General features: G+C 50.0%; 45 protein-coding genes, 1 pseudogene, 1 riboswitch and 1 other annotated feature (1 of these 48 running past the window's edge). Of the genes and pseudogenes, 7 read left to right on the forward strand and 39 right to left on the reverse strand.

Features of this window, described 5'->3' with window-relative positions; translation table 11 throughout:
- The 12 genes and pseudogenes from V8Q34_RS23705 to V8Q34_RS23760 form a co-directional block, all read right to left on the reverse strand.
- Positions 1-225, reverse strand: a pseudogene (locus V8Q34_RS23705) (Rpn family recombination-promoting nuclease/putative transposase); the annotation flags it as partial.
- Between the two features lie 105 nt (positions 226-330).
- Positions 331-2049: a DUF4091 domain-containing protein gene (locus tag V8Q34_RS23710; RefSeq protein WP_335836450.1), complete on the reverse strand. Its 1719-nt coding sequence runs from the start codon at positions 2047-2049 to the stop codon at positions 331-333.
- A gap of 218 nt (positions 2050-2267) precedes the next feature.
- Positions 2268-3848 (reverse strand): hypothetical protein, encoded by a 1581-nt coding sequence (locus V8Q34_RS23715; protein WP_335836451.1) that lies wholly within the window; start codon positions 3846-3848, stop codon positions 2268-2270.
- Complete coding sequence (locus V8Q34_RS23720) at positions 3829-5220, reverse strand: M17 family metallopeptidase (RefSeq protein ID WP_335836452.1); 1392 nt, start codon at positions 5218-5220, stop codon at positions 3829-3831. Before V8Q34_RS23720 ends, V8Q34_RS23715 begins: the two co-directional genes overlap by 20 nt.
- Positions 5217-8498: an alpha-mannosidase gene (locus V8Q34_RS23725; protein WP_335836453.1), complete on the reverse strand. Its 3282-nt coding sequence runs from the start codon at positions 8496-8498 to the stop codon at positions 5217-5219. Before V8Q34_RS23725 ends, V8Q34_RS23720 begins: the two co-directional genes overlap by 4 nt.
- A 3-nt stretch (positions 8499-8501) precedes the next feature.
- Complete coding sequence (locus V8Q34_RS23730; RefSeq protein ID WP_148392877.1) at positions 8502-9866, reverse strand: family 4 glycosyl hydrolase; 1365 nt, start codon at positions 9864-9866, stop codon at positions 8502-8504.
- A 16-nt stretch (positions 9867-9882) separates the two neighbouring features.
- Complete coding sequence (locus V8Q34_RS23735) at positions 9883-10824, reverse strand: carbohydrate kinase family protein (RefSeq protein ID WP_054352066.1); 942 nt, start codon at positions 10822-10824, stop codon at positions 9883-9885.
- Between the two features lie 91 nt (positions 10825-10915).
- On the reverse strand, positions 10916-11827 hold the full coding sequence (locus V8Q34_RS23740) for a carbohydrate ABC transporter permease (RefSeq protein WP_033139246.1): 912 nt from the start codon (positions 11825-11827) through the stop codon (positions 10916-10918).
- Between the two features lie 22 nt (positions 11828-11849).
- Positions 11850-13586, reverse strand: coding sequence for an extracellular solute-binding protein (locus tag V8Q34_RS23745; protein WP_103731822.1), 1737 nt, complete (start codon positions 13584-13586; stop codon positions 11850-11852).
- Positions 13587-13617: 31 nt separating this feature from the next.
- Positions 13618-14583: an ABC transporter permease gene (locus V8Q34_RS23750; protein ID WP_033139244.1), complete on the reverse strand. Its 966-nt coding sequence runs from the start codon at positions 14581-14583 to the stop codon at positions 13618-13620.
- An 88-nt stretch (positions 14584-14671) separates the two neighbouring features.
- On the reverse strand, positions 14672-15451 hold the full coding sequence (locus V8Q34_RS23755) for an endonuclease/exonuclease/phosphatase family protein (protein WP_244806451.1): 780 nt from the start codon (positions 15449-15451) through the stop codon (positions 14672-14674).
- A gap of 16 nt (positions 15452-15467) precedes the next feature.
- A complete protein-coding gene (locus tag V8Q34_RS23760; RefSeq protein ID WP_054352061.1) occupies positions 15468-16382 on the reverse strand; it encodes a CehA/McbA family metallohydrolase in 915 nt (304 codons plus the stop codon).
- Between the two features lie 204 nt (positions 16383-16586).
- On the opposite strand from V8Q34_RS23760, the gene V8Q34_RS23765 reads away from it, so the two are divergent.
- From V8Q34_RS23765 to V8Q34_RS23785, 5 genes are all read left to right on the forward strand, one after another.
- Positions 16587-17048 (forward strand): DUF6669 family protein, encoded by a 462-nt coding sequence (locus V8Q34_RS23765; protein ID WP_244806452.1) that lies wholly within the window; start codon positions 16587-16589, stop codon positions 17046-17048.
- Between the two features lie 10 nt (positions 17049-17058).
- A complete protein-coding gene (locus tag V8Q34_RS23770) occupies positions 17059-18000 on the forward strand; it encodes a CehA/McbA family metallohydrolase (protein WP_158587221.1) in 942 nt (313 codons plus the stop codon).
- A 4-nt stretch (positions 18001-18004) separates the two neighbouring features.
- Positions 18005-19783 (forward strand): sensor histidine kinase, encoded by a 1779-nt coding sequence (locus tag V8Q34_RS23775; protein ID WP_335836454.1) that lies wholly within the window; start codon positions 18005-18007, stop codon positions 19781-19783.
- Positions 19755-21377 (forward strand): helix-turn-helix domain-containing protein, encoded by a 1623-nt coding sequence (locus V8Q34_RS23780; protein ID WP_256157879.1) that lies wholly within the window; start codon positions 19755-19757, stop codon positions 21375-21377. Before V8Q34_RS23775 ends, V8Q34_RS23780 begins: the two co-directional genes overlap by 29 nt.
- 94 nt (positions 21378-21471) lie before the next feature.
- A complete protein-coding gene (locus tag V8Q34_RS23785; protein WP_335836455.1) occupies positions 21472-22734 on the forward strand; it encodes an MFS transporter in 1263 nt (420 codons plus the stop codon).
- Here V8Q34_RS23785 and V8Q34_RS23790 read toward each other — a convergent pair.
- The 19 genes from V8Q34_RS23790 to V8Q34_RS23880 all read right to left on the reverse strand — a co-directional run bounded on the left by V8Q34_RS23790 (position 22731) and on the right by V8Q34_RS23880 (position 46093).
- A complete protein-coding gene (locus V8Q34_RS23790; RefSeq protein WP_227211625.1) occupies positions 22731-24281 on the reverse strand; it encodes a response regulator transcription factor in 1551 nt (516 codons plus the stop codon). The genes V8Q34_RS23785 and V8Q34_RS23790 overlap by 4 nt on opposite strands.
- Complete coding sequence (locus V8Q34_RS23795) at positions 24253-25986, reverse strand: sensor histidine kinase (RefSeq protein WP_148392868.1); 1734 nt, start codon at positions 25984-25986, stop codon at positions 24253-24255. Before V8Q34_RS23795 ends, V8Q34_RS23790 begins: the two co-directional genes overlap by 29 nt.
- Positions 25987-26226: 240 nt before the next feature.
- The gene (locus V8Q34_RS23800; protein WP_033139237.1) at positions 26227-26895 is read right to left on the reverse strand and encodes a YesL family protein; all 669 of its coding nucleotides are present in this window, start codon (positions 26893-26895) and stop codon (positions 26227-26229) included.
- Between the two features lie 96 nt (positions 26896-26991).
- On the reverse strand, positions 26992-30114 hold the full coding sequence (locus V8Q34_RS23805) for an alpha-mannosidase (RefSeq protein WP_148392867.1): 3123 nt from the start codon (positions 30112-30114) through the stop codon (positions 26992-26994).
- 159 nt (positions 30115-30273) lie between these two features.
- Positions 30274-31557 carry a glycoside hydrolase family 125 protein gene (locus V8Q34_RS23810; protein ID WP_103731953.1) on the reverse strand — a complete coding sequence of 428 codons (1284 nt, stop codon included), beginning with the start codon at positions 31555-31557 and terminating at the stop codon, positions 30274-30276.
- Positions 31558-31714: 157 nt separating this feature from the next.
- Positions 31715-32539: a DNA-formamidopyrimidine glycosylase family protein gene (locus V8Q34_RS23815; RefSeq protein WP_103731952.1), complete on the reverse strand. Its 825-nt coding sequence runs from the start codon at positions 32537-32539 to the stop codon at positions 31715-31717.
- Between the two features lie 86 nt (positions 32540-32625).
- The gene (locus tag V8Q34_RS23820; RefSeq protein ID WP_335836456.1) at positions 32626-32895 is read right to left on the reverse strand and encodes a zinc ribbon domain-containing protein; all 270 of its coding nucleotides are present in this window, start codon (positions 32893-32895) and stop codon (positions 32626-32628) included.
- Positions 32896-32951: 56 nt separating this feature from the next.
- Positions 32952-33857, reverse strand: a complete 906-nt coding sequence (locus V8Q34_RS23825; RefSeq protein WP_335836457.1) for a helix-turn-helix transcriptional regulator — start codon at positions 33855-33857, stop codon at positions 32952-32954.
- 167 nt (positions 33858-34024) lie between these two features.
- Positions 34025-34441 (reverse strand): stage V sporulation protein AB, encoded by a 417-nt coding sequence (locus V8Q34_RS23830; RefSeq protein ID WP_033139231.1) that lies wholly within the window; start codon positions 34439-34441, stop codon positions 34025-34027.
- Position 34442: 1 nt separating this feature from the next.
- Positions 34443-35057 (reverse strand): stage V sporulation protein AA, encoded by a 615-nt coding sequence (locus V8Q34_RS23835; protein ID WP_033139261.1) that lies wholly within the window; start codon positions 35055-35057, stop codon positions 34443-34445.
- Positions 35058-35183: 126 nt separating this feature from the next.
- On the reverse strand, positions 35184-35897 hold the full coding sequence (locus tag V8Q34_RS23840; RefSeq protein WP_033139230.1) for a SigF/SigG family RNA polymerase sporulation sigma factor: 714 nt from the start codon (positions 35895-35897) through the stop codon (positions 35184-35186).
- A gap of 11 nt (positions 35898-35908) precedes the next feature.
- A complete protein-coding gene (gene spoIIAB / locus V8Q34_RS23845) occupies positions 35909-36352 on the reverse strand; it encodes an anti-sigma F factor (protein WP_335836458.1) in 444 nt (147 codons plus the stop codon).
- A gap of 14 nt (positions 36353-36366) precedes the next feature.
- On the reverse strand, positions 36367-36702 hold the full coding sequence (locus V8Q34_RS23850) for an STAS domain-containing protein (protein ID WP_033139228.1): 336 nt from the start codon (positions 36700-36702) through the stop codon (positions 36367-36369).
- A gap of 133 nt (positions 36703-36835) precedes the next feature.
- Positions 36836-38479, reverse strand: coding sequence for a tetratricopeptide repeat protein (locus tag V8Q34_RS23855; protein WP_335836459.1), 1644 nt, complete (start codon positions 38477-38479; stop codon positions 36836-36838).
- Between the two features lie 11 nt (positions 38480-38490).
- Complete coding sequence (locus tag V8Q34_RS23860; protein WP_018597822.1) at positions 38491-38640, reverse strand: hypothetical protein; 150 nt, start codon at positions 38638-38640, stop codon at positions 38491-38493.
- The gene (locus V8Q34_RS23865; protein ID WP_148392864.1) at positions 38633-39934 is read right to left on the reverse strand and encodes a bifunctional folylpolyglutamate synthase/dihydrofolate synthase; all 1302 of its coding nucleotides are present in this window, start codon (positions 39932-39934) and stop codon (positions 38633-38635) included. The genes V8Q34_RS23860 and V8Q34_RS23865 overlap by 8 nt, the downstream gene beginning before the upstream one ends.
- 186 nt (positions 39935-40120) lie before the next feature.
- A complete protein-coding gene (locus V8Q34_RS23870) occupies positions 40121-42292 on the reverse strand; it encodes an LTA synthase family protein (RefSeq protein ID WP_033139225.1) in 2172 nt (723 codons plus the stop codon).
- Positions 42293-42320: 28 nt separating this feature from the next.
- Positions 42321-44969 carry a valine--tRNA ligase gene (locus V8Q34_RS23875; RefSeq protein ID WP_335836460.1) on the reverse strand — a complete coding sequence of 883 codons (2649 nt, stop codon included), beginning with the start codon at positions 44967-44969 and terminating at the stop codon, positions 42321-42323.
- Between the two features lie 121 nt (positions 44970-45090).
- Positions 45091-45315, reverse strand: a binding site (T-box leader).
- 315 nt (positions 45316-45630) lie between these two features.
- Positions 45631-45822: riboswitch (cobalamin riboswitch) on the reverse strand.
- Between the two features lie 64 nt (positions 45823-45886).
- Positions 45887-46093, reverse strand: a complete 207-nt coding sequence (locus V8Q34_RS23880) for a small, acid-soluble spore protein, alpha/beta type (RefSeq protein WP_148392861.1) — start codon at positions 46091-46093, stop codon at positions 45887-45889.
- A 227-nt stretch (positions 46094-46320) separates the two neighbouring features.
- On the opposite strand from V8Q34_RS23880, the gene V8Q34_RS23885 reads away from it, so the two are divergent.
- Positions 46321-47148 (forward strand): CAP domain-containing protein, encoded by an 828-nt coding sequence (locus tag V8Q34_RS23885; protein WP_335836461.1) that lies wholly within the window; start codon positions 46321-46323, stop codon positions 47146-47148.
- Between the two features lie 104 nt (positions 47149-47252).
- On the opposite strand, the gene V8Q34_RS23890 is transcribed toward V8Q34_RS23885, so the two are convergent.
- The 4 genes from V8Q34_RS23890 to V8Q34_RS23905 form a co-directional block, all read right to left on the reverse strand.
- On the reverse strand, positions 47253-47441 hold the full coding sequence (locus V8Q34_RS23890) for a PspC domain-containing protein (protein ID WP_033139214.1): 189 nt from the start codon (positions 47439-47441) through the stop codon (positions 47253-47255).
- Between the two features lie 64 nt (positions 47442-47505).
- Complete coding sequence (locus tag V8Q34_RS23895; RefSeq protein ID WP_298076390.1) at positions 47506-48375, reverse strand: DUF4097 family beta strand repeat-containing protein; 870 nt, start codon at positions 48373-48375, stop codon at positions 47506-47508.
- The gene (locus tag V8Q34_RS23900) at positions 48372-49148 is read right to left on the reverse strand and encodes a DUF1700 domain-containing protein (protein ID WP_033139212.1); all 777 of its coding nucleotides are present in this window, start codon (positions 49146-49148) and stop codon (positions 48372-48374) included. Before V8Q34_RS23900 ends, V8Q34_RS23895 begins: the two co-directional genes overlap by 4 nt.
- On the reverse strand, positions 49145-49468 hold the full coding sequence (locus V8Q34_RS23905) for a PadR family transcriptional regulator (RefSeq protein WP_033139211.1): 324 nt from the start codon (positions 49466-49468) through the stop codon (positions 49145-49147). Before V8Q34_RS23905 ends, V8Q34_RS23900 begins: the two co-directional genes overlap by 4 nt.
- 997 nt (positions 49469-50465) lie before the next feature.
- On the opposite strand from V8Q34_RS23905, the gene V8Q34_RS23910 reads away from it, so the two are divergent.
- Positions 50466-51065, forward strand: a complete 600-nt coding sequence (locus V8Q34_RS23910) for a DUF4230 domain-containing protein (protein WP_335836462.1) — start codon at positions 50466-50468, stop codon at positions 51063-51065.
- 177 nt (positions 51066-51242) lie between these two features.
- Here V8Q34_RS23910 and V8Q34_RS23915 read toward each other — a convergent pair whose 3' ends face one another.
- The 4 genes from V8Q34_RS23915 to addA form a co-directional block, all read right to left on the reverse strand.
- Entirely contained in the window at positions 51243-53045 is a 1803-nt protein-coding gene (locus tag V8Q34_RS23915) for an ABC transporter ATP-binding protein (RefSeq protein WP_335836463.1), read from the reverse strand.
- Position 53046: 1 nt separating this feature from the next.
- Positions 53047-54783, reverse strand: coding sequence for an ABC transporter ATP-binding protein (locus V8Q34_RS23920; protein WP_227245474.1), 1737 nt, complete (start codon positions 54781-54783; stop codon positions 53047-53049).
- Positions 54784-54944: 161 nt separating this feature from the next.
- Positions 54945-56336, reverse strand: coding sequence for an alanine/glycine:cation symporter family protein (locus tag V8Q34_RS23925; protein WP_103732313.1), 1392 nt, complete (start codon positions 56334-56336; stop codon positions 54945-54947).
- Between the two features lie 140 nt (positions 56337-56476).
- A protein-coding gene (addA, locus tag V8Q34_RS23930; protein WP_335836464.1) for a helicase-exonuclease AddAB subunit AddA crosses the window boundary here: on the reverse strand, positions 56477-57671 show its final stretch. The gene runs 2588 nt beyond the window's last position; only the last 1195 of its 3783 coding nucleotides appear in the window; its start codon lies beyond the right edge, outside the window — the gene reads right to left on this strand; its stop codon occupies positions 56477-56479.

Below are 57671 nucleotides of genomic sequence, written 5' to 3' on the forward strand. Positions count from 1 at the left end.
AATATCATATTCTACCTGCACTTCATCGCTTGCGTAAATATCCAGCCGTACGCTTCTGAAATCAGAACTGTACAAAATCGTATGCTCTGCATGGACTCTTATTTTCGCGATCGGTCGTCCGAGTATCATCTCCAGTATCAGACGGCATATCACTTCATCTTCCAGCGCCGCCGCAAATAAAAACGGGTCACATAAATCCAGTTCCTCAAATTTCTTCCTTGCCATATGTTTCCTCCTGCGGAATATGACATGGAAGTTACCTGTCTGTAATATGATTATAGCTGAAAGCCTCCGGATAAGCAACCTGTTTCTTTGCAAAACACGGTTCCATTACCGGGGGCTGCCTTGCGGGACAGTGACGTGTGAGCAGTAACCGGCTGCCGTCCTCTCTGCGTTTAAGGAAATCTCCCGGTTCACTCTCTCCCTCAGCCGGAGCAAAAAATCATGTTCCTTTGGATACCTCTTAAAGGTAATATCCATTCCCGCTGTTTCACGAATAAGCGCTTCCACAGAATCCCGTGACGTATACTGTTCCAGCGCCTCAAGTGCCCGAAGGTCCTCCATGGCATCTCTTAAAACTTCCAGCCGGATTGAGGAAAAGGGATGCCCGTCCGGTCCGGGGTAGACAAGGAATGCGTCTCCTGACGGAAAACTTTCACCACTGTCTGTCACAGCAAAGGGATCAATGTGCTGCAGCGAAAATCTGGTATTGTAAAAATTGTACCCCCACTGAAGGAATCCCTGCATCCGGTACAGATAGAGCTGGATACCCAAAATCCTATTTCTCCCTGAAGGCATGGCAAAAAAGCGGTTGCTCACATCCACTCCCTGGACACAGCAGTAATATGTCCACAAATCAGGAATTTCCGCTTCCAGAAATGGCTCCAAATGGTCAGAGGCAACCACAGGGTGCTCCACCAGTCCCAGACGATAAAATTCAAAATCACTCAAAGCATCCAAAAACCTGCAGTCTCCCAGTCCACTGTGCATACACTGTACTGCGCTGCGGTAGCTGTCCAGATCTTTCATGCCCGGCTCGTCGGACACATGAAACCAAGTATGCTCCAGCACATCTTTTTTCTGCAGATACGCCTTTAACCGGGGCAGAAATTCCATCAGAAAAAACCGGTATTCCTCCCCTGCTGCATCCGTATCCCAGCCAAAGACCTGCTGCTGCCTGCCCTCCTTCAAAGCCATGATCTTCGGAGCCGCGGCGGCACCCCACTGGGTAAATAAAGGTGCCATTTCCAACCAGACAATGCCGCATTCCCGGCACATAGAAATCCATCTTCCCAGCCTGGAAAAGCCGAATTTCCACCCCTCTTCTGTCAGCTCTGCATCTACGAGCTGAACGGTAGTCCGCTCTCCGCCCACAGCAGTATCCATGGGTGGTGTAAACAATGGGGTCAAAATCATATTGATTCCGCTCTCTGCTGCAAGAGTGACGAATTTCTTCAGAATCTGCCAATATTGTTCGGAAAAGACAGGGACTCCATAGTAATCTGCCAGACAGTCCGCATGGAGCCACTCCGTATGGATCAGCCGCTGTGCCGGCAGTTTTCCACTATGTACCATGATTTCAGCTTCTCTTTTCCACAGGATTTCCCCATCTTTTACCGATACGGAGACAGTCACCGCATAGTTTCCGGGTCTCATATCCCGGTCAATACATATCTGCACCCAAAGTGCTCTCCACTGTCCCGGCACTGCCCGCACGGTACTGGCAGGCAGCGGTACCAGCACATCGGGAAACATGCCCGGTTCCTTTGTCAGATAGTCATCATCGGATAGACCGCTGCATGGGTAGGCACTGGGCACCAGGGCTGCCCGGAATACTTTAACCTCCATTCCCGGAGGCGTTTTTATTTCAAACTGTATGTCCTCCTCCAGCATATGGGAATCATGGTAATCTATTGTATAAGCAATCTGAAATGCAGTCCGCTCTCCCGCAAAGCATCCCGCACGAAAGGGATTTTCCCGGTCTTTTGGCGGCCTGCCCGGAAAAATCTTATCCAGGCTGTCCCCCAGGCAAAAATGATACTGATGCATCTGTCTTCCTCCTCATGAAATGATATACTGTCAAATCCGGCTTCTCGCAGCTGTACATAATCTGTCTATACCGTAATATTCAAAAAATCTTCATCCGCACCGCGCAATTAAAAAAAATTCAATCTTTCGCTGCGTCATTCAAAATTCTCCATCTCCGCTGTGTCATTCAAAAATCTCCACCTCCACTGCGTCATTTAAAAATCTCCAACTCCACTGCGTCATTCAAAAATCTCCACCTCCACTGCGCAGTCGGTAAAATCAAAGCGGAAACGCACTGCGGCGTTGTCTTTCTCCACCGTGAACGTCCCCTTATTGGAACTTCCGCTTCTGGGATATCCGTCCCCGCAGTAGGTTGCCGACAGTGTCCCGTAGGTAGATACGGCAAAATCGTATGTCCCCGCATAAGGGATCACCACACTCAGCGTGTATGTATTATTTCCTATATAATACATCCTGGTCACTTCGCTGTTGGAATCATTTTTTACAGCTCCCACATAAGGCTGAAAACTTCCGTAAACTACCACCTTTTCAGGAAGCTTGATCCCCGTTTCCGGATCATAAACCGCCTCCGCCCCATATGCGATCTGCAGCTCCGGATTGGCAGCCAGTTCTCTCAGACGGTGTCCCTCCTGCCACAGCCGCTTTACTGTATCCTCCTGACCGAATCCCATAGGGCAGGAAGAACTCTTTTTGTTGATCTGATAAAATGTCTGGATATCTTTTGCTCCGCTGTCCCCGCGCTCCATAGTTACCGGTGCGTCACCCAGCATACGCCGGAAGGGAATCTCAAAAAAACCGCACACGTTATTCACTTCCAGCCAGCGGTAAGTATATTCCAGAAAATGATTCCGCTTTTCAAAGCTCTGATGTGCAAACCATGCAATCTGGTCATACCCCCACCAATCCTTTAAGGCCAGTTCTTCTCTGGAATACCGGGCCGGGTCATCTACCGCCAGACCACCCCAGTTGTCGTATTCCATCAGATAGGGCATCGCCTGTGCTGACCAGCCGTTGGGGTTCAGGCCTCCCTCACTGTAGCCCTCCCGGACCAGCACCAGATCGGTACCTTCCCGTTCCAAAAGGGGCACCCTGGTAAATGGCATGGCATGATAGTCAAACAACAGCTTTCCCCTCCGGTTCACCCCATGGGTGTGGGCATCCAGCAATACCTTATGCCGCCTGCCATGGACAGCGGCATACCTGCGTATCATCTCAAAAAGCTCCTGTGTCTTCACCATCCCCCGGTCATTTGCCGTGTACAGATGTACCTGTCCCATGTGGAGTGCCTCATAACCACAGTCAATATAGCGCGCTGCCCGGTAATAAAACCACATTCTGGCCTCCTGCCGGTTCAGATCCGGGATTCCCCCATTCTTCTCCGGCTCCTCTCTGCGGCTTACAAATCCCGCCGGTTCTCCGGGAAACAGGGTATCTGCCAGACAAAAGTACCTGTCTTTTGGCTCCATCCCAAAGTCACGGAACACAAATTCCGGTATCTTCACTGACTCCATCCTCTGGGTCACACACTCAAAAATACAAGCCTGCAGAATGATCTCCGGGTCTGCTTCATGCACCTTTTCTGCCAACTCCCTGGATTTTGCAAAATGCACATCATCGTCTTCCGTCATATACCAGATCCCCGAAGCACGACCCAGGAATTTTACTCCCAGTTCCCGTATCACCCGCAGGTCATCCGAAAGTGTCTCACTTTCATAAAGCCCTGCCGCGGTCACTGCCCGCGACAGATAATTTTCCAGGACTTCCTTTGAAATCCTGCCGTCAAATTGATAATCCATCATCCCGGTTTCCCTTCTCTAAAAATGTAACGATTGAGGCAATATTTGCCCCTGTTGCTCCCTCTGCTAGCCTTTCGTCCTTCCCGCGCATCACGCTTGGGCCTACAGCATCCAAGTGCACCCATTTTACCCCTTCCCGGATAAAAGATTCCAGAAAACAGGCAGCCACACTGGCTCCCGCTCCTTTGCCGGGCGCATAGTTAGCCAGATCTGCTGTGCTGCTCCGGGCAAGCAGTTCCCGGTAATGGCTGTCCAGGGGCAGTCTCCAGACCAGTTCTCCGGCTTCGCGCGCTGCGCATATAAAACTGCTGCTCATAAAATCATCATTGGAGAACATCCCTGTCATCCGGTCTCCAAGCGCATTATGGCAGGAGTATGTCAGTGTAGCCAGATCCACGATCCGCCGCGCACCCTGCCGCTGGGCATATACCAGAGCATCCGCCAAAATGAGGCGTCCCTCAGCATCCGTGTTGCAGACTTCCACTGTAGTCCCGTCCAGCATGGTGATCACATCCCCCATCCGGCAGGCCTTTGGGCCGATGGCATTCTCCGCCAGAGGCAGCACTGCCATGATATTTTCTTTTGTCTCCTCCCGTACAAGAATCTCAAAAGCTTCCAGCACATTGGCTGCACCGCACATATCAAACTTCATTCCCTCCATGGCCTCTGCAGATTTTAAGTGATATCCGCCGCTGTCAAAGAGAACCCCCTTTCCGACCAGCGCTGTAAAAGGCTGTTCGGGAACACATTCCCGGGTGAGAACTGCCAGTTTCGCTTCACGGGCACTGCCCTGGTTCACTGCCAGGATTCCGCCGAATCCCTGTCTTTTTAATTCCATGCCATCTAATATCCTGCACGTTGCTCCCAGTTTTGCGGCAAGCTTTTCCGTATAAGCAGAAAATTCCTCCGCTCCCAGGTAATTGGCCGGAAGATTGCCAAGGCTTCTGGCATAAGCAATACATCTCCCCTCCAATTCTCCGTACCGGACTGCACGTATAAATCCGCTGTCCTCCGCCGCACTGCTTTCCAGATAAAATACCGCGCTGCCGAAATCCGCCAGACTTTCACGCATTCCAAATACGTCCCCTTTTTGCAGTTCTTTCAGCCCTTCTTTTCGGAAACGATACGCCCCCTGATACATAGACCGCACAAGGAGACGCACCATTTGTCTCTGCTCTTCCGCCTTTAGGCGGTAAAAAGCAGCGCTGTCTATATCCAGCCGTATCAGAAAACAGCCTTTCCGCTGTCTTCCCAGACGGCAGAACTGTTCTGCCAGCCGCCGGGCATCCATACTCTCAGGAATCACCTCCGTAAAGACAGAGGAATCGTGATTTCCAGGCACTGTTTCGGATGGATGTTTTAATATTATCTTCATAAAGCAATCCCCCCGCCTTTCATCCTCTGCCCATTCTCCACACGCAGAAGCAGTGTCTTGATCTCATAAGGCTTCAGGAATACCCGAATCCCGGATGAGCGCCAGGGACTCTCCGGTTCTTCCATAAGATTACATTCGCACCATTCCTTCACTTCAAAACCGGGGCATACTTTAACTTCTCCCCTTCTTCCCTGGAATTCATGGAATCTGAGCACAATTTCCTCCCCGTTTTCCGCCTGTTTCAGCGCATCTGCCACCAGGTTCTCCCTGTCGAACGACAAAAGGCTTCCATGCAAAGCCGCAGCTCCTGCTTCTGCACGGAGGGGTGCGTTCAGATCAAAAGCCTCCTGCTCTATTCCTGCGTCATACCACTCCTCACAATGAGGCAGCAGCGAGTAGGTAAAGGTATGGCTGCCCAGATCCGCGCTGTAGTCCGGGTCTGTTGCAGACTTTAAAAGTGTCAGACGGATTGTATTTTCTTTCAGGTCATAGCCGTATTTGCAGTCATTAAGCAGTGCCGCCCCGTATCCTGTCTCCCAGATATCCGCCCATTTGTGGGCCGCCACCTCGAATTTCGCAGCCTCCCAGCTTGTATTTCTCGTAATGGGACGCCGGATATTGCCGTCCTGGATATCAAATCTGGCATCCACTGCCCGGATATCCACCGGAAATGCCGCTTTCAACAGCTTCTGCCGCTCCTGCCAGTCCACAGAGGTCTTAAAATCAATTCGTTTCCTGCTGTTGTAGAGGCACATGGTCTGGCAGATTGTGCTCTTATGGTATTGCCATGTAAATGACACCTCAATGCCCAGCGCATGTCTCCAAACACGGATGTCCGTACATTGGGTGATCTCCTCCATCTTTCTGTCAATCGTGGGTTCCAGTTCCCAGGCATCAAAACAGCGCGGTTTGTCTTCAAAAATCTGCAGTACATTGGCGCATGCACCGTGGGGCAGCATCTCTCTTTCAGCCTCCCTGTCATAGATTTTTGTGAGCTGTCCTTGTTCATTCCAGCAGATTTTGTAAAACAGAGTAGATACCTCATGAATTCCCCCGTTTGACTCCTGCTGCCGGCTGCAGGCAGTATTCTCTGTAATCCGCTGGTCAGCCGCCTTTTCGGTCTGCAAAGACCTCTCCTCCCCAGACCCCCAGGCAGGTTCCTCATGGGGCCCGGAGACACTCTTCTTCGCAGGCCCCCATACGATTTCCGTATAAGAGAAGGGTTCCATATCCCGAACAAGCACATAAGCCCCATCCTCTTTCCATACACAGGGAAGAGATATCTTCTCCTCACTGCCATCTTCCCGTTTCTGATAGAACCCGCCTTTCCCGTATTCCCCGGCGCACACGGATTCTGCCTCCCTGCGGGGAATCCGGACAACGGAGGTTCGCTGCCAGTTGCCGCTGTTGAATACGGAAAACACCCGTTCCTCCCTGCATTCCCGAATAAGGCCGGCGCGGGAGGTCTCGTTCACTTCTCTTAAAAGAGCCGCGGCTTTTTCATATTCCGTATGGCTGTCAAGGTAGACCTCCCTTATGGAAGACCCCGGCAGTATATCGTGGAACTGCTGGCAGAGCACGATTTTCCACGCACGCAGGATACGCTGGGAGTCATAGGGCTCACTTCCAAACACTCGGGATAAGACAGACCGGATCTCCGTATCTCTCAGCGCATATTCCATCCTGCGGTTCATCCGTTTATTATACGCCTGGGAGGTGTAAGTCCCTCTGTGGAATTCCAGATAGAGTTCCCCGTCCCACACCGGAAGATATCCTTCCATGGGATTCTCTTTCAGCGTCTCATTGAGACTGCGGAAATACTCCGTCACGGACTGTTTCCTCACATGGGGGATTCCAGGCATTTTCTCCACCATCTCTATCTGGCGGATCATATCCCGGTTCGGGCCTCCGCCGCCGTCCCCATATCCGTAAGAAATCAGCAGTTCCCTGTTGGAATCCTTGTTCTTATAATTGTCCCAGACGCTTTTCACTGCCCTGGGGCCGGAATTTCCATTGTATGTATAATAATCCTCGCCCGGATCGGAGGTAGTCACAAAATGGGCTGTCACCCCGGTTCCGTCAATGCCCTTCCATGTAAAGGTATCATAGGGCAGCCGGTTGGTATCGTTCCAGCTTATCTTGGTGGTCATGAACATGTCCACACCGGATTTCTTTAAGATCTGAGGAAGCGCCCAGGAATACCCGAACACATCCGGCAGCCAGAGAAATTCACTCTCATAGCCGAATTCTTTCCGAAAGAAATTTTTGCCCACCAGGATCTGCCGGATGATGGATTCCCCTGAGGCGATGTTGCAGTCACACTCCACCCACATGGCCCCGGAAGGCTCCCATTTTCCCTCAGCCACCCTCTTTTTGATATTCTCATAAATATCCGGGTGGTCCTCTTTGATAAATTCATAGAGCTGAGGCTGGGACTGCAGAAAATGATACTCCGGATACTTTTCCATCAAACGGTTCACCGTGGAAAATGAGCGGGCAGCCTTCTCCCTGGTATGGCACAGCCGCCACAGCCAGGCCACATCTATATGGGTATGGCCCGCCATGGTCACATGGACATCCGGTTTTCCGCGGCCGTCCAGACACTCGTCCAGGTATCCGGCTGCATCCGACACACTCTCATAAAATTCCCTGCTGCCCGGTTCCGTAAAATCCACCAGACAGAACGCCTTTACAAGCACATTTAAGATCCATTCCCGATATTCATTCTCTGCGCTCAGGGCCTCATAGGTTTCAAGGGCCGCTGTGGTCAGATAGTAAAGGTCATCCGCACTCCGGTCCAGCACACCGATCTGCGCCCTGCATATCTCCATCACATTGTCTTTGGGGATTCCTCCGCCGCTGAGTCCTGTCCACAGCCTGAATTTAAGCTGCAGTTTCTTTCCGCATACCCCGGGGCCGAAGAACACTTCCCTGTGGTTTCCGTCCACAGCCTGATACGGTACATCATTTATATAGAGCAGGCTTTCAAAGTTCCCGTTATTTCCGGTTCCCGAAGGGGCGCCGAAGTCAAAAAGGCCCAGCACTTCCTCCCCGCAGAATGCCTCCGGGATTTCCGCTTCCGCTGTCAGCCAGTAGTATTTGTCCCAGCCCCGGAAAGAAAATCCCGGTCCCACCTCCCTGGCGCACACTCTGCTCTCTCTGTCACTGTCCTCCCAGAACCGGAAGGAGGGAATGTTCCGAAGATTCCGGTACCGAAGCTCCCGCAGTTCCTCTGCCAGATTCTTTATCCTGTCAAAATCATGAAAATCAAACGGCATTTTTTACTCCTTTCCAAACAGACCTCCATATGCCTTGTCATAAGCTTCCAGCAGTTCCCCGGCAAGAGACCAGGAATTGACCAGCGGATGAAGCATCAGCGCCTGGGCTGCACATGCATAAGAACCTTTCTTTACAGCCTCCACTGTGAGACGCTCATAATTTTTGAGCAGCCGCATCAGGATATCACACTGCGGAGGGACGACAGCCACAGGAACGGGACGAATGCCCTCTGCGGATACATGGCAGGTCACTTCCACCACATCGTTATCCGCCAGTCCCGGAATACAGCCTTGGTTCTCCACAGAGAGCACCAGGTATTTTCCCTCTCTGCTCTGCATCCCCTCAATACAGTCCAGCATCACACCCGCATAGCCCATACCGTCGGGGACCTCCAGGCTGCCCTTCTCTGCCATCGGACGTTTGGCTGCCCCAGATTCAATGCTCATGTAAGAGTTCTCTCTCAACTGCATGTAATACAGAAATACCTGCAGCGCTCCCTCCGGGTCGGCATCCATGTCCATGGTTTTCAGTTCTTCCATCATGTGTCTGTTAATCGTTTCTATGGTTTCCCCTCTGGCCGCACCTGCTTTCTGTATATTGGCAAGCGCTTTCTCTCTGTGATAGTAATAATACAGATATTCATTTGGCAGAAGTCCCATGAGCCGCAGAAGCTTCGGATCGAACATGGCAAATTCCTGGATTCCGGCAAGGAAGCTGTCATCTGCCAGAAGCTTCGGAAGAATCTCCTCCCCCTTTCTTTTCACACTCCGTATCCAGGAGAGATGATTCAGTCCGAAAAACTCCACATACAGGTCATCCTCCTTCACTCCCAGCCAGTCGGCCATACGGTACTTTGTACTGCTCGGCGCATCACAGATTCCGATGACCCGGTCATAGCCTGCCGACCGGAGTGCCTGAGTCACAAGCCCGGACGGGTTGGTAAAATTAAAGATCCACGCATCCGGCGCATACTTTTCTATCATCCTGCAGTATTCCAGAAGAACGGGAATCGTCCGCACTGCCATGGAAAATCCCCCCACGCCTGTGGTCTCCTGACCGATGACACCGTGTTCCAGCGCAATCTTCTCATCCGTCACACGGGAATGGTCTCCGCCCACTCGAAGGGTAGTCACCACATAGTCCGCGCCTTCCAGGGCTTCCCGGGGCGTTCCCGCTGCCCGGACCTTCAGGCTTTCCTGCTTCCTTTCCACTACATGACGGCACAGCCGCTCGATGATCCTCTGCTTTTCTTCCTGGATATCGTAAAGCACCACCTCATCAATATGCAGCTTTTTATATCTCTTTAAAAGTCCGTTGATAAATATGACGGTCCTTACACCAGCACCGCCGATGACTGCTATCTTCATACTAATCTCCTCCCGCTTATTTATTTTCGTATCTCTCTGTAAAACGCAGCAGTTCCTTTTCTTCCGGAAAACCGGTATTACCCCCATGGGCAGACACTGAGAAGGCACCACAGGCGTTTCCGTACTGCAGACATTTTTCAACCGGTTCCCCCTTCAAAAATCCATAGATATACCCGGCATTGAAGGAATCCCCGGCCCCGGTGGTATCCACAGCTTCTGCCCGGTAGGAGGACCTGCGGTACACCATACCATCTTTCACTGCAAGAGAGCCTTTCCCTCCCAGCTTAATCACCGCCTGCCCGCACTCCCGGGCAAACTGAAGGGCTGCCTCCTCTGCTGTATCTGTCTTTCCGTAGTGCTCCGCCTCTGTCTCGTTCATAAAAAGGACATCGATCCATGGAAACAGCTCACAGATCCTGCTGCTCCAGTTCCCGGTGGGATCCCATCCCACATCAAAAGAGACTGTGGCATCTGTCTCCTCCTTTACCCGGCGCAGCAGCCGCGCATAGGCAGCGTGGGAAATCTCCCCCTCATACCCTGTCACGTGAACATGGCGTGCCCGGCCCGCCTTTTCGATCTCCACCCTGTCCATGCTGATATCCCGGTTCGTTCCCCGGTAAGTAAGAAAGGACCGGTCCCGGGCATTGGTAAAGCTCAGGGAGATCCCGGTCCGCGCACCCTTTGCGGTCACAAGCAGCTCCGTATCCACACCAAAACGCTCAAAGGTCTCCCGTATCATATGACCGTAACAATCATCCCCCACTGTCCCCTGGAAGACAGGGCGCAGTCCCAGTTTACCAATCCCTAAAGTTAACAGGGCCGCCCCGCCTCCCACATAAGTCTCCATGGAGGAAACCAGCTCCTCCTGTCCCGGTGCCGGAAACGTCTCCACTCCGGGAATGATAATATCCACGTTTACATCTCCGTAGACATAGACATCCCATTTCTTTTCACTCATTTTTCTACTCCTTTTGTCTTCATCTGCAAATAAATACTGCCCGGCAGGTAAAAAACCGGCTTTCAGCGCGAACTAAAAGCCGGTTTTTTTGTCAACCCTTTACTGCCCCGATCATGGCACCCTGGGCAAAATATTTCTGCACAAAGGGATACACACACAGAATCGGAACTGTGGTGATCACCACTGCCGCCATCTTCAGAGAATCCGATGTGACAGCCGTTGCATTCTGCGCCAGTGCCTGGGCCACAGAAGTGATCTCCTGCTGGGAACTCATGGCCTTGCTCAGCATCTGCTGAAGTACGGTCTGTACCGGCCACTTTGAGGTATCACTCATGTAGAATGCCCCGGCAAACCAGTCATTCCAGTGATTGACTGCCGTGTAAAGTCCCACTACCGCGATCACAGGTTTGCTCAGCGGAAGCATAATACGCGTATAGATCTGAAAATAGCTGCAGCCATCCAGCTTTGCCGACTCCTCCAGACTGTCCGGAATCCCTTCAAAGAAGGTTCTTGCCATCAGAAGATATGTCACACTCACCAGCGACGGAACCACATACACCCAAAAACTGTTGAGCAGATGCAGGTTCTTATACTGGATATAAGTGGGGATCATACCTCCGCTGAATAACATGGTGAAGGTAATCAGCATGGTAATCAACTTATTTCCCGGCAAATCTTTCTGTTTCAGGGAAAATGCCGCAAGCGTAGTCACAGTCAGGCTTAATACGGTACCGATGACAGTTCTGGCAATGGTATACCCGTAAGCCCGGACAATACTGCCGTCCTTGAACACTTCCTTAATATTGTCAAACGTGGGCACTCTAGGCCAGAACCAGATACCGCCCCGAGCGGCATCCTTTCCGTCATTGAACGCCAGAACCAGTACATTCAGACAGGGCAGTATAATAATCAGGCAGACAGCAATGACGATCATATATACAATAACCTGCACCGCAATATCTGTCCGGCTGGCCCTGATCCTGCTTTTTTGGCCTTTCCTCATCCTTAACACCCTCTCTCACCTGTCACTGATAAAAGTTGACAGCATCTTTATCTTTGTTATAGACATCAGCCACATAATCTTCAAATTTCTCTACACCTGCTGCTTTTAACTGGCCACGGAAGGACTCTATGATACTCTTCACCTCGTCGTCAGACTTTGCAAAACATGCCTGCACAAACACTTCGTCCCAGTTGAGCAGGTCCATCTGTGTCTTCACGTCCTCCATTCCCTCTGCGGACAGATACGCCGGCGCGTCCAGTCCCGGGATCAGTTTCTTCACATAGGGATAATCCGCTGCAACTTCAACACTTCTGGCAAAGGTATCGTTGGAGGATGCCCCCGGTCTTGCCTCTCCGAAATTATTGATGTTGTCTTTATTGGTAAGTACGAATTCAAAGAAATAGTTTCCGCTTCCGCCGAAGCCTGCACCCACCTCATTGAGCAGATAGTCCATATTGCCATCACTCAGGGCCTGCTGTACCTCTTCTTTGAGGACCGGTTTTCCGTCAACCATATCGTAGCTTACACCTTCAACCCCGTACTGGGCGATCATCTGTCCCTCTTTTGTGGAGAGCCAGTCAAAGAACCGGAAGATTTCCTCCGGATTTTCCGCATCCGAGGAGATTGCCATACATCCTCTGGCACCCTTGCCGTGTGTCACCTTTTTGTTGTCGCCCTGAATGTCATTGAGAGGTCCCAGCGGAATCCAGTCATCTGTCTGGTAAATGATATCCGTATAATTGTTCACATCAGCGATGATGGCGGAGTTATAACTCTTGCAGGCCTCCTGGGCACGGGTGGAATCCATGGTGAAGAATTCAGGATTCATAAGCCCTTCGTCTATGAGCCTACGGATATAATTGATCTCATCATAGATGGAATCCCGCTCTGCCTCATGCTTTACTTTTCCATCTGTATCGATATTATAGTTTTTGCTCACGCCCCAGCGGTATCCCGGACAGATATACTCCAGGGTGTCCACAGAACCGCCCCAGTATTTCGGTCCCAGCGGATAGACTGCGTTTCCGTTCTTATCTTTAAAGCCGCCCTCTTTGATCTTCACGAGCAGATCATAAAAATCGTCCTGGGTCCTGATATCATTCACGTTGATGCCAAGCTGGTCCACAATGGATTTCTGTATGTACATGCCTCCGCGGTAATCCTCCTCCGGATTATATTCCAAAGACTTGTCCGTGGCATCCACATTCATCTGCCACAAATACACGCCGTCCAGGTCTTCACGGAAGGTAACGTTCTTATAGGAATCCCAGGGAAGATAACCGTCCTCATAATATCTGGAATACACCTCTGCATTTTTCATATACTCGGATACATCGGCAAACATTCCCTCTTTTGCCGCCTTTGACAGCAGCGGGAACTCCGGTCTTGTAGAGTTGTCCAGATAAGAAACGATCACATCCGGAATGGTGCCGGACGCAAGCTGGGAGGCCAGCACTTTCGCGTCGCTGTCTCCGGGTGTGTATTTTACATCCAGCTTGATCCCTGTCAGCTCCGTGATTTTCTTCATTGTGGGGGTATTGTTCAAATCCTTGGGAAGGGAATTGCCGATGTCATCCACATACGCCTGGACTGTGATCGTGCGGTCCGCGATCCAGGTATCCGGTTTTCCTTCTTTGCTCTCTGTACTTACATTTTTTGCTGTCTCCTTACTGTCACCTCCGCACCCTGCAAGAGCACCTGCTGTCATGGCACCGCACAGAGCCAGCGCCAGAATTGTTTTTGCTGCTTTTTGTCTCATACCTCTTTCCTCCTTTATCTTCACGGTCACGCTACCAAAGCCCGACTTCTGTGACTTTCTTGCATATCTTATTGCTGATCACAACCAGGATCAGTCCCACGACGCCCTGTATGAGCCCAATGGCGGTTGCATATCCAAACTGTCCGCCCTGCAGTCCCACCCGGACTACATATACATCCAGCGTATCCGCCAGGGTCATATTGCCCGGTGTACGCAGAAGCCAAATCTGGTCCACGCCCGAGGAGAGCAGACCTCCGATGCCCATAATGAACAGCAGGCCGATGGTTCCCCGGATTCCCGGCAGTGTAATATGCCACATTTTTTTCAATTTTCCGCATCCGTCCATCTCCGCTGCCTCGTACAGAGCTGTATCCACACTGCTGATGGCAGCCAGATAGATAATGGAATCCCATCCGATATTCCTCCACAGATCCATGGAAAACAGGATTTTTAAGAAATACTTGGCATCCATCATAAAAAATGTACCCCCGTCTCCTCCCATGCCAGCTATAAGCTGGTTCAGAATACCGGTATCCGGTGCGAGGATTCTCTGAAGCATTGTGACAATGATGACCGATGACAGGAAATGCGGCAGATATGTGATGGTCTGCGTCACCTTCTTAAATTTCATGTTCCTGATCTCATTGAGCATCAGTGCCAGAATAATGGCGAACGGAAACTCCAGCACACATTTGATAAACCCGATCCTGAATGTGTTCAAGATCAGCCTGGGGGCATCATAGCTTTCAAAAAAGGTCTTGAAATATTTAAGCCCCACCCAGGGACTTCCCCAGATACCCTTGTTAAAAGAGTAATCCTTAAAAGCCAGCACAGAACCGGCCATGGGCACATAGCAGATCAGCGCGTAATAGATAATTGCCGGCAGCAGCATCACGTACAGGGGCCAGTAACGGATAAGCCGTTTTCCAATGGGCTGCTTTGGCTGTTTTGGCTGCTTTTCTTTCTTTTTCTTTCCCAAACTTTTTGCCGTTTGCATTTGGTTTCCTCCTTCCTTCTGGTCTCTATTATATTTTTTCCGGGCGATTTTCCACAATGGATAAAAATTAATTATTTCATGGACATTTCTATTCCCCGCAGTCCCCGGGTTCCAGTACCGCGCAGATGGGGTAATGGTCAGACAGCCAGACATTCCCTTCCCTGTCTTCCCATTTTTCAACGCTTTGGCAGACAAACGGCGCACCGGCATAGATGTAGTCAATCCGCTCCGGCATATCCTCCGGCTCGAATCCGTGATAGGTGACACCGATTCCCTCCGTGACGTTTGTAAATTCCCTGCGGCTTTTCAGGACTGCAAGCTCCGGGCTGTCCGGTTCCGCGTTGAAATCCCCTGCCAGGATCACGGGAATGTTTTGAAAGGCCGGTTCCCGGTCCGCTCTTTTTAAGATAAGCTCCAGCCCCAGCCTTCTGGCCTCCCCGCCCATATGGTCCAGATGGATATTATACAGCCGGAACAGATATGCCTTTCCCGGCCCCCCGCTATACGAAAACACAGCCCCGGTACAGACTCTCGGGCAGATGCTCTGGCACGCGTAGCGGCTTCCCGGCACATAAGGCTCATCCGACAGCCAGAACGTATCCATGGAGATCAGATTCACCCTGTCCCTGCGGTATGCCACGGACACCTGCTCATCCTCCAGGTTCTCGTCCCTGCCGCATCCGATCACATAATACCCCTTAAGGTTCTCCTTCAGCCACACTGCCACATGGGGCAGCACCTCCTGAAAACAGATGATATCCGGCTGTTCCCTCCGAATCTTCGCAGTGATCAGATCCCTGCGGCGGCAGAAGCAATTTTCTCCATCCTGTCCGAAATCACAGCGGATATTAAAAGTAACCAGTTTCATACCTCTTCCTCCCAGATCATAATAGCCACAGCCAGATTGGCTGGGACCATGCTTTTTCCCCGGCTGCGTTCTTCACCACAAGCCGTACATATTCCTCATCCCCATTCAGCACAAAGGTTCCTCCCTTTAACTTGCCTTCCTCATTGTGAAGATGTCCGCTTCTGTGCGGTGTCTTGAAATAAATATCCGTGCAACCACTGCAGGAGGCACAGGCCGTATTGTCCTCCACATAAAAATCATGGATCAGAGGGCCTGAAGAGGCATAAAAGCTTCCGTCTCTCAGCGCCTCGAAGATACCTCTGTGGGTAAGCTCCCGGGCCTTTGCCATAATGAACCCGCCCATGCTGTACGGTCCCAGTTCATGGGTATCATCCGCCGCAAAGCAATACGTCCTGTTCCTCACATACAGAAAATGATCGTAATATGTCTCGGAGTTTCCGTTGCTGTCCTCAAACTCTGCCACATGGTTGTAGATTTCCATTCCCAGCAGCCCGTGAAGATTCTTGATATCCGTGGAATCCACCTTGGACCAGTAAGGATGGGCATAGATAGTGACATTGCCCCGCTGGGCCATATATTCAATGATCCTCTGTGGCGTACACAGGGTATTGCCTGTTCTCTCCCTTTCAAAACGGTAATGATCGGGAATCCGGTTCGTCTCTGGCAGACCTATGCTCACAAGATGATGGTCCTTGCGCTCCGGAAGCTCCAAATCCAGCTCTGTACCGGGAAATATGAGAAAATCCTCCCGGTTCAGCTCCTCATGCACTCCGTAGACCCAGTGGTCCGTGATAGCCAGAAAGGAATACCCCTCCTGTCTGTACCGCTTTGCAGTCTCCTCCGGTTCGCTGCTGCCGTCTGAGCGGGTGGTATGTGTGTGGAGATTTCCCTTGTAAAATTTTCCGGACTGATACAATGTTCTCTTCTGCATCTTCTATCCTCTTTTCTCAAAATTCTGCCTCCGAAAATCGGCATGGGCATATTATAAAGCACTTTCTTTCGGAAAAAGAATGAAGATTTCTCAGAAAAATAATGGACAATTCTACGATAATCTCAAATCTATTGAATCCCCATTTTATATGTAGTATCATTTACCCAAATTCTATTAACACTTTTTTCAGGAGGAGAGACATCTATGAAAGTACTTTATAAAGTTGGAGGGACCCTGTCCAAAGATTTTATCGGGCAGATATCCTATACCGTATGCCTGGACCGGAAATACGAAGAACTGGATATCGAGTTTTCTTTTGATAAGCAAAAGTACACAGCCGAGGATGTGACAGAGGACGTGATCCGTGAGCTGACAGACTACTGCCGCAGCAATTACGGCCTGGAACTGCCTCCCGGCGCAGACCCGGTAAAGGAGATCATGGACAGTGCCAAGACCGAGATACACACACTGGCAATGCTCAATGACCGCTTCATAGGCTGCATCCACCGCCAGCTCACCAACAGACATATGCACTTTTGCTCCTCCTCGGCCACTGAGGGCTGTATCCCTCAGACGGATCTTGAAGGAGTTCTGAAAGTAACCGTACTCGTCTTCAATGTCCTCATGGATGACACACACTACACACTGCAGGTCTCTGCCCGATAAGGAGGTTTTCATGTACAAACGACTGGAATTACACAATCACACCACAGAATCCGACGCTTCCCTCACGTGTGAGGACCTGCTTCGATGGATGGAGGCAGATCAGGTAGATGCCTTCGGCCTTACAGACCATAATACCATCTCCGGCCATCCCAAGATGCAGAAGCTGCTCTTGGAGAACAGTTCCGGCATACAGTGTATTTACGGCATGGAATACACCACCTACTACGGACATATCCTCTGTCTGAACTTAAAGGAGTATGTTCCCTGGGAAACCATTGACCGCCGCCGCCCTGAACTTTTGTTTCAGGCCATCCGGGATAAAAACGCTCTGGCAGGCATTGCCCATCCGTATTCCTATGGCTACCCCTTTGCCCGGGGATGCCGTTTTGAGATGGAGCTTACTGACTATAGCTGCGTGGATTTTATTGAAATCTTCAATAATCCCGAACCACTCCGCCAGGTCAATGAAAAGGGGCTGCTGCTCTGGGAAGATCTGGTGCTGAAGGGCTGGCCCATTGCCATGACCTGCGGTATGGATCTGCACGGACGCTGGGAGATGGGAAACCAGTTCGCCACCTTTGTGAAAGGGGAACCCGGGGGAGATACCGCAGCAGAACTGGAACAGGCCATCCGCAGCCAGAAGACCTGCATTTCCAAAGGGCCCATCCTGGAAGTCTCCGTGGCCCCTGACAGCCGCTCCCTTACGTTTCATCTGGCTGACACGAAGAAACCCGGCTTTTCCCGGCAGGATTCCTCACAGTTTCTGATCACACTCAAAACATCCTCAGATACATACACGGCTGCCCCGGACCAGGCTTTCCCCATAGAAAGACTGAAGGGCGCGGAATCTGTCATTCCGAAATTATATGATAAAACTGCGGAGATAGAAAACCTGGTCTGTGTGGCGCCTGTTCTGCATCTTACAGGACAGAGCCGTCAGCCATGGATGTGATGTTATGAAATGGAAGGGTATCTATTCGCACCGCATTTTTACGCAGCTTGTCGTCTTTACACTTTTGATCAGCCTGATCCCCACCCTGTCCATCACCTTTTTTCTGTTCTATAAGCTGGAGAATATGGTCAAGACAGAGCTTTCCGAATCCTACCGGCAGATGACCTCACAATATATAAAAAACATTGACGAAAAGCTGACCCAGTACCAATACAGCCTGGATGTCATTGCCGACAACACCGTGATTCTGGAAACCCTGGTGGACAAGACAGAAAGTCCTTACATCAAAGGGGAACAGATCAGCAGTGAGGTGACAAAATCCCTGCTGCTGGACCGTCAAAGAGAGATCCGCAACTGTATGCTCTACTCTGATATTGATGAGTATCCCGTATACGGAAAACGGGCTTCCATGGTCAAGGAGGCCGGACACGAGGAATGGTTTCTGCAGGAGCGCGCGATCAGGGAAAACAGCTTCAGCTATATCTCCAGCGCCGGCAATGTTCCTGTTCTCTCCTTTGTCAAAAACATTGAAAATGTCAATATCCACAATTATGAAAAAGAACAGCTCGGCTTTCTGAAACTGGACCTGTACATGGATCTGGTCTTCAAGCCCGCAGACACAGCCAATGAGGGGGATTCCTCCTATGAGGTCATTGTCTACGGCGATGACAGCAAAATCCTCTATTCCTCAGCGCCCCAAAAGAATTTCCTGCTGGACGCATGGCTTGCGGCCGGGGAATCCTCAGAACCGGTTGACGGCTTTACCATCAAGCACGAGAATCTGGAAAAATGCGCCCTGCATGTCCTGCTTCTGTTCGACAATCATCAGCTCACGGTCAAACAGCAGGCAGTCAGACAGATGATCCTGCCCATCATGCTCTGCGTTATCCTGCTCATCCTGTTCTGGTCCTGGCTCTACAGCCGTAACTTTTCAGTCAGGATCGGGTGTCTGGTACAAAAATTCCACAAAGCGGAGACCGGTGATCTGAACATCTACGGACCTATATCCGGCAACGATGAGGTGGCAGAGCTGGACCGCCAGTTTTCCCATATGCTGGGCAAACTGGATGCCCTGATCCAGAAAAACTATATCCGCGAACTGGAAAACAAGGAGGCACAGCTGAAAAATCTGCAGCTCCAGATCAACCCCCACTTTCTCTACAACACTCTGGAGACCATCAGCTCCATGGCTGCTGTAAAACAGGTATTTGACATCTGCGATATCTGCCAGAGGCTGGGGGAGATCTTCCGCTACAACCTTGGGAAGAATTACGGGGAATTTGTAACAGTGGCACAGGAGCTGGGCCACGTGCAGAATTATATCTTTATCATAAAAAAACGGTACGGAAACCGTTTTGAAGTGTTCTACAACATCTCCGTGGATACAGACAATGCCATGACGCTCCGCTTCATCCTGCAGCCCATCGTTGAAAATGCCATTCTTCACGGCCTGGTAAAACAGACCACCACGGGCACCCTGGAACTCTCCGCCTGGGAGGAGAAGGACAGTCTGATGATACGTGTGGAGGATGACGGCATCGGCATGGATATCCAGAAAGTGGAGGAGCTGAACCGCTCCATAAATGTGGCTGACGATCTTACCCATACCGGACTCAGCATTGGTATCCGCAATGTCAACCAGAGGATCAAGCTCGCCTGCGGAGACCAGTACGGAATCACCATAAAGAGTACCCTTCACTACGGCAGTCAGTTTGATCTGCGCCTGCCGCTCATTCGGAAAGGAGAAAAAACAGATGAAAAGGAACCTGCTGATAGCAGATGACGAGGAGCTTATAAGAAAAGGCCTGATCGCACGTCTTAATTATCTGGGGTTTGCATTTGGTGAGATTCTGGAAGCGGAGACGGGAACAGAGGCACTGGAGGCAGTGAGAGAAAATTCCATATCCATTGTCATCACAGACATCCGGATGCCTGATATGGACGGTCTGGTCTTCATCCGGGAGGCCAAGAAACTCTCCCCTCATCTGCGCTTCATGGTGTTAAGCGGTTACGCCGAATTTGAATATGCCAAAACCGCCTTAACTCTGGGCGCCAGTGCTTATCTGCTGAAACCTCTGTCAAACCAGGACCTGAAAGAGGGTATGGACAAACTGCTCACACAGGTAGAACTGGACACGAGAATACGCCGGGACATCACCTCCAGGAAGAAGCTGGAGGAGGAGAACACTGCGTACACCCTGGAAAAGGAGGTCAATGCTCTCCTCCATGAGCCTGAAGACGAGAAATTCGGAAAAGGCAAATATCCCGCATTCTACCATAAGATCTCCTCCGCTCCCGGAAACCGCCTTCTCCTGGGCATTGTCAACATTGAGGAGAAAAGCTGTGAGAACAACTTCTGTAAAGACGACACGGAGCTGATCCGCTTTGCCGTCAAGAATGTATTTGACGAAATCAGCTCACCCAGCAAGGTCCTTCTGGTGAACAGTATCATCCACCGACGTCAGATGTATGCCGTCTTTGAGAGCAGCGGCAGTGAGGAATCCATGCTCCGCCGGGAGGTGGAACAGTTCTTCCTGGAGATGCGGGCTGTTCTGGAGAAGAAGATGGGCATATACCTGACTATGGGCACCAGCAGCCAGACCGGCAGACTCTTTGCGGGAATCCTGGGGGAGGCGGAATCCGCCCTTCGCCAGCGGACCATCTACGGTGACGGCAATCTCTATTTTTATGAGGACAACACCGTCTTCTCCGGGAAGTCCTTTCCCGCCTCAGAACTGTACTTTCTGGAACAGTACCTGATCCAGGGCAATGTCAACGGTATCCTCAAGCTTCTGTCCCAGTTATTCTCAGAGGAAATGCTCCAGAGCTGCGGCGTCTCCTACATCCGCATCCTCTGGGTGCGCATCCTGAATCTCCTCCTGAAATACTATGAGCCGGAGATACGCAAGTACATCGGTGTGGAGGACCTTCTCCACAATTTCCGGATCCTGGATGAACTCTGCCTCCCGGAAAGGATCCACCGCTATATCTCGGATATTATCACGGACTGCATCAGCAAACGGGGAATGCAGGATGCCAGTTCCAAGGACAAGATACAGCTTGCCACTCAGTATATAAAAAAGCATTACAACGAAAATCTGTCCATAAACGGCCTGGCGGAACTCTACAACATGAGTCCAAACTACTTCTCCTCTGTCTTCAAAAAGGAGCTGAACCGTTCCGCGGTAAACTATATCACAGAGGTTCGCATGGAAAAGGCCAGGGAGTATCTGAAAGATACCGGCCTGAGCGTGATTGAGATCGCGGAAAGCGTGGGCTATGAGGACAGCCAGTATTTTTTCCGGGTCTTTAAAAAGACAACCGGGGTCACACCCCTTCAGTACCGGCAGCAATGCCGATCCGGTAAACCCATGTAGAAATATCTACTTTAAAATGGTGATATATCCATTTCTCCTTTTTCCGTTCTGGTGTATATTGAAGAACGAAAAAAGAAAAAAAGGGGTATCTCTCATGAAAAGATTTCACAAGCTTGAAAGCAGTAAAATGGCATTCTATCTGTTCCTCCTGTGCTGGCTGGCCTACTTTACCTCCTATATCGGACGGCTGAATTTCTCTTCCGCCATGACAGCCATGATCGAGGAGCAGGTGCTTGCCGGGTCCCAGGCAGGGTTTATCAGTATGGTATATTTCTTTGCCTACGGCATTGGGCAGATGTGCAACGGCCTGTTGGGAGACCGGTTCCATCCCGGACATATGATATTTACCGGTCTCGCCGCCGCCGCTGCCGCTAATCTCATCATGGGATTTGTGGATTCCTTCTTCCTCATGTCCCTGGTCTGGGGCATCAACGGATACGCCCAGTCCATGATCTGGCCTCCCATCATCCGTATTTTTGCGGAAATGCTGCAGGAAATGCAGAAGGTACGATATTGTATCCACATTGTGTCCTCACAGGTGGCCGGGACTCTGGGCGCCTATCTCCTGGCAGCGGCCGTCATGTGGCTGGCAGGCTGGAAAGCCGTGTTCGGTGCGGCAGCCCTCTGCCTGGGCGTCATGGCTGCTGTCTGGTCCCTGGGTTTCGGCCGTATTGAGCGTTACAGCCAGAGCTGCAGGAAGGAAGATACCGCGGCCCCGGATGTCTCGGGCCTTAAACCGCAAGACACATCAAAGGCTGTTCCTATCTCCTCTCTTCTCTTCAGCTCCGGCCTGCTGGCCGTAGTATTTCCGGTACTGATCCACGGAATGCTGAAAGACGGAGTAGCCACCTGGGTGCCGACCTTTATCAGCAAAACCTTTCTGACCTCTCCGTCTCTCTCTGTGCTGGTGACCACCGTTCTGCCCATTGTAAATCTCACCGGTGCCTATGCCGCACAGTATGTATACCGCCGCACAGGCAGACGGGCCATGAAGGCTGCCGTTCCCTTTTTCCTGCTGGCCTCTGCCGCGCTGGCCGGAATCCGTCTGGCAGGCAGCCTGTCCATCGTCCTGACCGTGATCCTGTTCGCGCTCATCACCGCCTCCATGATGGCAGTCAACACCTTATTTGTCAATCTGCTGCCCCTGAACTACGAAAAGCAGGGCCGGGTCTCCACAGTATCCGGCTTTCTGAACTCTGTGGCCTATCTCGGCACCGCGGTTTCCACCTTTTCCATTGGGGTCATGGTGGACCATCTGGGGTGGGGCGCCACTGTTACAAGCTGGATACTGGTCACAGCCGCTGCCCTTATAGTCTGCATTGTAAAATCTCTGCGCGAAAACGTTACAGGTCCCTAATATTTTTTCATCTCTCGTAAGGAAGCCGGGGACACCCCGTAGCACTGCTTGAACTTCCGGTAAAAGTAGCTGGTATCCGTATATCCTACCTCCTGGGCGATATCGTTGATCCTGCGGTTCGTATTCAGTATCAGGTCTTTGGCGATCCCGTTCTTGATATTGCTCAGATACTGGGTGAAGGAGCACCCCACTTCCTTCTGGAAGATCTGGCCCAGATACGAGGCGTTCATGTGGTATTTATACGCCAGTGTCTTCAGACTCAGCTCCTCCCTGTAATTCTTCTGCACCTCTGCCATGATCTGCTTTACCACAGGCGTGTATGCGGAATTCTCTGTGTGCAGATATGTGATGATCTCCGAAATCTCCGAGATGAACATAGCCTTCAGTCCGAAAATATCCTCAGCGCCGTAAATCCCCTCCACCATATCGGACAGATCCTGCATATTCTTCTCTTCCAGCTTATATTCCCCCTTGATATCCCACAGCAGCATGGCGATCTTCAGGGCAGTCTGGTACAGGTTATTCACATCCGTGTCCTTGCGGATATTGTTGATGAACAGATCCTCGATGTAATTGATCGCCCCGTCCCTGTCCTTCTGCAGTATCATTTTGCGGAGCTGCGTCTCATCAATGGCCACATCCTTTGATTCCCGGTTCCTGATATGGTTGTCATCCACACAGCTTCCGTATCCGTCCAGCATCCTGTACTTCTGCATCCGCATGGCCTCCCGGTATGCATCCGGAAGCTTTTCATAATCCGTAAAGGAAGGGCCGATACTGATAAATGTAAAAATGCCCAGCTCACTTTCCAGGCGGTTCTGCAGACAGGAGAAACGGCTGTGGATCTCACCACGTATCTTCCCGGCAGTCTCCCCTTCCCCTCCGTTCCAGGTATAATCTGTCTGAAAACTGTCTATCAAAAGCAGGGTATCTGTACCCAGATGGATCACTCTGCACGCTTCCTCCTGCAGAATGGAAAGCAGTTCCGACATATCCCCTTTCCGCATGCTTCTGCTGTCAATCTTCATAACTGCCGCTGACAGCAGCTCCGCCTTCTTTACCCTTGGAAACAGGGAGAGAAATGTTTTCTGCTCCTCCTCACTGCTTCCTCCCTCCAGAAACTTCTGCCATCCGATACGGTCCTCCATGTCCTTTGCATTGTCCCGGTCCATCTCCCGGAGTTTCAGAAGCGCCTTTTTTGCCACTGCCTCAAGCTGTTCCTCGTCAATGGGCTTTAATATGTAATCCTCCACGTCAAGGGGAATGGCTTTTCTGGCATATTCAAATTCATCGTATCCGGTGAGAATGACAAACCGCACCCTCTCATCCCTGCCCCTGATCTCCCTTAACAGGTTCAGGCCGTTCATCACGGGCATCTCCACATCTGTCACCACCAGATCCACAGGCTCCTTCTCCCAGAGGGACAGTGCCTCCTTACCATTGTGGGCCATATGCACCACCTCAAGTCCCAGCGCCTCCCAGTCTATGATGTTCCTTATCCCCTGGAGAATCAGCTCCTCATCCTCCACCAGCATTACTTTCTTCATCTGTTTCCCTCTCCCTGACCTTCAATTTCAATATCACATGCATGCCCCGGGGCCTGCCGGCCTCTAAAAACACACCGCATGTATCCCCATAAGCAGCCCGCAGCCTGCGGTTCACATTCGTCACGCCAATGGATTTTCTTGTATCCATCTCATTGTTTCTGAGTTCACGGTTCTTACTCTCCATGTCTTTTCCGGGCATTCCCCTTCCATTGTCTTCTACATGGATATAGAGGTCCTCCTCCACGCACCTGGCATAGATCCGAATCTCATTGTCGCTCTCCTCCATCCGGATTCCATGGATAAAATAATTCTCAATAATGGGCTGCAGGATAAACTTGATAACCGGAATGTTGGACAGTTCCGGTCCGCACTCCACACTGGAACGGAATTTTCCCTGGTACCGGTATTCAAACAATTCCAGATATTTCTTACAGTAGTGCAGCTCCTGCATAAGAGTTATCACATCCGCCTCCTTTAGCTGACTGCGGAAAGTGACGGCCAGGCTGTAGAGCATTTTCCCCACTTCCCGGTCCCCGTTGCAGATGGCCTTCATGCGGATGGCTTCCAGTGTATTGTACAGAAAATGAGGGTTGATCTGACTCTGCAGTGCCTGCATCTCCGCATTCTGCTGTTCAATCTCTGCCAGATAGCTTTTCTGGATGTAGGATTCCAGTTCCCGGCACATGCGGTTAAAATGGTGGGCGATCATGTCCAGCTCATCCCCGTGCTCATGTTCCGGAAGCTGTACCTTTAAGTTTCCCGTCTGCACCTGGTCCATGCCCTGCAGAATACCGTCAAGCCGTTTTGTAAGGCGTTTCAGATAACTGCTGATCAAGATCTCACCTGTAATGACAAGGACAGCCCCGATTCCCAGTATGGCAAAAATATGGACTGCCGGAACGGAGGCTGCAGTGTGCTTGTCAAGCCTGGCTGCCACAATATAATCTTCCACACTTTGAAGCTGTATGTAGGACCCGAGTTTTTTATCTGCGTCCTTTTGCTGGAAATCCTCCAGAAGCAGAGAGTCCGCCCCCGGAAATACCTGGTTTCCGTTCTTGTGATAGAGATACACCTCTGCCATGGGATACTTTTCCTGAATCTTTTTCATGGACCCTGTATCAAATGTAAAGACAATACACCCCTCCATCCTCATGCTGAGAGGGTCCCTGATTTCTTTCTGAAAGGAGTAGGAACCGGGCATGGCAAGCCCGCCGTCCAGAATCTCCTTTCTCCGTTCCCTGCCTTCATGATTTACACGGATATCATTTTCGGAGTAAAAAACCGTTGTCTTGTTATTGGTATAGCTGATGAATTCTATCTCTTTGATATCCGGATACGCGGAATACGCATTTTCCACATAACTGTAAATATCCTTGTTGTCCAGTGTGTTGGAGGACGCGTACGTGTCCAGATGACGTTTGAGATATTCCTCCGTGTCATACCGGAAGTAATTGAGCAGGTCCTCCAGCTCAGAACTGTTCTGGTAAATCGCTCTGTGCAGATAATCCGCGTCCGAGCTTACACGGCTCACCTCCAGAACCGCCTCCCCGCACAGCTTGCCTGCATAATCCTGATTTGTCTCCAGCATGCGGGTTCTGCTGGAGGAAACCGAATATAAGATCAGCACTCCTACGATCAGTATCAGAACTGCGGAATAACTGAAAAATAATTTCTGAAATAAATGTCCCGGGCTTTTGTTTTCCATATATTCCCTCCTGCCTGTAAGTATACCATATCTCCGCCTGTCTGTGCATGCTGAGGATATGCTGACAGCACAAAAAGAGAGTCCTGTGGTTACTGTTCACACTCCACTGTCCCGCGAGGTGTTTTCAGGCCAAAGGCATGAAAATCCCGAGGCAGCCAGCGCGATATGGAGCGGAATGCTCCATATCTGTGCATCGTGAAGCGTGTTATTGGGCACGGAGTGAACAGTAACGTCCTGTGGTTAACTCTCTTCCAGTGAATGCAGAACCTTCCGGTTCATAAATGCTATGAGGAATCCGTACAGGCTTCCCATAAATAATACTGCTGTCCCTGCTTTCAGCTCAAACAGCATCAGGATGACTCCCAGGGAGACAATGCTCCCCAGAGTGCTGACAGGCCTGGTGACAAGAAGGATCAGGGAGGTCTTAACAATATCCCGGTTCTTCATCCGGTACCGGGAGGCCAGCAGGTACAGATTCGGTGTCACCGCCAGGGCGGCTGCGAATAATATCACAAAAAGGATCATAAGAGGAAAGACCGGAATCTGTACCGCAAAAAACTCTATATTTATCTCAAATACCAGGATCAGGAACATATGGCCTGCCGCCAGCAGATATTTCTGTCCCCAGTCATCCCTGTATGCCTTCCTGTAGTCTCTCCATACCCCGGTCTCCGTTTTGGAGAGCAGGCGGTTCATGGTGTAAAACAGGGCGGAGAGCGCCGGCCCCGCAGGAACCATGCACAGCAGGAAGAATGGCAGGCAGGTGCGCACCTGGGAGGCTCCCACAAAGAGGAAAAACAGGAGCGCCGGAAGGTTGGAGAGCAGAAACAAAAGGTTCGCTCCAATCACATACCACAGCTTTTCACAAAATCCCAATATCTTATCCATCTGGAACACTTCACTAAACATTTTCTCCTCCTCTTCCCAAGCTGCCGGTCTGCAGCCGCTCTCAGGTACGGTCTGCGCCATAAATGCACAGGCCTGACCGGATCATTACCATTATTCTTACAGCTCGATCAGGATCGTCTTGATCTCATAGGGATGCAGATGAAGCTTCATCTCCCCTGCCGGCCTTGCCTTTGTGAGCGGGCGTTCCCTCAAATCCCCCTCCATCCAGCAGGAATAACCAAATCCCGGTGTCACCGTCACGTTCTGGGAACTTCCCGCAAACTCATGGAAGCGCAGAACAATATACTTTCCGTCCTCGGACTTTTTCACTGCGTCCACTTCCACCTGTTCATTGTCAAAGGTGACAAAACTCTCAAAGTCTGCCTTCGTCCTTCCGGCAGCCGCTTTCATGGGGTCATTGAGCGTACATGCCTCCTGCACGGTACGTCCCTCCACAAAATCCCCGCCGTGTGGCAGAAGGGCATAGGTAAAGGTGTGCATACCCTGGTCCTGCAGATGGTCCGGCTGCAGACCGGAGCGCAGAAGGGAAATGCGGATCACATTATCCTTGATGTCATGTCCGTATTTGCAGTCATTCAAAAGGCTGACGCCGTAATTTCTCTCGGAGAGGTCAGCAAAACGATGGGCAACGCTCTCAAATCTGGCCTGATCCCAGCTTGTGTTCCAGTGGTTTGGGCGCCTCACATTGCCGTACTGTACATCATAGGTTGCATAGGTGGAGCGGATATCCACCGGGAAAGCAGCCTTTAATAACTGCTGTCTTTCATGGAAATCCACATCTGTCCGAAAGTCGATCCTTCGGGAATCCCGGTACAGGCTCATATCCTGGGAAATGAAGGATCTCATATATTTCCATTCCATGTGGATGGTCAGTTTCAGCGGACCGCACTCCGTCACTTCAAAGGCCGTCAGCTCTGTGATCTCCCTCATTTTCTGCTGGTAGTAAATATCAATGTCCCACGCGTCGTTGTCAAGAGGCTTATCCTCGAACATCTGCAGCACATTTCCCCGCTCCCCTTCTGCCAGGACCTCACGGCCGAAGGTCTTGTCATAGAGCCGGGTCATCTGACCGTAATCATTCAGGGAAATCAGATAATAAGGTGTCTCGATCTCCCTTCCCCGGATCACGAAGCTGTTCTGCTCCTCTTTTCCCTGTGCCTGGGGATGGAAGAAGATGACCTTATGCCCCATGGCCGGCACCTGCTCTGCCTTTACATACACGGCATTTTCCCCTTTCTGTACAGGAAGCACACACCCCTTATCATCTGTAAAGTATCCGTTCTCTGTGCAGGGGATGGATATCAGCTCATCCTTCGTCCAGGCAGAAGCATTCCATACGGTCCAGGTGTTTTCCTCCGGCAGGGCTGTGTTCTCCGTGAAATCCTCCTCCACCTGAACTGCGATTTCTTCAATGGCAGCGTAATCTTTATGGCAGTCCTCATATACCTCATGGATGGAGGAGCCGGGTATGATGTCATGGAACTGGTTGGTCAGGATCAGCTTCCAGCCCTTTGTGAGGCTTTCCTGTTCTGCTTTTTCCAGGCTTCCTGCCATGAGACCCTGCATAACGGTCATCCACTCAGCTCTGCGGTACAAAAGCTCCATTTTCCTGTTCATGCGTTTGTTGTAGCCCTGGCTGGTGTAAGTTCCCCTGTGGTATTCCAGATACAGTTCCCCGTCCCAGGTATTTACATACTGGTCTGTGTCCTTTACTGTCTCCTTCAGTTTTCTGAAATACTCCCCTGCTGTGGATGTTTTCACATGAGGCAGTCCCGGAATCCTGTCCAGTCTCCGTCTCTGTTCCAGCATGTCACGGTTCACACCCCCGCCGCCGTCTCCGAATCCATAGGCGATGAGCAGATCTTTGTTCATCTCCTTCTCACTGTAGGCATCCCACACGCCTTTTACAGTCTTTGGCATAAGCTTGCCGTTGTAGGTGTAGAACCAGGAGCCCGGTTCATTCCAGGGTTCCGGTGTGGTGATGAAATGGGTCAGCACTTCGCTGCCGTCAATGCCCTTCCATTTGAAGGTGTCGTGAGGCATACGGTTAAACTGGTTCCAGCTTATCTTTGTGGTCATGAACATATCAATGCCGGATTTTTTCAGGATCTGGGGAAGTGCCCAGGAGTAGCCGAACACATCCGGCAGCCAAAGGTATTCCACATCTTTTCCGAACTCATCCTTGATGAATTTGCTCCCGATCAATATCTGGCGTGTCAGGGATTCTCCGCTTGTCAGGTTGCAGTCTGCCTCCACCCACATGGCGCCGTCCGCTTCCCAGCGTCCCTCTCTGACGCGCTCCTTGATCTTCTCATAGATTTCAGGGAAATCCTCTTTGATATACTCATAAATCTGGGGCTGCGTCTGCAGGAAAATGTATTCCGGAAACATTTCCATCATGCGGAGCACTGTGGAGAAGGAACGGGATGCTTTCTCATGAGTGTGCTTCAGCCGCCACAGCCATGCCATGTCAATGTGGGTATGGCCTACACAGTAGACATTTACCAGGGAATGCTTATCCATCTTGTCAATCTTCTCATTCAGCACCTGATCCGCCTGATGAAGGGATTCATAGAATTCATCACTTCCCGGATATGCCCAGTCAATGCAGTGACACGCTTCATCCAGTGCGTTTCTCAGATCATAGCGGATGGGATTGTTTTCCTCCAGGTTCTCAATGGTCTCAAGCACCATGGTTCCCAGATAGTAAAAGTCGTCTGCCTCTTCATCCAGCCAGGCCAGATCTGCCCTTTTGATCTGATGCTCCTGCACCGCGGGCACACCGCCGCCCTCCAGCCCTGACCAGAGGCGGAAAGTCAGGCTTGTGTCCTTTCCATAACATTCCTCCGGGAAAAATACCTCCTGATGGTTCACGTCAACACCCTGGAAGGGTTCCTCATCCAGATAGCACATGGACTCAAAACCACTGTTGTTTCCCGCACCTGTATTTCCGAAATCAAAGATACCCACTGCCCGTCTGCCGGCCCACTCTGCTGGGATCCGGATATCCCTGTGCATCCACAGATAGCGGTCCCTGCCGGCCCAGCACTCACCCCCGGCAATCCTTCCCCAGCCGTCAAAGTTTACGGGAACCCTGGGATTTACCAGCTTCTGTTCATCCTCGCACATTAGGAATTCTCCTATAGGAGTCACACCGCGGTATCTGTATTTCTTCACTTCATCCATTCGTCTCTGTAATTTCCTGTCTGTCAAAAACATAATACCCTCCTGTTTGATGCCGCCTTTCCCACCGCCTTAAGCAGCTCTGCAGCCAGCAGCACGCTTCGTTATTTTTATTTTACATGTTTTACAGGAAATAACAATTTCCCTTTTTCTAGGTTAACTGTACAAATTCTAGTGCGGTATTCCGGTGCGCGCTTACCGCTTTACCCGGTATCCCAGAAAGTCCAGCATCAGTTCACTGTACATGGCATTGGCCCAGGAAAACCATTCTCTTGTGAAAATCTCAGGGTTATCCACAAAGACACCCTCGTGCATCATACCTTTTCCACCGTCTGTCCCCGCAAGGCGTCTGAGTACCTGAAGTTTCTCCTCCTCTTTTTCCGCAGTCAGCCCCTCCATGGCTGCAGCAATGTGCCATACATATCTGGATGGTGTATGGGGACTTCCGATGCCGGACAGCCTGTCCCCTTTATAATAGTAAGGATTGGCCTCACTCAGCAGAAATCTCCTTGTGTTTTCCGCCACGTCACGGCGTCTCGGTATGTAGCCCAGATATTCCATGGATAAAAGGCTGGGCACATTGGCATCATCCATGAGATTATACTGCCCGAAGCCGTCCGTCTCATAGGCATAGATCTCACCGAATTCCGCTGTCCTGGCAATTCCGTATGTCTCGATTCCCGCTGTTATCTCCTCCCGAAGGCGTTCTGCCCGCTGTGCTGCTGCCTCCTCATGAAGGATTTCCCGGCAGATTTCAGACATGTATCCTAAAATAACACAGGCAAACATGTTGGACGGTATCAGATAACCATAGGTACATGCATCGTCACTTGGGCGGAATCCTGACCAGATCAGACCGCAGCCCTCTTTTACCAGAGCGCCCTTTCCATCCCTTGACAGTGTATCTGTGTGAATGGCATTTTTCCGCTGGAAACGGTACTGTGACCTGGACTCATGATACTGTTCCCGTTCAAACACATCCATGATAGTTTTTATCCCTGTCAGAAAGGTATCATCAAAATGCGCGGTATATCCCGTATTCTTCCAGAGCAGGTAGGCAAGCTGGACGGGATAACACAGGGAATCCACCTCGAATTTCATTTCCCATACCCATGGGTTCTGATCCGGGAAATCCTTCTCCCAGCAGTTCCCGTTGTCTGTCTCATTAAACGCATTGGCGTAAGGCTCTGTCAATATGCAGCGAAACTGCCTCTTCACAAGCCCTGCGATCACCTGTGTCAGCTTCTCATCCTTCCCGGCAGCCAACAGATACGGGCGGAGCTGCGCAGTGGAATCCCGCAGCCACATAGCCGGAATATCGCCTGTGATCACATGGGTGGTGCCGTCCTCCATCTCCCTCACCGTTGTGTTCAGGGTGTTGGTAAAGCAATTGCGAAACACCTCTGCCAGGTACGGTTCCTCCCTGCACTTGAGTTCTGCTTCCTTTATCAGTTCTTCTATGATTCCCGGGTTCTCCATTTTTAAAGTCCTCCTGTGATTTTTCTTATGTGTCCATCCTATCAAAAACAGATGGGGCTGTATAGTGAAATATCTCTTGAAATTTGTAAACTTTTCTACTCCGGGCCTCTGGCCGCATATGCAGAAAAGGCCCCACGGACTAACCGTGGAGCCTTTTCTATCTCTTCTGGCATTTCTCGCAGAAATATACATTCCCGCCCATATACGCCGCCCTTTTTATTTCCCCACCGCACCGCATGCACGGCTGGTGCAGAGAGTTTTTGGAGAGCTGGGTTATGTACCCGCCTTTGTTTCCGAATAAATCCCGCTCTGTATCTCTGCCCCCCTCATCACACATCTTTTTCAGTGTTTCGGTAACAGATTTGTAGAGATTCACAAAATCTTCTTCCTCCGCCTCCCGCATGTCAAACCTGGGGTCAATGCCTGCATTCCACAGAATGTCCTGCAGCACACCGTTTCCAAGGCCGGGTATGCGCTGCTCGGTTGCCAGAAATGCTTTGGCTGTCACCTTTTTTTGGGTATCCGGGTACAAACTCCGGAAATACTCGTAAGTAAATCCCTCCTCCAAAGGCGTACACTTGCTGACAGACGAAATATAATATTCATCACTGCATTTTCCCAGCGGATATACTCCGATAAACGCATACATCTGCACCGACACGGACAGGGCCGTATCGTCGTCAAAGGCCGCAAAAAACTGATGCCTTTTCGGGAACTCTGCCTTCTTTTCACAGTATTTCGGATAGGCGCCGTCGAAAAGCAGGATCATACAGTCTTCCGTATCAATCTCAATCATGCCGCCCCGGTTCACAGCCTTTACAATGGACTGCCCCTGGAGCATCTCATCATAATTTTCTTTGTCTCCGTGAAAGAACGCAAACTTATGGGGCGTATGGCCTGCTGTGACATAGTCAATAGTCTTTCCTTTCAGGTTATCTGTTATCTGCTTTGCTATGGTTCGGCTCTCCGGCAGTTCCAGCATATCGTATTCCTCCTCCGGCATGTGTTTCAAACTGCATTCGGCAGGCTGTGCGTCACAGTTTGCCGAAATGAACTTTCAGGCATCTTCTAAGACTGTTTCCACCTCTTCAGTGTGGGGAACCAGGATTTCATCATTTTTTCTGCTTCCTCCTGCGTACCGAAAGGATTTCCGTTTTCCTCATTAAACTTCAGGTTAAACCGAATCATATCCTCCATTGTCATATCACCGGTAAAGCTGCCGTTCTTATAGCAGTAACAGCAATAATCCTCATTTCTGCTGCCGTCCCTTTCCGTTCCGAAATCTTCTTCCTTCTCCATAGGCATGCCGCAGCTCTGGCAGAATTTTTTATCTTCCATGATATCTGTCCTCCTGTTTTTCTTACAGGATACGATATCTAATATGACACCTTATGTCATATACGGTAAAGTTCCCGAATCTTTTCCGCCTCCTTTTCGATCTGCACTCTCAGCCATTCCGGCTCCAGGACCCTGGCATCCGCGCCGAAGGATAAAATAAAACCGGTCAGCCACCTGCCAGGTGAAAAAGCAGTCTTCACCTCAAAGCCACCGTCCTTTTGGCGGACAATATCCTCCTCAGCAAAAAAGTCCAGCACCTGATAGCCCGCTGCCTCCGTAAACCTGAGTCTGACCGCTGTCATATCCTCTGACATATCCCCGCCCGCGTCCTTTTCCCCGGGCATCTGTCTTGCCTGGAACTGTTCCTCCTCCATCTCCAGCTCCCGGACCCGGTTCAGGCGGAACAGGCGGAATGCCTGCTTATTCCTGCAGTAGCCGGACAGATACCAGTGGCCGCCCTTAAAGCATAGGCGCAGCGGCTCCACCGTTCTTCTGCTCTTAATACCGGAGGAATTATAATACCGGAAGGTCAGAAGGCGGCGGTGCAGAATTGCATATTTACAGAGTTCAAAATACTTCTTCTCCAGCTTTCCCGCGCCCCATGTCTCAAAATCCACCTCCAGCCAGTCCACCGTCTGTCTTCCGAACAGTCCGGCAAGCTGGGAGAGCAGACTTCGCGAGTCCGCCGCTCCCACAGCATCCAGACTTTGAAGAGCCGTCATAATGTGCTCCTGCTCCTCCTCGCCCAGCAGCGTCCTGTCAAGCTGGAAATGCTCCATCAGCCGGATTCCCCCGCCGTGCCCTCTCTCTGTATAAACCGGTATTCCCGCTGCGGAGAGCGTGTCCAGGTCCCGGTATATGGTACGTACCGATACCTCAAGCCTTGCAGACAATTCCCCGGCAGTGATCCCGCGGTGCTCCATCAGTATGTATAATATCTCAAATAATCTGCTGTTCTTCATCTTCCCATCCCGTCTGTCACTACAGCCGTCCTGCTGCCTCTTCCCGCAAAAGGAATACAGCCTGCCCGGGAAGAAAATATCCCCGGGCTGTGTAACCTGCCCAAAGGCTGTCTGTTTTCATGTTAACAGTATAACACAGCCCTGATTCTGCCCACAAGGAGCACTTGTCACGTCATAAGGAAAAACTGGATCAGGCTTCCCAGTGTCTTACCGATGGCAATGGACAGCACCACAAGCCCCACACCCTTTGTAAGGCCGATCCGCCTTGCCATAATAGCGAATACATTCACCACTTCACCCAAAGCAATGATCCAGCTTCCCAGGAACATGCCGAAGAATATGCCGATGACAGCCAGTCCCCAGTGTCCGAAAGGCACATGGAACTGATACAGGTATAAAATATTTCCCAGAAAGGTCCCCAGGATCAGAGCGTCCTCATAGAGGAGCAGATTATGGCCCGTATGGGTAACACCCGCATACCGGGGAATGATACCCAGCCCGATGATAAAAGCAGCCAGCGCAGTGGCTACAACCATACCGCCGCTTAAGCCTACAATGGCAGCGATCACTTCATTCACCCACATCTTAACTCTTCTCCTTCCTGTTCTTCTTCTCGATCAGAGTCTTATCTACATCATCCTCATAGACACGCATCTGTACTTCCATAGGAGTAGGGTCCTGCGTGATCTTTCCATGTCCGAAATGATTGAAGAAAAATATAACGCCAAGGCCGATTCCCAGGGAATAGGTAAATTCCAAAATGGTGTGCCCCGTGGAAATATTGCCTGTGAGCTGCTTGTAAAGCTGAAAAAACAGTCCGGATGTATCCACATCCATATTAAACGTCATAATGGAAAAAGCCCCTCCGAAAAATGTAAGAAAGCACACCAGAGCCGTCTTCATCCAGCTCCACAGCACATGCCCATGCTTCTGCGTTTCATAGGTAATGACAAAATTCGCCTCACCGATATGCGTCACATCCACACTCTGTTCCTTATCCTGGATCGCCTCCACCAGCTCCAGGGCAGATACCACATAGCGCCCCGGCTTACCGTCCGGAACGGTGAATACCTTTCTCACCCGGTTCCTGTTCAGTACACTGGTACTGCTGGAGGAAAGCTTTGCCACATCCTGCAGGTAGACCTCCGGCTGATGTACCTCCACATTTTTCTCTGTCTGCACATATAAAACATCACTCATGTAAATATCTCCTTTGAACATAGACAGCCGGACGAAATCCTCCTGACTGCAATTACGATTACAGGGATAGTATGACATTTTCCTGTGCAAACTATTCTTAAAACAGCACACTTGCCGTGCCATAAATCAAAGCTTTTCCCGCAGGCGGCTCAATATTTTTTTCTCCAGCCTGGACACCTGTACCTGGGATATTCCCAGCTCTCCCGCAATCTGGGTCTGGGTCTTCTCCTGGAAGAAACGCATGTAGATCAGTTTTCTCTCCTCAGGGTCCAGCGTTCCCAGCATCTGCTCCAGCATCATACGGTTTAACAGATGTTCCTGGTCATTGCGCTGCTCCTCAATCTTGTCTTCTAGAGAAATATCCGTGCCGTCGCCCTGGTATATGGTCTTCTGCAGGGACTCGATCTGTGCCCCGGACTCCATTGCCAGCACCAGTTCCTCTCTGGTCACTGCAATACGCTCCGCAATCTCGTCCATCTCCGGCTCTTTCCCGTTCTCCATCATCAGTTCCTCTCTGGCTGTGTAGGCTCTGCAGCATATCTCCTTTAAGGAACGGCTCACCTTCATCATGCCGTCATCCCTTAAAAAGCGTTTGATCTCCCCTGTGATCATGGGGACCGCATAAGTGGAGAATTTCACATCATAGGAAGTATCGAATTTGTCAATGGCTTTCAACAGGCCAATGCTCCCTATCTGGAACAGATCCTCTGCCTCCACGCCGCGGTTTAAAAAGCGCCTGACAATGCTGTGTACCAGACCAATATTTTTCTCTACCAACGTATCTCTTGCTTCCTTATCTCCCTGGTGCGCACGCCCGATAAGGGCAAGGATATCCTCCATACAGCCTCCTTTTACTCAAAAACCTGACTTCCGGTTCCGATTTTTTTCTTCATCCGGACGACAGTGCCCTTTCCCGGCTCAGATTCCACTTCCAGCATATCCATAAAAGCCTCCATAAAGGCAAAGCCCATGCCTGATCGGTCCTGCTCCGGCTTTGTGGTGAACATGGGTTCCATGGCCCTCTCCACATTCTCAATCCCCCGCCCGTGGTCTGTCACAGCCACGGTAAGTTCCCTGCCGCAGATGGTACAGTCTATCCTGATTTTCTCCGTCTCCTTCTCATAAGCATGTACAATACAGTTTGTGATCGCCTCAGAGACAGCAGTCTTAATATCTGCTACCTCCTCAAGTGTGGGATTTAACTGGGTGGCAAATGCTGCCACCGTGATCCGTGCCAGCCCTTCGTTGCAGGAACGGCTGTCCATCTCCAATGTCATTTCATTGGTATTCTCCATATCTACCTTCCCCCTTACCTTCTTTTCTGGTGCCAGACAGCTTCCTGGCTGATTTCAATATATTTGTAGATCCCTGACAGGCGCATGATCCGGTTTACCCTGTCATTTACATGGATTGCCGACACCCTGCCTCCGCTGTAATGCAGAAGGCGGTATCTTCCCATAAGCATACCGATTCCGGAACTGTCCATAAATGTAGTGCCGGAAAAATCAAAGACAAGCTGACGGACATTCCCCTTCTTCAGCTCCCTGTCCACTTCATCGGTGATCTGGCTGGCAAAATGATGGTCCAGCTCCTGTGGTACATATACCATCAGGCAGTTGCCCCTCTTTTTTAACACATCTTCCATACTCATTTCCCCTTACTATTCCAATGCATCCCATTCGGCTGCTGCTGCCTGCAGAAATCCCATATTTTTCTGCGGACAACAAAAGGATGTGCATACGCTTATGCACACCCTTTCCTTCAAGGTTTCTCTTAGGTTATTCTTCTCCGGTGTCATCCAAGTTATCCTGGCCGTCACCTTCACCGTTGTTGTCATCGCCGCTGTTGTCATCGCCATTGTTGTCACCATTATTGTCGTCCTGGTTTCCATCTGTATTTCCGGAATCCAATCCGTCCTCACCGCCGCCGTTATCCTGGCCCTCATCTGTCTCTCCTCCGGTGTCATCCTGAGGCTCCCCCTGGTCAGCCGGTGCCTGGGAACCATCCCCGCCGCCGTCCTGCCCTGTGGGTGTTCCGCCGATGGCAGTCATATAATCCTTTGCGTCGCTGGCATAGCTGGTACCCGGAAATGCGTCTATGATCTTCTGATACCAGACAATGGCATTGGCGTTGTCCCCGCTCTTCTGGTAAGACTGGGCCAGATAGAACATGGAGTCATAATCCGGATTTCCTATCTCCTGTGCCTTCAGCAGATTGTCAATGGCAGCGGCATAATCCTGTCCTTCATACGCCGTGATGCCTGTGCTCTTATATCCCGCTTTAACGGTTTCACCAATCTCGTTCATGATGGTATCATACATGGCCTTGGCATCCACAGACAACTGGGATGCATCCACACTCTCCAGAGCGTTGGCTGCATTCTGGTAGTTACCGCTGTTGTATGCCTGCCAGGCTTTGATCAGGTTATCATAGCTCTCCGATTTGGTGTTGGCCTGGGCGATCTGCTCATTGGCCGTGTTCACCGACTGGGAGGAAGCGTCAATCTCCTGCTGCATCCTGTCTATCTCCGCTGCCTGGGTGGCTACCTTGTCACTGTATTCCACGATCTTCTTGTTGGCCTCATTGTTGATCTTCTGCGTCTTGGCCGGAACGATGAGGAACCAGAGCGCAGAGGCCCCCACCAGCAGGCCGATGATCAGATTGATCAGCGTATTGGTCACGGTCCTCTCCCTGTATTCCGGGGGCTGAATGATGGTGTCATTGCCTGAGTTGTAGATCACACGCCCGTCTTTTTCCTCACGATTCTTTTCCTTTGCCCTGAATCTTGGCTCCAGACTGGTCATTCTACCGGTCTGGTCATCCACCTCCCGCAGAAAACGCAGAGTGGTGGTGTTGGTCTTGTCTATCTTCGCCGCAATTTTAAGCTGTTTTCTGGCCTTTTCATATGCTTCTTCCTTTATATAGATCAGAGAGAGCAGATGATAACCCTTGATCAGCTTTGGATTGCTGGTCAGCACCTTCTTAAGCTGCATCTTAGCCATATCCAGATTTCCGGTACGGCAGTATGCGAGACACTGGTTATATTTCTTGATGCTGGTATTGATGGTGTCCAGCCGGTTGGCATTGCTCTGCAGCTTGTTGATGTAATCTGAAGCCACATTGCCGTCCGGCATAATGTTCTTGCTGATGACCCATTCACTTAGAGCTGCCACTACCTCTCCGGTCTCAAAATACACCAGACCCAGAAGGTTTCTGGCCTGGATATTGCATTTGTTCATCTTCAGGCTTCGTTTCAGGCAGGTGATGGCTCCGGACAGGTCACGGATCTGTGCCTTCTCCAGCCCCTGATTGTAGTAGAGATTGGACAGTGCCACTGCCTTTTTCTGGGCGGTCACATTACACCCGCACTTTGGGCAGTAAGGTGAAGTGTTGAGCTGTGCTTGGCATATCATACAATTCATCTGTCTTCTCCCTAATTCTTAGCCGTTCCATTGGTTTCTTTCAGCATTTCCTTCAAAATATCGATCACATCCGTCAGATCCTGTTTGTAGATGTTGCCTTCCGCATCATCCACATCCAGGCACGGCTGGAATTTCTTCAGTTCTTCCTCGTAATTAATCATTCATTCTCCTCCTAACGTAATCCTTTATCTCCCCGGCAAGATACAAGGAACCCACAACGAACATCAGGCCGTCCCCCTTCAGGGCGTATGCCTTCTCAAATGCCTCTCCCGAATCCGGCACTGCCATTACACTGCTGCATCCGTTTGCCCGGAACAGCTCTGCCAGCTCTTCTGATGACTGCTTCCTGCTGCCCCATATCTCTGTTGTCACCACATTGGCAAATCTGAGTCCGCTGCAGACTCTGCGAATCATATCCTCATAGTCCTTATCCGAAACAGTGGCAAACAAAAGCGTTATGGAAAACTCCTCCTGAAAATGCCGGACTGTCTCCACAAACTGGGCAACCCCGTCCTCATTGTGGGCACCGTCCACGATCACTCCCGGAAGTATGGTCTCCATTCTGCCCTGCCATTTGGTATGTTCAAGGCCCTTTTTCAAAGTTTCCTTTCCTATCCCGTGGTTTTCCCTGAGGACACCCATTGTCTCCACTGCCAGTGAGGCATTCATCATCTGGTATTTTGCAATAAACGGAACAAACAGCTCTGTCGTCCCGTAAACAGCGGAATCAAAAGTAAAACCGATTCCTTTTGGCGTGTAGGATAAAAGCTTCTGGCTTTCTGCCCTCACCTCATGGGCGGGACATCCAAGCTCCTCCGCCCGGCTGCGGATCACAGCGGCTGCTGTCTCGTTGTTCGCGTCAAAGATGACCGGCACACCCTTCTTGATTATGCCAGCCTTCTCCCCGGCTATCTTGTCGATGGTATCTCCCAGATATTCCACATGGTCCAGACTGATGGATGTGATGACACAGGCTAATGGATTCAAAATGGAGTTGGTAGCGTCAAGTCTTCCCCCAAGGCCTGTCTCAAGTACAACAATATCCACATCCTCATCTTCAAAAATCAGCATTCCCATGAGAAACAGGAACTCAAAATATGTGGGATGGTAATCCCCCTGCTCCACAAGGCGGTCGGAAAGCTCCTTCACCTTCAGAAAAGCCTCCAGAAATTTTTCATCTGAAACCATCTGTTCATTGATCTGGAATCTCTCATTGATCTTCATCAGGTGCGGGGATGTAAAAAGTCCGCATCTGTAACCGCCTTCCTCCAGCATGGTGGACAGAAAAGCGCAGACGCTTCCCTTTCCGTTGGTTCCTGCCACATGGATTATCTTTCTATTTTTATCGGGACTGCCCAGCATGTCCAGGCATTTCCTGGTGTGTTCCAGTTTATTTTTCGTTGTAAATTTTGGAATTTCTTCAATGTATGCTGCTGCTTTTTCATAAGTAAACAAAAGCGTTTTCCTTCTTTCCGTCTTTGGTAAGCCTTATCTATATAGGAAAGTCACCACTTCCCCTTATAAGGACAAGACCGTCTGCTGCAGTCCGGACAGTAGCCGCCGGATTGTAACAGGTCACTTATCATTATAATGAAGTGGTGACAATATGCAAGCAAATTATGTCGGTTCTTTTAAAAGTTTTTAATTCTGGACCGGGTTTTCCACATCAGGTACCTCTATCGGCCCTTCTCCGGCGGCTGTCCCGGTGTTATTTTCTTCCCCTATGGGATTCCCGGCGGCGCCGCCTTCTTTGTTCGCCGCATTCGGGTCAATGGTGTCCGCCCCGCCTTCTTTGTTCTCATCGTCCAGAGGCGGTACCTCCGGAGTCAGCGGCTCCACAGGCACTTTGTAGATAATACTGTCGGTTCTGGTAAGCACCTTGCGGGTGGAACTGTTGCTTCGGATCGCTACATCCACCTCATCCCCGTCTTTTAACTCCACATCATTCAGCAGAAGTGTGGTTGGGCTGATATAGGTGGTTTCCAGAAGTTCACCGTTCACCTCCACATACGCGGACTGGGTGAAGTTCTCACCGGTGATATAATACCTGCCGTCTGAGATCTTCTCAATCTTATCAAGCACAGCGTCTTTTACTCCCAGATGCATCTCTGTCCGTTCAAAAGGATTCTCACCGTCGTAGACATACTGTTTTCCATACAGGATATCATACTGGAGGGTTTCCAGATCCACCTGGTAATTTTTCGTCTGCCTTCTGGCCTGATGGAAGCGGAAAATATTTCCCTCATGGATTCCCACACGGTCCATCACCTCTGCTGCCATCTGGTAGGCTGCCACATTGGCATCCTTCTTCTCAAGCCCCATATTGTCCCAGATCACATACTCTGTCTGGAACAGATAGCGGTTCTTCACATCCTTGACCTTCAGACCCATGGTCGGAAGGTGGTCACCGTACATGACAAGCACAACGTCCTCATCATATTCGGCCAGGGTTTCCGTAAGCTGCTTGACAAACTGGTCCATCTCATAAATCTGGTTGCAGTAATACTCCCATTTATTATTGACAGCGTCAGACTCTCCGCCGGTGACGGTGATCTTGGGGTCATCGATCATAGGCTCCTCCGGATAATCCCCATGGCCCTGTACGGATATGGTGTAAATGTAATCCGGGTCGTCGGATGATTCCAGTGCTTCCATAATATATTTTGTCAGGTTCCTGTCGCGCATCCAGTCATTTGGATTAGTGTCATCCTGCTCTGACATGTATTCCTCTGAGGTAAAACTGTCAAATCCCAGATTGGCGAATACATTCCTTCTGCCGTAAAAGTTTGCCTCATTGTTGTGTATGGCATGGGTGCTGTATCCCAGATTCTTTAACACATAGGGCGCGCTCTCACAGGTGGTCTCTTTTAAGATACTCTTGTAGGGGTATTCCCCCGGTCCGAAATAGCGCAGGCTCATGCCCGTGATGGATTCAAACTCCGTATTGGCTGTTCCCGCGCCTACACTGGGCACCTTGTAGTAGCCTGAGGAATATTCCTTCATCAGTTTCCTGAAGGTTGGAATCGGGTCCTCAGAAATCTTCAGGAAGTTCACCAGCGTAGGATCAAAGAAGGACTCAAGCTGCAGGAAAATAATATTGGGACGTTTTTCTCCCGTCTCGGCAAGGCCGCTCTCACTCTTCTCGATTCTTTTGATGGATGCCTCAGAGTAATCCCTTGGACAGCTGATGCCTGTGTTAAATATGGTGGTTGCCAGACAGTAAGGATATCCATAGTCTTCATAGGCAAACGCAATATTTCCGAAATAGTTGGACAATACCCTCTTCTCCAGTGCCAGCTTGGTTGTTCCGGCAAATGCCAGCACCCCGGCCAGCACCAGAGGGATATTGAGTTTGTATGTCATTTTTCCCTGATACTTCGGTCCCTTCAAAAACAGAAATACCAGTCCAATGAGCGCCGCTGCTGCCAATATGATCACGATCACAAAAAAGACAGGTGACAGATACTTATTGGCGATCTTAAACGCATCTGTGATCAGGTGCAGATCTGGCCCGGTGAAGGGAGTGACACGGTTTGCCAGAAGCACGCCGTTGATAATTCCCAGTACCAGCCAGAAGATAGCCAGAAGGGTTCTCATAAAAACCCTCCGGCGCACCAGATAAACTAACAGTGTGGTAGTGAAGATCAGAAAGGAATTGTAGAGAAACACCAGAGGCCTTTCCGTCATATACGTGTATGCTTCGCGGACGGAATGTCTGGAGATTGCTTCTATCACAAAATACCCCATCATAACCACTACCATCTGAATCGGCAGAGAAAGCCGGTTCAGATATTTTAACCACTTCTCATTCATATATTTAACTCTCCTATAGCCTGCGCAGTTATCTGCCAAGCTGTGCAAGCCTTTCCTTTACCTGTTCCATCATATTTGTGTATTTTTCAAGTTTGGCCTTCTCCTCAGCCACCTTGCTCTCGGGAGCTTTGCTCAGGAACCGTTCATTGCTCAGCATTCCGTTTACACGGGCAAGCTCTTTGTTCAGGCGTTCGGCCTCTTTGTTCAGACGCTCAATTTCCTTCTCGATATCCACCAGCTCCGCAAAAGGCATGTAGATGACTGCCTTTGAAGTTACCGCAGAGACAGCGTCATCCGCAATTCCCGTCTTGTCGGCCTGGATGGTCACTTCGCTGGCATATCCCAGAGCTGCGAAGAAGACTTTTCCGTTCTCAAAGACCTGACGGATTTCCTCCTCCTCTGATACCACGTATACTTTCGCCTTTTTACTTGGTGGTACATTCATATCGGTACGAACATTCCGGATGCTTCTTACAGCTTCCTTGATGATCTCAACCGCGCGCTCATCCTCTGTGAAGTTCCATGCCTCTGTCTTCACCGGCCAGGAAGCGATCATGATGGACTCTTCCTCAGGGTGAAGGGTGCAGAAGATCTCCTCTGTGATAAAGGGCATGTAAGGATGCAGAAGCTTCAGCGCATTGCCCAGAACGGTCTTCAGCGTCCATAGGGCTGCTGCCTTGGTGTTGTCCTCGTCATTATACAGCCTTGGTTTTACCATCTCAATATACCAGTCACAGAATTCTTCCCAGATAAAATCGTATACCTTCTGAACCGCAATGCCCAGCTCGTATTTGTCCAGATTCTCTGTAACTTCCTCTGCCAGTGTATTCACTTTGGAGAGAATCCACTTATCCGCTCCGGTCAGGGTATTCAGGTCAATCTCAGCGGGAACCTCCGCTTTTTCCAGGTTCATCATTATGAAACGTGACGCGTTCCATACCTTATTGGCAAAGTTGCGGCTGGCTTCCACTCTCTCCCAGTAGAAACGCATATCATTGCCCGGCGCGTTTCCTGTCATGAGGGTGAGGCGCAGGGCATCAGCGCCGTATTTATCAATAACCTCCAGGGGATCAATGCCGTTCCCCAGGGATTTGCTCATCTTGCGGCCCTGGGAATCACGCACCAGACCGTGGATGAGAACATGGTGGAACGGTGTCCTGCCTGTCTGCTCCAGACCTGAGAATACCATACGGATAACCCAGAAGAAAATAATATCATAGCCTGTTACCAGCACATCTGTGGGATAGAAATACTCCATCTCTTCCGTTTTCTTCGGCCATCCCAGTGTGGAGAAGGGCCAGAGGGCGGAGGAGAACCAGGTATCTAAGGTATCCTCATCCTGTGTCAGATGCTCACATCCGCATTTTGGACAAACTTCCGGCATGTCACGGGTTACCACTACCTCACCGCATTTGTCGCAGTAATAAGCAGGGATCCTGTGTCCCCACCAGAGCTGGCGGGAAATACACCAGTCACGGATATTCTCCAGCCAGTGCATATAGATTTTATCAAAACGGTCCGGTACGAACTGCAGACTTCCGTCTTCCAGTGTCTTGATGGCAGCCTCTCCCATCTCTTTCATTCTGACAAACCACTGGGGCTTGATCATTGGCTCCACTGTAGTGCCGCAGCGGTCATGGGTTCCCACACTGTGGGAATGAGGCACTACCTTTACCAGCAGCCCCTGCTCCTCCAGGTCTCTGACCATGGCTTTTCTGGCCTCATAGCGGTCCATTCCTGCATATTTGCCGCCCAGCTCATTGATGGTGGCATCGTCGTTCATGATATTGATTTCCGGCAGGTTATGGCGTTTTCCCACTTCAAAGTCATTGGGGTCGTGTGCCGGTGTGATCTTCACGCATCCGGTACCAAACTCCTTGTCTACATATTCATCTGCCACAACCGGAATTTCCCTGTCAGTGAGCGGCAGCTTCAGCATTTTTCCAACCAGGTCTTTGTATCTCTCATCCTCCGGATTGACAGCAACAGCCGTATCACCCAGGAGTGTCTCAGGACGTGTGGTAGCAATCTCCACATAACGGCCATCTTCGCCTGCGATGGGATAATTGATGTGCCAGAAAAATCCGTCCTGGTCCTCATGCTCTACCTCTGCGTCGGAGATGGATGTCTGGCATACCGGACACCAGTTGATAATACGGGATCCTTTGTAGATGTAACCTTTTTCGTATAATTTAATGAAAACTTCCTGTACAGCCTCGGAACAGCCCTCATCCATGGTGAAACGTTCTCTGTCCCAGTCAGCGGAGGCGCCCAGCTTTTTCAACTGGTTGATGATCTTGCCGCCGTATTCCTCTTTCCACTCCCAGGCGTGTTTCAGGAATGCTTCCCTTCCGATCTCGTTCTTGTCAATGCCCTGTTCTTTCAGCTTCTCAATAACTTTGACCTCTGTGGCAATGGCTGCGTGGTCCGTGCCCGGCTGCCACAGTGCTTCGTATCCCTGCATTCTCTTGAATCGGATGAGGATATCCTGCATGGTCTCATCCAGTGCGTGTCCCATATGAAGCTGTCCTGTTACATTGGGCGGGGGCATCACAATGGTAAATGGTTTTTTATCTCTGTTTACTTCGGCGTGGAAATATTTGTTGTCCAGCCATTTCTGGTAAATTCTGTCTTCCAGTCCCTTGGGGTCATAAGTTTTGGCAAGTTCCTTGCTCATAATCTCCTCCTTAAAATGAAATGGAATCCCGCGTGCAGCCATCTTCCTTTTGTATGCATAGAGTATCCTGCCCGGCAGACGTTTTGTGTTACAATAAAAAACGCCCTCTACAGAATAAACTGTAAAGGGCGAAATCTTCCGCGGTACCACCTTTTTTTCTCACTCATGTCCGTTAACGCAGACTACGCGTGAAGGCCTACTCCTGATTCATCCTTTACAAACCACTCTGTTCAGCCCTCCGGTTCAAAAGCTACCTTCCATCCGTTCCTCTGAAACGACCTTGCAGCCGGTGGGTCGTTCTCTCTGCCAGTTTCCGGGATGTACTCCTCTTTCTCATCACCTTTTCATACGTCCCATCATAATCACATTGTTCTCTTTTGTCAAGTGAATAAATTGTGAAGAAATAAAAATAAGCCCGTATCTGCGGACTTATTCCTCATTTGTTCGTAATACACGCTATCCTATGCGGGATATTATCCCTCTGATTTCATCCCGGTTCCTTCTATATAAAAGGGTGCGGTTACACCGGGAATAAAAATCAGAGGAATCCCAGCCGTTTAATCTGGTGCATAATTCTATAAATTCAGGTTTCGGCCTTTCGGCATTCCATAATAAGAATCTCACATGGAAGATTCAGGTTCTAAACTTTGCACGGAAGTTCTCACCCTACTGCCATCAAGCAGGTTTCCTGGCTCATGGTTCATCGCTTAGCCGCCTTCTCACACTTTCATGCAATGGCATTTTGGCTTCGCTTCCCATTTACAGTGACCGCATCGCTCAGGATTTGCACCTGATTCCCTTTTCACCAGCACTGTGCGGCCAGTGCGGATGCACTTGATCGTTTTATGGAATTATACATATTTATGTTACCATTCTGCAAAGGTTCAGTCAACCCCCATTTACAATACGGACCGCTTTTACGATACACCGTCCGTCTTCTTGCTCTCCCGTCTTCTTCTTGTCATAATGCCGCCGATTCGTCCGGTCTCCTTGGCAGAAAGGCTCTTCCAGCCCGACTCCAGAACCTGATCAAGCAGTCCCAGTTCCTCTGCGATTTCATATTTCAGCATCTCCTCACGGGGGATCTTATTTAAGTCAATCTTCTCATCGTTTTTCTTGTTCATGAAAAGTCACACTCCTTCATAAATAATTAAAGTCTCTTTCAAGTATGACCTGTTCTTTTCATTTTAAACATATCTGAAAAAAATGTTGTTATACGGCAGAGGTACTTCCGTCAGTCTGCCGCGCTTTGGGGATTCCAGATGTTCCCTGTTTCATTCTCTCGCTTATCATGTTATTATTGTTCTTGTAACAATTACATAACATTTTCGTAACAATTAAGGAGGTCTCTATGAAACATAAAATATTACCAGGTTTTCTTGCGCTGGCTGTTGTCAGCGCCATGGGAATGGCTCCGGCCACTGTGCAGGCTGCCGGCATTGAAGATGTAAAGCAAAATCTGCAGGGCAAGGGTATCATTGTAGCCGGAAATGTCTCCAATCTGGACGAATTAAAGCAAAAGCTGGAAAGCATGGGAATTGACTGCTCTATCCCCGGCTGGCTGGAATCCCTCTGCCCGGAACTCCCGGGAATCGGACAGCCGGGAGACCCGGATACTCCGGACAACAACCAGCCGGAAAACCCAAGTGTCCCGGATGACAACCAGCCAGAAAATCCGGGCACTCCGGACAATAACCAGCCCGAAAACCCGAGCACTCCGGACGGCAGCCAGCCGGAAAATCCGGGTACTCCGGACAACAACCAGCCAGAAAATCCAAGTGTCCCGGATACTGACACAGAAAACGCCAGTTTTGTCCGGCAGGTAGTAAATCTTGTCAACCAGGAGCGTGCCAAAGCTGGCCTGTCACCTGTAACAGCTGACACTTCCATCCAGGCTGCCGCTCAGGTCAGAGCAAAAGAGATTGAGAAGTCCTTCTCACACACCCGTCCTGACGGAAGCTCCTTCAGCACTGCTCTGACCCAGCAGGGTGTCATTTACCGCGGCTCAGGCGAAAACATTGCATGGGGTCAGAAAACCCCGGAACAGGTTATGAACGGCTGGATGAACAGCGATGGCCACAGAGCCAACATCCTCAACAAAAACTTCACAAAAATAGGCGTAGGCTACCACCAAAACGCCTCCGGTACCAATTACTGGACCCAGTTATTCACTTACTAAAACACACACAATCATAAGTACACACCACACATAAAAATACAGAGGCTGCAGTGTTCCCCCACTGCAGCCTCTGTATCTTTATATTTGTCTCTTATCGCTTTTCTTTATTTTGGAATTATAATTGAGGCAATAATGTACGCCACAATTCCGGTCCATACCATTCCAAAGCAGGAAAGGATTACCCATGCAAGCCTCACCAGCGTAGGATCAATATTGAAATACTCCGCAATCCCTCCGCATACTCCTGTCAGCATATAATTTGTAGATGACCTATACAATCTCTTATCAGACATAACCATTCTCCTTTCATCTGAAAACATTTTCTATTTATCTATTCCTGTCACCGGTTCCCGCAAATCAGTCCCCGTTTTCAAATAGTATATCCACACTGCCCATTCCGCACTCTATCTCCAAATATTTCGGAGCATTGCTGTCACCAGTCCTCAGGGAACTGACGCCGCTGTGAGATTCGCTGCCCACATTGACGGACCCTAAGCCACAGTCTATATCTGTGCTGTAATCCTGGCGTTTTCCCGCTAATCTGGCGTTTACCGTGCCCATTCCGCAGTCCAGGGAACCTGTATTGAATTCTATAAAGGCAATATCCATTGTTCCCATACCTGCTCCCAGTTCTGCTTCATCGGCCCTAATGATTCCGGTAGTCTCCGCACTGCCTGCCCCTACATACATAGTAAGCTTTTCTGCCTCTAAATCCTGAACCTCCAACGCTCCTGCCCCGATATGGAGTTCTGCTTCCTCAAACTTTTTGTCTTTCGGAATCTCAATCTGAATCGGATATTTTTCTATAGAGCGTCTGCGGTAGGATCTTTCTACGGAGAGCCGGCCGTCATCTTCGTCAAAATTCACCTTATCCTTATTGGAATAGACTCTGACGCGTATCTTATCCTTGTCTGAAGAACGGATCACGGAAACATAAGCATATTTTGTATCCACATCCAGTTCCCTTACCTGGTCTGCGTCAAATTCAAACTCCTTATCCGCTTCTCCTTTCAGCGTATCTTTAATATTGTCGAGAGATTCTGTAAATTCATAATCATTGTCATAACGCATCCAGCTTTTAAAAGGAATCCAGTTAATTCCATTCTCTGCAGCCGTTGCCACCCCTTCCCAGGTAGCCCCCATAACGAGGCCCGATAAAAACAGGGCACCTCCCACAACCGCCAGCACTAATGCTGTGATCAGACAGAATTTCGTAAACTTTTTCATGAATGGTCACCTCCCCTTATCCCTCTGTGCACAATCCTCTGGATCAAATCTATGACCCAGCGGAACACAGCCGGTACCACCTTAACCACAACCAGGACAAATACCAATATCAGCAGAATCCCAATGGCTGACAACATAATTCCCGCACCGGAAAAAGCCAATGCCGCCGCAGGATTCCCCAACATATGAATCAGTGCATAAACCACCATGGCAATACCGCCGCCCAGCAGCCCTACGCCGCATCCCAGGATTCCTGCAAAGATTCCGAGCAAACCAAGCAGCAGTCCGAAAGGTACGCCGAGAATTCCAATACCGATTCCTCCCACCACCGGGACAGCAATGATGACACATATGATAATGATGCCCCACATAAGCCCGCTTCTGTTTCTCTGGTGCTTTGCCGAACCGTAGCCGTGTCTGCTGTAGGGGCCGTTATATCCGTTCCCCTCCTGCTGTCTCTGTTCCTCTTTGTCTGTGTTTTCCTTTTTCGTATCTGCACCTGCGCGTTCCGGCATATCCCTGTCATCAAATATCCCGTCGCTGTATCCGGTCTCCGTGTATTCTCCGTACTCCTTGCGGCTCCCTCCCAGGTCGGCCTTGATAATGGCAGCCACCTTGCCGGGACTTCCCAATTCCTGAATGACAGAGGATTCGTTTTCAGCCCCTGCATCATCAAAATAATTATTGTAGAATTCCAGTGCTTCCTCTCTCTCCTGCACCGGAATATCCCAAAGCAGCCGTTCCAGCTGCGCTAAAAATTCCCTTCGACTCATTTTGGTATCCCTCCCTCGAACAATCTGGAAATTTTTGTGGAATAGTTTTTCCACTCTGTCTTATAAAGATTCAGCTGTGCCATACCTCTCTCTGTCAGCTTATAGTATCTTCGGTTCCTGCCCCCGTACTCCTGATCGTAAGTCTCCAGGCATTCATCCTTCTGAAGCCTTCTGAGTACCGGATACAGTGTGGATTCGGATACCTCCAAAACCTGCCGTACATCCTGGGTGATCTTATACCCGTATGTGCCGTCCGCCTCCTTGGAGACAACCGCCAGTACAATTGCATCCAGCAGCGCGGCGCCTGTATTAAAAACCATATGCTCACTTCCTTTTCTATATATAAGCCGTCTGCACTGCCAACGGCCGACTCCCGATATGATACTGTAATGCTTCGGGATATTTAGGATTTGTATAATATTATATTTTTTACAATACTATTTTATATTTAATACTATACGCCATATAATATAGTTTTGTCAATAGTATTATATGAAAAATATTTATTCCAGCTGTTAGGATATGGAAGATTGTATCGCAGCAATGATTTTACCTGTAATTCTCATTCAATATTTCGGCCTTATATGTATTATGGACATATGAAAATTGGTTTTTTTCTCAATTTACCACTAATTTCTCTCACTACGTTCTATTCTATCTGTAATCCTAAAGGCATAAGTCAGCTTTTCTTCCTTTTTTACCTATAAATCCCCACACTTCGTTACACTCTATCTGTATTCCTAAAGGCCCAAGCACACTTTTCTTCCTTTTTTACCTATAAATCCCCACACCATGTTACACTCTATCTGTATTCCTAAAGGCCCAAGCACACTTTTCTTCCTTTTTACCTATAAATCCCTACATCATGTAACATGCAATCTGCATTCCTGCAAATTCTCCTGGCTCCTCTCCTGTTCAGGAAATATTCTCATAAAATAATCACTCTTATATATATTCCTAATGTCCTAATTCAAACATCTCCTGATTTTACCATTGCTTTTTCCATACTCACGTTTTCCAACCGGCAATCATTTCTCAGGTTACATTTCACTCCGCACCCAGCAACATACTTCGCAATGCAAAGGTATGGAACATTCTGCTCCATACCATACTGGCTGTCCCCGGATTTTCATGCCTTCGGCCTGAAAACAGCTCGTCAAACAGTGAGTGTGAGCGGCGACTTTCCCAGAACATCATTTACCCGAACCTGTTACTTTTCCTTTTCAAACGTCGGAAAAAGACGTATAATGTAGAAAACAGCACTGTATACAAGCTGCTCAACAGCAATACTGAATATCAAAAAATACGGAGGTAAGAATGAAAAATAAAATAGCAAGGGTAATCGGCGTAATCTGTGTCCTGATACTGGTAATCTTCGGTATTTTCCTGGGACGATACTGGGAGGGGCGCAAATATCAAAAGGCAGATATCTCTGTTTCCGCTATCACTGCCCGCTTGACCCAGGCCAGCGACTTAGCCACAGCGCGCCTGGAATACAGGGGACTTATCCGCTATGAAGCCGGAGAAATCCGTTTTATCACCCAGAAAGGCTTCACCATGATCTACAATGCCCATATCAAGGCAGGCATTGACCTCTCCAAAGCAAAGGTGGACGTATCCGGCGAAACCATCACTGTGACACTTCCAAAGGCAGAGATTCAGGATATCACCATTGACCCTGACAGCCTGGAGTTCTACGATGAGAAAATAGCGCTGTTCAATCCACAGAACAAGGAAGACACCGTAACCGCACTGCAGGCAGCCAAGGAGGACGCAGAAAAAAATGCCGCTGACAGCGAACTGCTGACAACGGCAAATGAACAGGCCCAGCGCCTGATCCAGGAACTGCTCACACCTGTAACAAAGGACAGTGAAAAGGAATACACCATTGTATTCAACGAACCGTCCGAGAACTGAGCTAATATCAAAAATACATAAAAATGTAAAAACGGGCCGGGAGAATATGGCAATTCTCCCGGCCCGCCTTTGTATTCTATGCCTGCAGCCGCTGTAACAGTTCCCGGAAGACGAACGGCTGCGTACATGCCCATTAAAAACCGCTTCGCACTGGGCCGGACGGCTGCCGGCACCGGTTCAGCGCTGTGAATGTGCAGACCTGCCTGAACCGTTATCCGCCATGTCCTGTCCGGACAGAAACTGGCTGTTATACAGTCTGGCATAGAATCCGTTCTTCTCAAGCAGTGACCTGTGATCTCCCTGCTCCACAATATTTCCGTTATTCATTACCAGGATCACATCCGCCTCCCGGATGGTGGACAGGCGGTGTGCCACAATAAAGCTGGTCCTGCCCTGCATCATCTTTGCAAATGCCTCCTGAATATGCATCTCTGTTCTGGTATCAATGGAGGATGTAGCCTCATCCAGAATCAGCATGGGCGGCAGGCAGAGCATAACCCTGGTAATACACAGAAGCTGCTTCTGCCCCTGGGACAGCCCGCCGCCGTCCTCTGTGATCTCTGTGTCATAGCCCTTTGGAAGACGTTTGATAAAACTGTGCGCATGAGAGGCTTTGGCTGCGGCTTTGATCTCTTCCTCCGTGGCGTCCGGTTTGCCCATTGTGATATTATCCCGGATAGTGCCTGTTCTGAGCCAGGTATCCTGGAGCACCATTCCATAGGACCCCCGCAGGCTTTTTCTGGTAATACTGCGGATATCCCGGCTGCTGACACGGATACTGCCGCTGTCCACATCATAAAAACGCATCAGCAGATTGATGATAGTAGTCTTTCCGCAGCCGGTGGGTCCCACAATTGCCACTCTCTGCCCCGGGTGAACATGGAGATTAAAATCCTGCACCAGCTTTATCTCCGGTGAATAGGAAAAATATACATGCTCCAGATCCACTTTCCCATCTGTATGTTCCAGATTCTCAGCATGATCCGGTTCCGGTGTCTGAGGCTCCTCCTCTATGAGCGCAAATATGCGGGAAGCACATGCCAGCGCATTCTGAAGCTCTGTCACCACGCCTGAAATCTCGTTGAAAGGTTTTGTATACTGGTTGGCATAGCTTAAAAAACAGGAAAGCTGCCCCACAGTTATTCCGCCGTTTATAACCGACAGTGCCCCTACCAGCCCGACTCCGGCATAAACAAGACTGTTGACAAACCGTGTACAGGGATTTGTCAAAGACGAAAAGAAAATAGCTTTCAAGGAACAGTCTGCCAGCTTTTCATTGATCTCATCAAAATGTTCCAGAGCTTCCTCCTCATAATTGAATGCCTGCACCACCTTCTGCCCGCCTATCATTTCCTCCACAAGCGCAGTCTGTTCTCCGCGGGCCTCTGACTGCTGCTTGAACATAACGAAAGTCCTCTTTGCAATGAAATTTGCCACAAAAAGGGACAGCGGCGTGATCAGAACCACCACCAATGTAATGCCCACATCTCTGGTGAGCATAAAAAGCAGGGTACCCAGAATCGTGATCACACCGGTAAATAACTGGGTAAATCCCATTAAAAGTCCGTCTGAGAACTGGTCCACATCCGCTATGACACGGCTTACCACCTCACCGTAGGAGTGGTCATCCATGTATTTAAGCGGCAGGATCCGTATTTTCTGAAATGCCCGGTTCCTCACATCCTGTACTGTGTGGTAGGCGATTTTATTGTTGCTCACATTCATGATCCACTGCGCCAGGGCTGTGAGCAGAATGACGATCCCGATTTTCTGCAGAGTGCCGAACACATGGACAAAGTCAACTTTTCCCTTGTCTATAATGTAGTCAATGGCCTCTCCTGTGAGAATAGGCACATACAGAGTCAGAACCACAGTCACCGCTGCTGCCGCGATGGACAGAATCAGAAACGGCCAGTAATGGCGGACATATTTTAATACCTTCAGAAGTGTTTCCTTCTGCGCTGATTTTTTCTTGTCCATATTATGCCTCCTCCTGTCTGCTCTCAAACTGTGATTCATAGATTTCCCTGTACACGCTGCAGGTCTCCAGAAGTTCTCCGTGACTGCCGGCCCCTGCCAGACGGCCGTCCTCCATAACAAGGATCAAATCCGCATACATGACAGAGGAAGCCCTCTGGGATACAATGAATACTGTCATCCTGTCCTTCAGATTTCCTATGGCCTGACGCAGCCTGGCGTCTGTGGCAAAGTCAAGGGCTGAGGCACTGTCATCCAGAATCAGGATCTCCGGATTTTTGACCAGGGCTCTGGCAATGGTGAGGCGCTGTTTCTGTCCGCCGGAGAGATTCTTACCACCCTGCACCACCTCTGTGTCCAGGCCGTCCTCCTTCTTATCCACAAATTCCTTTGCCTGGGAGATTTCCAGCGCGCGCCACAGCTCTTCGTCGGATGCCCCCCGGTTTCCCCAGAGGAGGTTTTCCCGAATAGTCCCTTTAAAAAGGGTTGCCTTCTGCAGGACCATCCCCACCTTCTGTCTGAGCTCATGGATGGGATAGTTCCTCACATCCACGCCGTTTACCCGTACTTCACCTGCCGTGACGTCATAGAACCTGGGGATCAGGTGTACGAGAGATGATTTTCCGGAACCGGTACCGCCAATGATACCGATAGTCTGCCCCTTTTCTGCCTTAAAATCAATGTCTGTCAGGGATTCCTCCCCGGCATTCTTATACGTAAGTCCCACATGGCGAAATTCTACAGACGGGCTGCCCGTCTCTGCCCTTTCCGGGGATTTTCTGTCTGCGTCCTGCATACTGGACTGTATTTCCAGGACACTCTCCACGCGGTTTGCACAGGCAAGTGCTTTGGTGATGGTAATGATCAGGTTTGCCAGCTTGATCAGCTCCACCAGGATCTGGGACATATAATTTACCAGGGCGATAAGCTGGCCCTGGGTGATATACCCTGTATCCACACGGATGGCGCCTGTCCACAGCAGAACCACCAGGGCACCGTTGATGATCACGTATGTCATGGGATTCATCAGACCTGATATTTTCCCCACGTGCTTCTGCATTGCAGTGAGTGTATCATTGCTGGCTTCAAAGCGTTCCTTCTCTTCCTCTTCCTTATTAAATGCACGGATGACCCTTACGCCGGTCAGATTCTCCCTGGTAATTCCCAGTACCCGGTCCAGGGCGGCCTGTGTCTTCTTATACAGAGGAATGGTGATCAGCATGATACCAAATACTACCACAGAGAGCAGGGGAATCGTCACCACAAAGATAAGCGCCGCCTTTATGTCAATGGTAAACGCCATGATCATAGCGCCGAACACAATGCACGGCGAGCGGAGGAACAGACGCAGAACCATATTGACTCCATTCTGCACCTGGTTGATATCACTTGTCATCCTGGTGATCAGAGTGGAGGTACCCATGGTATCCATTTCTGTAAAAGAAAGCCCCTGGATATGGGAAAATAACGCGTGCCGCAGCTTTGTGGAAAATCCCACTGCCGCCTTTGCGGCAAAATACTGTGCCGTGGCGGAGCACACAAGTCCGATAATGCCCAGGCTTACCATGAGCAGGCACATGATGGTCACATAATGCTTGTCTCCGTTTCCGATGCCCCGGTCAATGATCCTGGCCATAACAAGAGGCACCAGCAGTTCAAAGGATGCTTCCAGAAGTTTGAACAGGGGTGCCAGGACAGACTCTTTTTTATAGTCTTTCATATAAATCAGCAGTTTTCTCATGATGTTCTCCTACCGGTAATTTATTTTCTTTCTTATCTTATCACCTCTTTCGTGGAATGACAAACCTTTCCTCTCAAATAAATAACTGTCTGCTGACTAAAAAGCAGCGATTCTCCCTTGCCGGCAGAGAATCGCTGCTTTTGTTAAATTCCTGTTATCATTTATTTTTTCTTTACTTCTTTCTGGAAATCAAAACATTCTTCCGCCACCACATTACTGAGCACCAGAAGACAGATCAGGTTTGGTATCGCCATAAGACCGTTCATTGTATCTGAAAAATCCCATACGATCTGCAGCGTTCTTGTAGCGCCCACAAATGTGATAAAGGAAAACAGCACCCTGTATATCCTATTCATCTTTGTAGAGCGGACTAAGAATTCCAGGGATTTCTCCCCGTAGTATTCCCATCCCAGGATCGTGGAAAAGGCAAAAAGCATGATGCCAATGGATACCAGATAGCTTCCCATAGGACCCAGTGCACTCTCAAAAGCTTTTATGGTCAGGTTAACACCCGTGATCAGTTCACCGGAGGCATCCTTCATACCGAGGACACCGGAGGACGCAATGACAAGACCTGTGACGGAACAGACTACCAGTGTGTCAAAAAAGGTTCCTGTCATATTGATATATCCCTGTCTGGACGGATAATCCGTCTTGGCTGCAGCCGCTGCAATGGGAGCGGAGCCGAGACCTGCCTCATTGGAGAAGACGCCTCTGGCAACACCCCAGCGCATAGCCGATAACATTGTGGCAATAATATTGCCGCCCACACCGCCGGCTACCGCCTTTACGGAAAATGCCATGCCGAATATCTGGGCAAGCCCATCGGGGATATGCTTTGCATTTATAATAATAACGCCTATTCCGCATGCAAAATACAGAACTGCCATAAAAGGAACCACCTTCTCACAGACCTTACCGATGCTTTTAATTCCACCTACCAAGACCACCAGTGCCAGTGTTGTGATCACTACGCCTGTCACAATGTTCGGAATCTTGAAGGTGCTGTTCAAAGCGTCCGCAATAGAATTGGCCTGTGTCATGTTGCCGATTCCGAAAGATGCCAGGACCGCGAAGACAGCAAAAAGCGTTGCCATCACTGCACCCAGTTTTTTGTATTTAAAACCGTTTTTCATAGCATACATAGGGCCGCCCACCATCTCGCCGTCTGCGTTCATTTCCCTGTATTTTACAGCGAGAACGCTCTCCGCGTATTTGGTGGAAAGCCCGAAGAGAGCAGAGATCCACATCCAGACGATCGCGCCGGGACCGCCCATGACCATGGCAGTGGCAACACCCACAATATTGCCGGTACCTATGGTTGCCGCAAGAGCGGTCATCAGAGACTGGAACGGTGTGATATCACCTTCCCTGCTGCCCATGCCTTCCTTGTCGGGATCTTTAAAAATAGACTTCAGCGCAAATCCCAGATTGCGCCATGGCAGAAAATTCAGCCGAATGGTAAGAAAAACTCCTGTACCCACCAGCAGTACCAGCATAAAAGGGCCCCATACAAAATCATTCACTGCTTTCAGTATTACTGCAAAATCCATACGTTACCTCCCTCACATGCGACAACGCAGAAAGGGACAGACTACCGACCGTCTGCCCCTTTGCTCCATCGCGTTATCACATCAACGTTTTATTCTTTCTTCCTATCATAACATGGGGGAAGGGGTTTGTAAATCTGAAATTACGGGGCAGCCTGCTGCACAGCCAATCCCTTCTGTAATTCCACGGAATAAATATACTTCTCCGTCACTTTCCTTCCCGTCACCCGTTCCAAGGCCTCCGCATAGTAATCAAGCTGGACCCTGTACTTCTCGATCAGATCACTTCCGTCTCTGCGGCGCACCCTGTCTGTTTTGTAATCCACAAGTACAATGCTGTCCCCCTCGTAGAAGAAGGCATCAATGATTCCCTGTACCAGAACACGCTCCTCCTCCGGGTATTCCTCCTTCAGCCTGTCCGCTGCAATCTCCATGACAAAGGGCTGTTCCCGATACAGCGATCCACGGGTCTGGGCTTCTGCCATGCGTCTGCCAATGGAGGAAGCGGCAAACTGATACACATCACGGGGAGAAACCGTGCGGCGGATCTCACTGTCAATCCTGTGTTCAGACTCCAGAGCCAAAAGCTGCTCCTCCGCCTCTTCTGCAGACCCGGCTTTTGAAAAGTCAAGGCACTCGAATACCCTGTGGTATGCGGTACCTCTTCCGGCTCCTGTCAGTCCTTCCTCGCGTTTTTCAATAAAGGACGGGATATAGGGTATCATCTCCTCCTCTTCTTCATACCAGGAAGTACTCTCCTCGTCTTCCATGTGCAGCCGCTTCACCTCGGATACCGTGACCTTTGCAGGAATCTTGTCCCGGTCCGGATAAGGATAAGAATAGGTAAAACGCTCCTCGATCTGTTCCCTGACCTTTTCATCCCAGACTGCGGCTGTATCAAATTCCAGAATTTCCTGCTTTTTCATCTTCTGTATCATTCTGGTCTCCGCTTCCTCCAGTGTAAGCTTTGTGGGTGAGATCACCTGTATATGGAAACCGGCCTCGTCATCGTGGAGCGGATTTAAAACATAGGGGCGTTTCTCATAGGAGAGGTACACCTCATCCATACAGCGGTGCCTTGCAAGGGCAGGGAAAATCCAGTCCAGATAACAGCGGGCTTTTGCCAGCCTGCCGTAAGATATCCTGCGCTCCTCCTGTTTTTTCAGGGGTTCTAAGGCAGTCAGCCGCTTTTCCAGCCTGGAGGTACTTCCGGTGAGGATCAGTTTTTCCTTGGCGCGGGTCAGCGCCACATAGAGAATACGCAGTTCCTCTCCCAGATTCTCAATCTGTATCTGGCGCTGTACTGCTTTTTTCAGAAGAGTCGGCGTTTTGGTGCGC

The sequence above is a fragment of the Blautia sp. JLR.GB0024 genome (assembly GCF_037000545.1).
Classification (GTDB): Bacteria; Bacillota; Clostridia; order Lachnospirales; family Lachnospiraceae; genus Blautia; species Blautia celeris.

Bases quoted from the DNA above. Each gene is read 5' to 3' on its own strand.
- V8Q34_RS23710 (WP_335836450.1), bottom strand. From the start codon at position 2,049: ATGCATCAGTATCATTTTTGCCTGGGGGACAGCCTGGATAAGATTTTT.
- V8Q34_RS23715 (WP_335836451.1), bottom strand. From the start codon at position 3,848: ATGATGGATTATCAATTTGACGGCAGGATTTCAAAGGAAGTCCTGGAA.
- V8Q34_RS23720 (WP_335836452.1), bottom strand. From the start codon at position 5,220: ATGAAGATAATATTAAAACATCCATCCGAAACAGTGCCTGGAAATCAC.
- V8Q34_RS23725 (WP_335836453.1), bottom strand. From the start codon at position 8,498: ATGCCGTTTGATTTTCATGATTTTGACAGGATAAAGAATCTGGCAGAG.
- V8Q34_RS23730 (WP_148392877.1), bottom strand. From the start codon at position 9,866: ATGAAGATAGCAGTCATCGGCGGTGCTGGTGTAAGGACCGTCATATTT.
- V8Q34_RS23735 (WP_054352066.1), bottom strand. From the start codon at position 10,824: ATGAGTGAAAAGAAATGGGATGTCTATGTCTACGGAGATGTAAACGTG.
- V8Q34_RS23740 (WP_033139246.1), bottom strand. From the start codon at position 11,827: ATGAGGAAAGGCCAAAAAAGCAGGATCAGGGCCAGCCGGACAGATATT.
- V8Q34_RS23745 (WP_103731822.1), bottom strand. From the start codon at position 13,586: ATGAGACAAAAAGCAGCAAAAACAATTCTGGCGCTGGCTCTGTGCGGT.
- V8Q34_RS23750 (WP_033139244.1), bottom strand. From the start codon at position 14,583: ATGCAAACGGCAAAAAGTTTGGGAAAGAAAAAGAAAGAAAAGCAGCCA.
- V8Q34_RS23755 (WP_244806451.1), bottom strand. From the start codon at position 15,451: ATGAAACTGGTTACTTTTAATATCCGCTGTGATTTCGGACAGGATGGA.
- V8Q34_RS23760 (WP_054352061.1), bottom strand. From the start codon at position 16,382: ATGCAGAAGAGAACATTGTATCAGTCCGGAAAATTTTACAAGGGAAAT.
- V8Q34_RS23765 (WP_244806452.1), top strand. From the start codon at position 16,587: ATGAAAGTACTTTATAAAGTTGGAGGGACCCTGTCCAAAGATTTTATC.
- V8Q34_RS23770 (WP_158587221.1), top strand. From the start codon at position 17,059: ATGTACAAACGACTGGAATTACACAATCACACCACAGAATCCGACGCT.
- V8Q34_RS23775 (WP_335836454.1), top strand. From the start codon at position 18,005: ATGAAATGGAAGGGTATCTATTCGCACCGCATTTTTACGCAGCTTGTC.
- V8Q34_RS23780 (WP_256157879.1), top strand. From the start codon at position 19,755: ATGAAAAGGAACCTGCTGATAGCAGATGACGAGGAGCTTATAAGAAAA.
- V8Q34_RS23785 (WP_335836455.1), top strand. From the start codon at position 21,472: ATGAAAAGATTTCACAAGCTTGAAAGCAGTAAAATGGCATTCTATCTG.
- V8Q34_RS23790 (WP_227211625.1), bottom strand. From the start codon at position 24,281: ATGAAGAAAGTAATGCTGGTGGAGGATGAGGAGCTGATTCTCCAGGGG.
- V8Q34_RS23795 (WP_148392868.1), bottom strand. From the start codon at position 25,986: ATGGAAAACAAAAGCCCGGGACATTTATTTCAGAAATTATTTTTCAGT.
- V8Q34_RS23800 (WP_033139237.1), bottom strand. From the start codon at position 26,895: ATGTTTAGTGAAGTGTTCCAGATGGATAAGATATTGGGATTTTGTGAA.
- V8Q34_RS23805 (WP_148392867.1), bottom strand. From the start codon at position 30,114: ATGTTTTTGACAGACAGGAAATTACAGAGACGAATGGATGAAGTGAAG.
- V8Q34_RS23810 (WP_103731953.1), bottom strand. From the start codon at position 31,557: ATGGAGAACCCGGGAATCATAGAAGAACTGATAAAGGAAGCAGAACTC.
- V8Q34_RS23815 (WP_103731952.1), bottom strand. From the start codon at position 32,539: ATGCTGGAACTGCCGGAGAGCCGAACCATAGCAAAGCAGATAACAGAT.
- V8Q34_RS23820 (WP_335836456.1), bottom strand. From the start codon at position 32,895: ATGGAAGATAAAAAATTCTGCCAGAGCTGCGGCATGCCTATGGAGAAG.
- V8Q34_RS23825 (WP_335836457.1), bottom strand. From the start codon at position 33,857: ATGAAGAACAGCAGATTATTTGAGATATTATACATACTGATGGAGCAC.
- V8Q34_RS23830 (WP_033139231.1), bottom strand. From the start codon at position 34,441: ATGTGGGTGAATGAAGTGATCGCTGCCATTGTAGGCTTAAGCGGCGGT.
- V8Q34_RS23835 (WP_033139261.1), bottom strand. From the start codon at position 35,057: ATGAGTGATGTTTTATATGTGCAGACAGAGAAAAATGTGGAGGTACAT.
- V8Q34_RS23840 (WP_033139230.1), bottom strand. From the start codon at position 35,897: ATGGAGGATATCCTTGCCCTTATCGGGCGTGCGCACCAGGGAGATAAG.
- spoIIAB (WP_335836458.1), bottom strand. From the start codon at position 36,352: ATGGAGAATACCAATGAAATGACATTGGAGATGGACAGCCGTTCCTGC.
- V8Q34_RS23850 (WP_033139228.1), bottom strand. From the start codon at position 36,702: ATGGAAGATGTGTTAAAAAAGAGGGGCAACTGCCTGATGGTATATGTA.
- V8Q34_RS23855 (WP_335836459.1), bottom strand. From the start codon at position 38,479: ATGAATTGTATGATATGCCAAGCACAGCTCAACACTTCACCTTACTGC.
- V8Q34_RS23860 (WP_018597822.1), bottom strand. From the start codon at position 38,640: ATGATTAATTACGAGGAAGAACTGAAGAAATTCCAGCCGTGCCTGGAT.
- V8Q34_RS23870 (WP_033139225.1), bottom strand. From the start codon at position 42,292: ATGAATGAGAAGTGGTTAAAATATCTGAACCGGCTTTCTCTGCCGATT.
- V8Q34_RS23875 (WP_335836460.1), bottom strand. From the start codon at position 44,969: ATGAGCAAGGAACTTGCCAAAACTTATGACCCCAAGGGACTGGAAGAC.
- V8Q34_RS23880 (WP_148392861.1), bottom strand. From the start codon at position 46,093: ATGAACAAGAAAAACGATGAGAAGATTGACTTAAATAAGATCCCCCGT.
- V8Q34_RS23885 (WP_335836461.1), top strand. From the start codon at position 46,321: ATGAAACATAAAATATTACCAGGTTTTCTTGCGCTGGCTGTTGTCAGC.
- V8Q34_RS23890 (WP_033139214.1), bottom strand. From the start codon at position 47,441: ATGTCTGATAAGAGATTGTATAGGTCATCTACAAATTATATGCTGACA.
- V8Q34_RS23895 (WP_298076390.1), bottom strand. From the start codon at position 48,375: ATGAAAAAGTTTACGAAATTCTGTCTGATCACAGCATTAGTGCTGGCG.
- V8Q34_RS23900 (WP_033139212.1), bottom strand. From the start codon at position 49,148: ATGAGTCGAAGGGAATTTTTAGCGCAGCTGGAACGGCTGCTTTGGGAT.
- V8Q34_RS23905 (WP_033139211.1), bottom strand. From the start codon at position 49,468: ATGGTTTTTAATACAGGCGCCGCGCTGCTGGATGCAATTGTACTGGCG.
- V8Q34_RS23910 (WP_335836462.1), top strand. From the start codon at position 50,466: ATGAAAAATAAAATAGCAAGGGTAATCGGCGTAATCTGTGTCCTGATA.
- V8Q34_RS23915 (WP_335836463.1), bottom strand. From the start codon at position 53,045: ATGGACAAGAAAAAATCAGCGCAGAAGGAAACACTTCTGAAGGTATTA.
- V8Q34_RS23920 (WP_227245474.1), bottom strand. From the start codon at position 54,783: ATGAGAAAACTGCTGATTTATATGAAAGACTATAAAAAAGAGTCTGTC.
- V8Q34_RS23925 (WP_103732313.1), bottom strand. From the start codon at position 56,336: ATGGATTTTGCAGTAATACTGAAAGCAGTGAATGATTTTGTATGGGGC.